Below are 57,233 nucleotides of genomic sequence, written 5' to 3' on the forward strand. Positions count from 1 at the left end.
GGGGGGCGCCACCGCCCCCCATCCCCCCCCCCGGTTCCACCCCGCGCCCCGCCCGGTGGGGTTTATGGGGGGGGGGGGGGGGAAAACCCCGGTGGGGGGGGTTTGGGGGGCGCGGCGCCCCTGCGGCCCCCCGCTCCACAATGTCGTGCGGGGGTCGCCGGGCGACCGGGCCGTCAGGCGAAGACGGCCAGGCTCTTGGCCTTGCCCCTCGACTCCTCCGCGAGGACCAGGAAGCGGCCCTCCTGGTCGAAGACGGCGACGGCGCCGACACCCGCGTACTCCTCGGGCATGTCGATCCGGACGCCGTTGAGCAGCAGCCGGCCGCGCTTCTCGTCCACGTCCCAGCGCGGGAAGGCCCGTCCCGCGGCCTCGGCCACGGGCATCACGGTCAGCTCCTCCTGGAGCTGGTCGAGGGTCTTGGCCGCGTCCAGCTTGTAGGGGCCGACGCGGGTGCGGCGCAGCGCGGTCAGGTGGCCGCCGACGCCGAGGTCGGCGCCGAGGTCACGGGCGATCGCCCTGATGTACGTCCCCGAGGAGCAGACGACGGAGACGACCAGGTCGAGGACGGGCGTGCCGTCCTCGGCGACGGCGTCGCGGACGTCGTACACCGTGAACGCGGAGATCGTCACGGGCCTGGCCGGGATCTCGAAGTCCTCGCCCTTGCGGGCACGGGCGTACGACCGCTTGCCGTCGATCTTGATGGCGCTGACCTTCGACGGCACCTGCATGATGTCGCCGGACAGCTTGGCGATGCCGGCGTCGATGGCCTCGCGGGTGATCTTCGAGGCGTCGGCGGACGAGGTGATCTCGCCCTCGGCGTCATCGGTGATCGTGTTCTGCCCGAGGCGGATGGTGCCCAGATACTCCTTCTCGGTCAGCGCCAGGTGACCGAGGAGCTTGGTGGCGCGCTCGACGCCGAGCACGAGGACACCCGTCGCCATCGGGTCGAGGGTGCCCGCGTGCCCGACGCGGCGGGTCTTGGCGATCCCGCGCATCTTGGCCACCACGTCGTGCGAAGTGAAGCCGGACGGCTTGTCGACGATGACAAGGCCGTCCGGCGTTGTGGTGCTGCTCTTGCTCATGCGCGGGCGTCGCCGTCCGTCTCGTCTGCGGTGCCGTCCGTGTCCTCGTCGGACTCGGGCTTGCGGTACGGGTCGGCCCCGCCGGCGAACTCGGCGCCGGCCGAGACCTCGCGCACCTTCTCGTCGGACATGCGTGCCTTGTCGAGGAGGTCCTCTATGGCCCGCGCGTTGTCCGGCAGGGCGTCCGCGACGAAGGCCAGGGTCGGCGTGAACTTCACGCCGGCGGCCTGTCCGACCGCCGACCGGAGCACGCCCTTGGCGCTCTCCAGGCCCGCCGCCGCGGCGGCACGGTCCTCGTCGTCGCCGTAGACCGTGTAGAAGACCGTGGCCTCCCGCAGGTCACCGGTCACCCGGGTGTCCGTGATCGTCACGTGCGTTCCGAGCCGCGGGTCCTTGATCCCGCGCTGCAGCTTCTGAGCAACCACCTCTCGGATGAGGTCCGCCAGCCTTTTCGCCCGCGCGTTGTCGGCCACTGCTCCGTCTCCCTTTTCCCCGGGTGTGATCCCTGGGGCTTGTCTTGCCTTGTTCAGTCATCATCCCCGTGCAGCCGCCGCCGGACCGACAGCAGCTCCACTTCGGGCCGGGCGGCGACGAGGCGCTCGCACCGGTCCAGTACGTCCGTGAGGTGGCCCCAGTCGCCGGACACCACCGCGAGGCCGACCTCGGCCCTCCGGTGCAGGTTCTGGCCACCCACTTCCGCCGCGCTCACTCCGTACTTCCGCTGGAGTTCGGCGACGATCGGACGGACGACGGAGCGTTTCTCCTTCAGCGAATGTACGTCGCCGAGGAGCAGATCGAAGGACAGAGTCCCCACATACATGTGTTGTCCGGATGTCCCGCCGGTACGGGTTCGGCGCCCCGCCAACCGCTTGGCAGGGACACAAGAACCGTACACGGAACGGCCGGGGCCGATCGACGGGATTTACCTCCCCTCGACCGGCCCCGGTTCGAGCTGTCGTGATCAGCCGCGCGGCTTCTCGCGCATCTCGTACGTCGCGATGACGTCGTCGATCTTGATGTCGTTGAAGTTTCCGAGGTTGATACCGCCCTCAAAGCCTTCGCGGATCTCGGTGACGTCGTCCTTGAAGCGGCGCAGACCCTCGATGTTGAGGCTCTCCGCGATGACCTTGCCATCGCGCAGCAGGCGGGCCTTGGTGTTGCGCTTGACCTCGCCGGACCGGATGAGGACACCCGCGATGTTGCCGAGCTTGGACGAGCGGAAGACCTCGCGGATCTCCGCGGTGCCGAGCTCGACCTCCTCGTACTCCGGCTTGAGCATGCCCTTGAGGGCCGCCTCGATCTCCTCGATGGCCTGGTAGATCACCGAGTAGTAGCGGACGTCGACGCCCTCGCGCTCCGCCATCTGCGCGGCACGGCCTGCCGCGCGGACGTTGAAGCCGATGACGATGGCGTCGGAGCCCATCGCCAGGTCGATGTCCGACTCCGTGACCGCACCCACACCGCGGTGCAGGACGCGGATGTCGACCTCTTCGCCGACGTCGAGCTGGAGCAGCGAGGACTCGAGAGCCTCCACCGAACCGGACGCGTCGCCCTTGATGATGATGTTGAGGTCCTGTACCAGGCCTGCCTTGAGCACCTGGTCGAGGTCCTCGAGGGACACCCGGCGGGTGCGCTTGGCGAACGCGGCGTTGCGCTCACGGGCGGCACGCTTCTCGGCGATCTGACGGGCCGTACGGTCCTCGTCGACGACCAGGAAGTTGTCGCCCGCGCCCGGGACGTTGGTGAGACCGAGCACGAGGACCGGAGTCGACGGGGTCGCCTCCTCCACGTTCTCGCCCTTGTCGTCGAGCATCGCGCGGACTCGGCCGTACGCGTCACCGGCGACCATCGTGTCGCCGACGCGGAGGGTACCGCGCTGGACGAGGACGGTCGCGACGGCGCCGCGGCCCTTGTCGAGGTGGGCCTCGATGGCGATGCCCTGCGCGTCCTGCTCCGGGTTGGCCCGCAGGTCGAGCGAGGCGTCCGCGGTGAGGACCACGGCTTCGAGCAGCTGCTCGATGTTGAGGCCCTGGCGCGCGGAGATGTCGACGAACATCGTGTCGCCGCCGTACTCCTCGGCCACCAGACCGAACTCGGTGAGCTGACCGCGCACCTTGGTCGGGTCGGCACCCTCGACGTCGATCTTGTTGACCGCGACCACGATCGGCACGTCGGCCGCCTTGGCGTGGTTCAGCGCCTCGATCGTCTGCGGCATCACACCGTCGTTGGCCGCGACCACGAGGATCGCGATGTCGGTGGACTTCGCACCACGGGCACGCATGGCGGTGAACGCCTCGTGACCGGGGGTGTCGATGAAGGTGATGGCGCGCTCTTCGCCGTTGACCTCGGTGGCGACCTGGTACGCACCGATGTGCTGCGTAATACCGCCGGCCTCGCCCGCGACGACGTTCGTCTTGCGGATCGCGTCCAGAAGTCGGGTCTTACCGTGGTCGACGTGACCCATGACGGTCACTACCGGCGGACGGGAGACGAGCATCTCCTCGCCGCCCTCGTCCTCGCCGAACTCGATGGAGAACGACTCGAGGAGCTCGCGGTCCTCCTCCTCCGGGCTGACGATCTCCAGGACGAAGTTCATCTCGTCCGCGAGGAGCTTCAGCGTCTCGTCGGAGACCGACTGCGTGGCGGTGACCATCTCGCCGAGGTTCATCATCACGCCGACGAGCGACGCCGGGTTGGCGTTGATCTTCTCGGCGAAGTCGGTGAGCGAGGCACCACGCGACAGGCGGACGGTCTGTCCGTTGCCGCGAGGCAGCATGACGCCGCCGACCGACGGGGCCTGCATGGCCTCGTACTCCTGGCGCCTCTGCCGCTTCGACTTGCGACCGCGACGGGCGGGCCCGCCGGGACGGCCGAACGCACCCTGCGTGCCACCACGTGCACCGGGACCACCGGGACGGCCACCGAAGCCGGGACGGCCGCCGAAGCCGCCGCCGCCACCGGGACGACCGGCACCGCCGCCGCCCGGACCGCCGGGACGACCGGCGAAACCGCCGCCGCCACCACCGGGACCGGCCGGACGACCGGCGAAGCCGCCGCCGGGACGACCGCCGCCGCCACCCGGACGACCGCCGCCGCCGGGACCACGGCCACCGCCGGGGCCACCACCGGGACGCGGGCCCGCGGCGGGACGCTGCGGCATCATGCCCGGGTTCGGACGGTTACCGGCGGGACCGCCGCCGGGACGCGGCGCCTGCGGGCGGGGCATGCCGCCCGGGGTCGGACGGGCGCCGCCCTGACCCTGCGGACGGGGAGCGCCACCGGGGCCGCCCTGGCCGCCCTGCGGACGCGGAGCGCCGCCGGGACCACCCTGGCCGCCGGGACGCGGAGCGCCACCCGGACGGGGCGCCTGCGGGCGCGCCATGCCGGTGGAGCCACCGGAGGTGAAGGGGTTGTTGCCCGGACGCGGACCCGCGGGACGGGCACCGCCGGGACGCGGGGCGCCACCCTGGCCGCCGGGACGCGGGGCGCCCTGACGGTCACCGCGGTCGCCACGGTCATTGCGGTCGCCACGGCCCTGACCCTGACCCTGGCCCTGGCCCTGACCGGGGGCCGGACGGCCACCGGGCTTCGGGGCACCCGGGCGGGCGGCCGGACGGGGGTTCTGCGAGGCCGCGGGGGCGGCCGGAGCAGCCGGTGCGGCCGGCGGAGCGGTGAACTCCGGGGCGGACGGCGCCGGGGAGGCCGGGGCCGGCTTGGGGGCCGGCGGCTTCGGGCCGGGCGTCGGGCGCGGGCCCGGGGTCGCCGGCGAAGCAGCGGGCTTCTCGGCCGCGGCGGGCTTGGGCGCCGGCGGCTTGGGCGCGGCCGGACCCGGACGGGCGGCCTGCGCGGGAGAGGGGGTCGCCTGGCCCGAGGGGGCCGGCGGCTTGGGGGCGGCCTGCTTGCGCGGCGCGCCGGGCTTGGCGGCGGACTTGCCGTTGCCGCCGCCCTGCTGGAATGCGTCAGTCAGTTTGCGTACTACGGGCGCCTCGATCGTCGAGGACGCCGAACGTACGAATTCACCGAGTTCTGTGAGCTTGGCCATGACGACCTTGCTCTCTACTCCGAACTCCTTGGCGAGTTCGTATACCCGGACCTTAGCCACTTCGCTCCTTTTAGGTCCGGGTTACGCCGGACCGTCGCTACTTCATGGGCGTACTCATCGCGTGCTCATCGAGTGCTCATCGCAATCTCGACCTACTTCCAACTCGCGGAATACCAAGGCCGCACGGGGTTCCGTGCGACCACGTCTTACGGTGTTGCCTGCTGGGCAACCGGCTCGACAGCCCGGCGCAAGGCCTCCGTGTCGAGCGGTCCCTGGGCGCGAAAGGCCCTCGGGAGCGCCCGGCGGCGGACCGCCAGGTCCAGACAGACCAGGGCGGGGTGTACATACGCACCCCGGCCGGGCAGCGTACCGCGAGGATCGGGGACGCAGGCGCCCTCTTTCGCCACGATGCGCAGCAGATCGCTCTTGGCCGCTCGCTCCCGGCACCCCACACAGGTGCGCTCAGGGCATGCGCGGGCATGCGTCCGGCCAGACACGCTTAAGTCTACCTCCCCGCACCGACCTCACCCCTTCGGGGCAAGAATCGAACGGCTACTCGCCACATACTGTCGTGATCGAAGCGGTGGCCGCCCGGAATTTATTCCCGCGACGGCCTCCGCCGCTGGTCCGCTACCGGTCGTCCCGGTCGTCGGACTGCTCCGTGTCCGGCCTGATGTCGATGCGCCAGCCCGTGAGCCGCGCGGCCAGGCGGGCGTTCTGCCCCTCCTTGCCGATCGCAAGGGACAGTTGGTAGTCCGGCACGGTCACCCGGGCCGAGCGGGCGCCGAGGTCGACGACCTCGACCTTGCTGACGCGGGCCGGGGAGAGCGCGTGGGCGACCATCTCGGCCGGGTCGTCGGACCAGTCGACGATGTCGATCTTCTCGCCGTTGAGCTCGCCCATCACGTTGCGCACACGGCTGCCCATCGGGCCGATGCAGGCGCCCTTGGCGTTGAGGCCCGAGCGCGTCGAGCGGACCGCGATCTTGGTGCGGTGGCCGGCCTCGCGGGCGATGGCGGTGATCTCGACGGAACCGTCGGCGATCTCCGGGACCTCGAGCGCGAAGAGCTTCTTCACCAGGTTCGGGTGGGTGCGCGACAGCGTCACGGACGGGCCGCGGACGCCCTTGGCGACCCGGACGACGTACGAACGAAGGCGCATCCCGTGCGGGTACTCCTCGCCCGGCACCTGCTCCTGCACCGGCAGGATGGCTTCCAGCTTGCCGATGTCGACGAGCACGTTCTTCGGGTCGCGGCCCTGCTGGACCACGCCGGTGACGATGTCGCCCTCACGCCCGGCGTACTCACCGAGCGTCACGTCGTCCTGGGCGTCGCGCAGGCGCTGCAGGATGACCTGCTTCGCGGTGGTCGCGGCGATGCGGCCGAAGTCCGACGGGGTGTCGTCGAACTCCTTGGCCTCCTGGCCCTCTTCGAGGTCCGCCGGGTCCTCCGTCGCCCACACCGTCACGTGGCCGCTCTCGCGGTCCAGCTTCACCCGCGCGCGGCGGAAGCTGCCCTCGGTGCGGTGGTAGGCGATGAGGAGGGCCGATTCGATCGCCTCGACGAGGAGGTCGAAGGAGATCTCCTTCTCCCGGACCAGACCCCGCAGGGCACTCATGTCGATGTCCACGGCTACGCCTCCTCTTCCTTCTTGTCCTTGCGGTTGAACTCGACCTGCACACGCGCCTTGTCGATCTCGTCGAAGGCGAGGCGGCGCGAGGTGGCCTTGCGGCCCTTCACGCCGGGCACTTCGAGGTCGAGGCCCTCGTCGTCCACGGTGAGGATGCGGGCGGTCAGCTCGCCGCCCTCGGTCAGCTGGAACTTCACCAGGCGGTCCACGGCGCGCACGTAGTGACGGTGCTCGGTCAGGGCCCGCTCGGCGCCGGGGGAACCGACCTCCAGGTCGTACTCCCCGTCGCCCATGGCGTCCGTCTCGTCGAGCTTCGCGGAGAGCAGGCGGCTCACTTCCGCGATCTGGTCCAGGTCCACGCCGTCTTCGGAGTCGATGACGACTCTCAGCACCCGCTTGCGTCCGACGGAGGCCACTTCGATCTCTTCGAGATCCAGGTCCTGCGAGGTGACGAGCGGTTCCAGTAGTTGCCGCAGCCTCTCGCTCTGGGTGGTGCTCATCCGGGTGACTCCTCGGCCGCGTGTGCTGTTGTGGGTGCGTTGCAAGTCTGCGTGTCAGGTCAAAGGGTATCCGGTCCCGAGGGGTGTTGCGGCCCACGGACGGGACGATGCGCCGCTCCGTCCCGAGCCGCTCGCGGGCGCCGGGCCGGTCCGAAGGTACGGTGATCACCGGGCCCACGCCCACCGATCTTCATTTCTTCACTTCTGCGCCGAGGACGTCTGCCGTGCCGTCGTATCGCACCGCCCAGCGGTCCCGCCCGGGCCCGCGCCGAAGGAGTCTGCTCACCGGAGCCGCCGGCGTCGCGTCGGCGGCGCTCCTCGCGGGCTGCTCGGACTCCGGGGACTCCGACGCCGACGAGCGCACGTCCGCCGCCCGGCGGCTGCGTGCCGCCGCCGCGAAGGACAGCAGGGAACTCCTCGGGCGGTACGACGCCGTGCTCGCGGCGCATCCCTCGCTCGCGGGGCGGCTCACGCCGCTGCGGGCCGAGGTGAAGCAGCACGCCGACGCCTTCGCGGCCGGCCGCGCCACGGCTTCCCCCTCCCCCGCATCCGGGGCGGCTTCCCGCTCCCCCTCCGCGCGGCCCTCGCCCTCCGTGGCGCCGAAGCCCGAGGACGCCGTACGCGCGCTCGCCAAGGCCGAGCGCGAGCTGGCCGACCGCCGGGGCGAGGCCCTGCTCGACGCCCCCGCCGAGGAGGGCAGGCTGCTCGCCTCGGTGGCGGCCGCGGGCGCGGCCCACGCATACCTGCTGACGGAGCCGGAGGGCGACAAGTGAAGGACGAGGAGCTGAAGGCCCTGCAGGCCGCTCTCGGCGCCGAGCACGCGGCGGTGTACGGCTACGGCGTCGTCGGCGGCCGCATCGGCGACGAGCGCAGGGACGAGGCGCGCACGGCGTACGACGCGCACCGCGCCCGGCGCGACGAGCTGCAGCGCGCGGTGCGCGACCTGGGCGGCGAGCCGCAGTCCGCGGACGCCGCGTACTCGCTGCCGTTCCCGGTGCCGGACTCCGCGGCGGCCGCCCGGCTCGCCACGGAGCTGGAGGACCGGGTCGCGGGCGTCTACTCCGATCTCGTACGCGCCTCGACGGGCACCCGGCGGGGCACCGCGGCCCGGGCGCTGCGGGAGGCGGCCGTCCGTGCGGCGCGGTGGCGGGCCGGGAGCGTAGCCTTCCCTGGGCTCGCCGAGCGGTCGACACCGTCGTCCGCACCGGCCACTCCCAAGGCGTAACGCGTTCAGGAAGGAACAACTCGCGCATGGCTTTCGAACCGCCGCGGCGCCTCGTCACAGCACTGGGCGAGACGGCGCAGGACGGCGACGACTGGCTGGAGAAGCTGCCCGGGGCAGTGGAACAGGCCGTCGCTCTACGCGAGTTGACCGTCGAGCGGACGCACCTTCCCGGTGGCCGCAGCAGCCTCGTGCTGCTGGTGCGGCGGGCCGACGGCACGCCCGCCGTGCTGAAGCTGGTGCCGCCCCGGTCGCGGCCGGAGAGCGAGCGGGCCGCGCTCGCCCACTGGGGCGGACTCGGCGCCGCCCGGCTGCTCGACCCCGAGTGCTCGGACGGGGCGCTGCTCCTGGAGCGGCTGCACCGCGACGTGTCCGTGCGCTCGCTGCCCGAGGCGAAGGCGCTCCTCGAAGCGGCGGGGACGCTGCGGCGGCTGTGGGTGGAGCCGCCCGCCGGGCACCGCTTCGAGACGGTCGCCGAGCGGACGGGGCGGCAGGCCGAGGCGATGCGCGCCTCCGCGACCGCCGACACGGACGTGGCGCCGCTGGTCGACGCGGCGCTCGCGGCCCGCGACGAGCTGCTGGCCGGGGAGTCCGGGGGCGTCGCGCCGCGGCTGCTGCACGGCACGTTCCGGCAGAGCAAGGTGCTCGCCGGGGACCGGCTGCCGTGGCTGGCCGTGGGGCCCGACCCGGTGGTCGGTGAGCCCGCCTTCGACCTGGCGCGGCTGGTCCGTGACCGGGTGGAGGACCTGATCGCGTCGCCGTCGGGCGCCTCGATCACGCGGCGGCGCGTGAAGAAGCTCGCCGAGTCCCTGGAGGTCGAGCAGGAGCGGCTGCGGGGCTGGACGCTGTTCCGGGCGGTGGAGTCCGGGGTCCGGGCGCTGCGGGTGGGGCGGCCGCAGGACGCCGAGCTGCTGCTGGAGTTCGCGGGCTGGCTGTAGCGGTACGCGAGAGGGCGCACCCCGTGCGGGGTACGCCCTCTCGCGTATGTGCGGGTGCCGTCAGGCGGTGAGGCGGGCGATCGCCTCGTCGACCGTGAGCTCCTCGCGCTCGCCCGTGCGGCGGTCCTTCAGCTCCAGGACGCCGTCGGCCGAGCGGCGGCCCGCGACCAGGATCTTCGGCACGCCCATCAGCTCGGAGTCGGTGAACTTCACGCCCGGCGAGACGCCGGGACGGTCGTCGACCAGGACGCGGACACCGGCCGCGGCCAGCCTGTCGGAGACCTCGAGGGCCAGCTCGGTCTGGAGCGCCTTGCCCGCGGCGACGACGTGGACGTCGGCCGGGGCGATCTCCTCCGGCCAGATCAGGCCCTTGTCGTCGGCGTGCTGCTCGGCGAGGGCGGCGACGGCGCGCGAGACGCCAATGCCGTACGAGCCCATGGTCACGCGGACCGGCTTGCCGTTCTGGCCGAGGACGTCGAGCTGGAAGGCGTCGGCGTACTTGCGGCCGAGCTGGAAGATGTGGCCGATCTCGATGGCGCGGTCCAGCTTGAGGCCGGTGCCGCAGTTCGGGCACGGGTCGCCCTCCTGGACGACCACGACGTCGACGTACGCGTCGGCCTCGAAGTCGCGGCCCGCGACGACGTTCTTGGCGTGCACGCCGTCCTTGTTGGCGCCGGTGATCCAGGCGGTGCCGGGGGCGACGCGCGGGTCGGCGAGGTACTGGACCTTCTCCAGGCCCTGCGGGCCGACGTATCCGCGTACGAGATCGTCACGTCCCTCGAAGTCCTCGGCCGTCACCAGCTCGACCGCGGCGGGGGCGAAGTGGGCCTCGACCTTGTCCATGTCGACCTCGCGGTCGCCGGGGACGCCGACGGCGACGATCTCGCCGTCGACCTTCACGAGGAGGTTCTTGAGGGTGGCCGACGCCGGGACGCCGAGGTGCGCGGCGAGCGTCTCGATGGTCGGGGTGTCGGGGGTGGGGACCTCCTCGGCGGCGGGCACGCCGGCGGCGTCGACCGGCTTCAGGGCGAAGGAGACGGCCTCCGTGTTGGCCGCGTAGTCGCAGTTCGGGCAGTCGGCGAAGGTGTCCTCGCCGGCCGCGGCCGGGGCGAGGAACTCCTCGGACTTCGAGCCGCCCATGGCGCCGGCGGTGGCGGCGCAGATGCGGTAGTCGAGGCCGAGGCGCCGGAAGATCTTCTGGTACGCGGCGCGGTGCAGCGCGTACGACTGGGCGAGGCCCTCGTCCTCCAGGTCGAAGGAGTACGAGTCCTTCATCAGGAACTCGCGGCCGCGCAGGATGCCGGCGCGGGGGCGGGCCTCGTCGCGGTACTTCGTCTGGATCTGGTAGAGGATCACGGGCAGGTCCTTGTAGGACGTGCACTGGTCCTTGACCAGGAGGGTGAAGATCTCCTCGTGGGTGGGGCCGAGGAGGTAGTCGCCGCCCCTGCGGTCGTTGAGCCGGAACAGCTCCGCGCCGTACTCGGTCCAGCGGCCCGTCGCCTCGTACGGCTCCTTGGGCAGCAGGGCGGGCAGCGAGACCTCCTGGGCGCCCATGGCGTCCATCTCCTCGCGGACGACGCGCTCCACGTTGGCGAGGACCTTCTTGCCCAGCGGCAGCCAGGACCAGACGCCGGCGGCGGTGCGGCGCACGTATCCGGCGCGGACGAGGAGTTTGTGGCTGAGCACCTCGGCGTCCGCGGGGTCGTCGCGCAGCGTCTTCGCCATCAGTCGGGACATGCGCTGGACCTGGGCCATGGTGAACTCCTGCTGCGTAAGGGTGGTGTGCAGGAGGTTAGCCGGGGGCCGGGGGCGGGCGGAAATCGGTTACGGCTCAGGCCCGTTTCGGCAGGGGCAGCGGGGCGCCCATCACGGCGTACGGCTTGGGGGCGCTGGGGAACAGGACGCGGCGGGCCAGATCGGTGTACCCGAGGGAGCGGTACAGGCCGCGGGCGGGGCTCTCGACGTCGATCGCGGAGAGGATCGAACGCGGCTCCGGGACGCCCTCGGTGATGGTGGTGATGAGCGCGCGCCCGATGCCGCGGTTCTGGTGGCCGGGGTGCACGTGCAGCTCGGTGATGACGAAGGAGTCGTCCAGCCAGTCGTCCCGGTGCTGGCCGCGCAGGTACGGCTCGACGACCGTCGACCACCAGTGGCCGCGGTTGTTCGGCATCCCGTACACGAAGCCGACGAGCCGGTCGTCGGGGGTGGTCGCGCCGAACGCGCGGGCGCGGGGGTACGTGAGGTGCCGCAGCACGATCTGGCGCCGCACGGCGACCTCGTCCTCGCTCAGTCCGAAGGCGTGGGCCTGGACGCGCAGTGCGTCGTCCACGCGCGCGGCGAGGTCGAGCGGCGCGATCACGACATCGTCTGTCATGGGGCGACCCTACTTCGCGAAGGTGCGGTTCAGAACAGGACGCTCATGAACGCCCCGACCTCCCGGAAGCCCACCTTTCGGTACGCCGACCTGGCCGCGGTGTTGAAGTCGTTGACGTAGAGGCTGGCGACGGGGGCGACGTCCGCGAGGGCGTAGCGCAGGACGGCCGCCATGCCGGGGGCGGCGAGGCCGCGGCCGCGGTACTCGGGGGCCACCCAGACGCCCTGGATCTGGCAGGCCTGGGCCGTGGCGGCGCCGATCTCCGCCTTGAAGACGACCTTGCCGTCCCGGTCGAGGCGGGCGAAGGAGCGTCCCGAGCCGACGAGCTCGGCGACGCGGGCCTGGTAGAGGAGTCCGCCGTCGCCCGCCATCGGCGAGACCCCGACCTCCTCGGTGAACATCGCGATGCACGCGGGCATGATCGTCTCCATCTCGTCCTTCCGGACGCGACGGACGTACGGGTCCGGGACGACGTCGTCCGGAAGCCGGTCGGTGACCATCAGGGGCTGCCGGGCGCGGACTTCGCGGGCGGGGCCCCAGGACGGTTCGAGGAGCCGCCACAGCTGGGACGTGGCGGCGGCGGGGCCGACGATCGACGAACAGCGCCGGCCGGCCCTGCGCGCCCGGTCGGCGAAGCCGCGTACGGCTCGCGGGGTCGCGCAGATGGGGACGAGATTGGCACCGGCATAGCAGAGCGACTCCAGCATGCCGTCCTCGTACCAGCCCCACATCTCGCCGCCGAGACGCCAGGGGTCGAGCCCCGCCACCTGCACACGAGCGGTCACGAAGGCGTTCGTGACCGGCTCGCGGTCGAGCACGGCGAGCGCGGCGTCGAGGTCACTCGGTTCGAGGACCCGGGTGGTGGTCTGAGTCAACACGTGCGGGGGCCTCACCATACGGTCTGCTGATCTCCGCACTGTACCTGGCGGGGGCGCCTTGTGCGGGGGGCGGCTTTTGTCCGGCGGACCGGGGGCGGCGAGTGCGCACGCGCGCGAGTGCCCCGGCGCTGCGGAAGCGACGGGGCACGGGAAGGAGGGAGAAGCGCGCGGGCGTCAGCCGGCGACCGAGATCGTCGGCTCGCCGGAGGCCACCCCGTCCTTCTCCATCTGCTCGGCGATCTTCATCGCCTCGTCGATGAGCGTCTCCACGATCTTCGACTCGGGGACGGTCTTGATGACCTCGCCCTTGACGAAGATCTGGCCCTTGCCGTTGCCGGAGGCGACGCCGAGGTCGGCCTCGCGGGCCTCGCCCGGGCCGTTCACGACGCAGCCCATGACGGCGACGCGCAGCGGGACCTCCATGCCCTCCAGGCCCGCGGTGACCTCTTCGGCGAGCTTGTAGACGTCGACCTGGGCGCGGCCGCAGGACGGGCAGGAGACGATCTCCAGGCGGCGCTGGCGGAGGTTGAGGGATTCGAGGATCTGGATGCCGACCTTGATCTCCTCGGCGGGCGGCGCCGAGAGGGAGACGCGGATCGTGTCGCCGATGCCCTCGGAGAGCAGCGCGCCGAAGGCGACCGCCGACTTGATGGTGCCCTGGAAGGCGGGGCCCGCCTCGGTGACGCCGAGGTGGAGGGGGTAGTCGCACTGGGCGGCGAGCTGGCGGTAGGCGTTGACCATGACCACCGGGTCGTTGTGCTTGACCGAGATCTTGATGTCGCGGAAGTCGTGCTCCTCGAAGAGGGACGCCTCCCAGAGGGCCGACTCGACGAGCGCCTCGGGGGTCGCCTTGCCGTACTTCTTCAGCAGCCGCGCGTCCAGCGAGCCCGCGTTGACGCCGATGCGGATCGGCGTGCCCGCGTCCTTGGCGGCCCGCGCGATCTCCTTGACCTTGTCGTCGAACTGCTTGATGTTGCCGGGGTTGACGCGGACCGCCGCGCAGCCGGCGTCGATCGCCGCGAAGACGTACTTCGGCTGGAAGTGGATGTCGGCGATGACCGGGATCTGCGACTTGCGCGCGATCGTGGCGAGCGCGTCCGCGTCGTCCTGCGTGGGGCAGGCGACGCGCACGATCTGGCAGCCGGAGGCCGTCAGTTCGGCGATCTGCTGCAGCGTGGCGCCGATGTCGGAGGTGCGCGTCGTCGTCATGGACTGCACCGAGACCGGGGCGTCGCCGCCCACGGCCACCGTGCCGACCTGGATCTTGCGGCTGACCCTTCGGTCGGCGAGCTTGGTCGGAACGGACGGGATTCCGAGCGATACGGCAGTCATCTGGCGAGCATCCCCAAGAGTGTGGATCACAGGAGTTGGACCTGGGCCTCGAACGCGGCGGGTGCCGGGGTTCGAGATGGGCGGGTTCCGGGTTTCGAGATTACGGCACCCTGCCGGGCCCGGGCACATCCCGTCCGGAAGTCCACTCAATGGTGGGCGGCCCGTCACATAAGGTGCCGGGCCGCCGCAAACTTCTCGTAATCCGGATATTCGTCAGGAGATCCTGACGGGGTTCACCACGTCGGCGATGAGGACCAGGATCGTGAAGCAGATGAAGATTCCCGCCACCACGTAGGCGACCGGCATCAGCTTGGCGACGTCGAACGGGCCCGGGTCGGGGCGGCGCAGCACCTTCGCGGCGTTGCGGCGCAGGGCCTCCCACAGGGCGCCGGCGATGTGCCCGCCGTCGAGCGGGAGCAGCGGCAGCATGTTGAACAGGAACAGGGAGAGGTTGAAGCCCGCGATGAGGAACAGCATCATCGCGATCTGGTTCTCCGGCGGGATGTCCAGGGTGAACACGTCGCCGCCGACGCGGGCCGCGCCGACCACGCCCATCGGGGAGTCCTGTTTGCGCTCGCCGTCACCGAACGCCGCGTTCCACAGGTCGGGGACCTTGGACGGCAGGGCGATGATCGACTCGACGCCGCTCTCCATCATGTCGCCCATGCGGTCGACGGAGTCGCCGAAGGACTGCTGGACGATGCCGGTGGCGGGGGTGAAGCCGAGGAAGCCGGCGTAGACGTACTTGCCTTCCACATAGGCACCGTCGCCGTCGGTCTTGGTGACCTGGTTCTTGATCAGGTTCGCGTGCAGGTCGAGCCGCTTGCCGTCGCGCTCGACCGTGATGGTGGCCGGGCCGATGGTCTCGCGGATCTTCGACTGGAGCGCGGACCATTCGTCGACGCTCTGGCCCTGGAACGCGACGATCTTGTCGCCCGGCTTCAGCCCTGCCGCCTTGGCGGGGGCGGCCTTGTCGCCCTTCTCGCACTTGGCTCGGTTCTCGCTCTGCTGGATGACGCAGTCCGAGACCTTGCCGACCTGGGTCGTCTGGCTGCTGATGCCGAACGTCATCATCACGCCGAGGAAGATCGCCACGGCGAGGATCAGGTTCATGAACGGCCCGGCGAACATGACGATCACGCGCTTCCAGGGCTTGCGCGTGTAGAAGAGGCGGGTCTCGTCGCCGGGCTTGAGCTCCTCGAAGGCCGCCGAGCGGGCGTCCTCGATCATGCCGCGCCAGGGGGACGTCGACCGTGCCTCTATGCGGCCGTCGGCGCCCGGCGGGAACATGCCGATCATGCGGATGTAGCCGCCGAGGGGGATGGCCTTGATGCCGTACTCGGTGTCGCCCTTCTTGCGCGAGAACAGGGTCGGGCCGAAGCCGACCATGTACTGCGGCACGCGGATGCCGAACATCTTGGCGGTCGACAGGTGCCCCAGCTCGTGCCAGGCGATCGAGAAGAGCAGCCCGATCACGAAGACGACTATCCCGAGGATCATCATCAAGGTCGTCATGCACGAGCCTCCGCGGTCGTCTTTGCTGCCAGTTCGCGTGCCCGAGCACGCGCCCAGGTCTCCGCTTCGAGGACGTCGGAGACGGTGAGGGAGGTTCCCCCCGAGGGCGTGCCGTGTTCGTCCACGACCCTCGTCACGGTCTCCATGATGCCGTTGAAGGGCAGCGCGCCCTTCAGGAACGCGTCCACGCATTCCTCGTTGGCGGCATTGAACACCGCCGGGGCCGTGCCCGCGAGCTCCCCGACGTGCCGGGCGAGGCCGACCGACGGGAACGCGTCGTTGTCGAGGGGGAAGAACTCCCAGCTGGACGCCTTGGTCCAGTCGAAGGCGGGCGCCGCGTCCGGCACTCGCTCGGGCCAGCCGATGCCGATGGCGATCGGGCCGCGCATGTCGGGCGGCGTGGCCTGGGCGAGGGTCGAGCCGTCGGTGAACTCCACCATGGAGTGCACGTACGACTGCGGGTGGACGACGACCTCGATGCGGTCGAAGGGGATGTCGTAGAGGAGGTGCGCCTCGATGACCTCCAGGCCCTTGTTGACCAGCGTCGCGGAGTTGACCGTGATGACCGGGCCCATGGCCCAGGTGGGGTGCGCCAGCGCGTCCTCGGGGGTGACGTGCGCGAGGTCGGCCTTGGTACGTCCCCGGAAGGGGCCTCCGGAGGCGGTGACGACGAGTTTGCGTACGTCCGCGCGCGTGCCGGCGGCCAGCGCCTGGAAGAGGGCCGCGTGCTCGGAGTCGACCGGGATGATCTGGCCGGGCTTGGCGATCGCCTTGACCAGGGGGCCGCCGACGATGAGGGATTCCTTGTTGGCGAGCGCGAGGGTGCGGCCCGCTTCGAGGGCGGCGAGGGTCGGGGCGAGACCGATGGAGCCGGTGATGCCGTTGAGGACCGTGTGGCAGTCGGAGGCGGCGAGCTGAGTGGCCGCGTCGGGTCCTGCCAGGATCTCGGGGAGCGGCTCCCCCCCTTCGTACTGCCCCCGGAGGGCTTCGCGCAGCGCCGGTACGGCGTCCTCGCGGGCGACCGCGACGGTCCGCACCCGCAGCTGCCGGGCCTGCTCGGCGAGGAGGCCGACGCGGCCGCCGGCGGCGGAGAGCGCCGTGACGCGGAAGCGGTCGGGGTTGCGCAGGACGAGGTCGATGGCCTGGGTGCCGATCGAGCCCGTGGAGCCGAGGATCACGATGTCCCGCGGTCCTGCCCCGTCCGCGCTGGAGACGGGGTCGAAGACGAGATGCGGGTCGGCGAGGGGGGATGGGCTGTCGCTCATCCCCCTATTGTGGCCGCAACCCGCGTCCCGTCCGACAGTGCGGGCCGGTCGGCGCGGGCGTGGCGTGCGGCGACCCCCCGGTTTCGTACGGCGGACGGGGTGGTTCCCGCCGGTCGGCGCGTGTCCGGGGCGGGATGCGCGACGGATGGCGGATGACCCGGCGCCCGGCGCCGGTGAGGATGGCCGCCATGGATCCCGAACTCGAAGCATTCCTGCCGCTGCTGCCCGACACCGACCTGAAGGACCCGGTCGCCGCCCGGGAGAGCATTGCCAAGTACGCCGCCGCGAGACCCGTGCCGGACACCCCGGGCGTGGCGGTCGAGGACCGCGCGGTGCCCTCGGAACCGGATGTGCCGGTACGGATATACCGGCCGGAGCGGGCCCAGGGGGCCGTCGTCTGGATGCACGGCGGCGGATTCGTCCTCGGCGGCCTCGACAGCGAGCACATGATGGCCGGTCTGCTCGCCGCCGGTTCGGGGGCGGTGGTGATCTCCGTGGGTTACCGGCTCTCCCCCGAGCACCGGTTCCCGGCCGCCCTCGACGACGCGTACGCCGTGCTGGAGTGGACGGCCGGGCACGCGGCGGAGCTCGGCGTCGACCCGGCGCGGATCGCGGTCGGCGGGCACAGCGCCGGCGGCAACCTCGCGGCGGCCGTGGCCCTGCGGGCCCGCGACGAGCAGGGCCCGCAGATCCGCTTCCAACTGCTCAACCAGGCCGGGCTCGACGACCGGCAGGAGACGTGGTCGGCGCGGACCTTCACCGACACGCCGTGGATGGACCGCGACAAGCTCAGCACGTCGTGGCGCCACTACCTGGGCGACCGGCCCGCCACGCCGTACGCCGCCCCGGCGCGGGCCACCGACCTGTCCGGCCTGCCGCCCGCCCACATCGCCACCGCCGAGTTCGACCCGAACCGCGACGAGGACATCGCCTACGCGCAGCGCCTGCTCCAGGCGGGCGTCTCCGTCGAGCTGCACCAGTGGCCCGGCACCTTCCACGGCTCGCAGGCGATCCTCTCCGCCGACGTGTCGCAGCGGCAGGTCGCCGAACTGGGCGCGGTCCTGCGCCGCGCCCTGGCCGGCTGACCCGCCGGGGCCGGGCCGGCCGGCTCACCCCTCCTCGATCACCCCTCCTTGATCACCCGCCGTACGTCCGGGCGCGGCGTCTCGGGGAGCTTCGTGTCCGCGATCCACGGCCCGTCGCCGGACGGGTCGACCACTCCGGACTCGAGCCAGGTGTACGTCCCGGACAGGACGCCCTTGACCACCTTGCGGTCCAGGTCGTCGGTGTTGGTCCAGAGCCGGTCGAAGAGCTCGTCGGCCCGGATGCGGGCCTGGCGGCAGAAGACGTCGGCCAGTTGGTACGCCTCGCGGCCGTGGTCCTCGGTGGTGCGCAGGAGTTCGGCGCGTACGCAGGCCGCGCTCATCGCGAAGAGCTCGGCCCCGATGTCGACGACGCGGCCGAGGAAGCCCTGCTTGGTCTCCATCTTCCCCTGCCAGCGGGACATGGCGTAGAAGGTGGAGCGGGCCAGCTTGCGGGCGGAGCGCTCCACGTAGCGCAGGTGTCCGGAGAGGTCGGCGTGGCCCGTCGGGTGGAACTCGGCGTACGAGCGCGGGAGTTGGCCGGGGCCCGCGACCAGCTTCGGCAGCCAGCGGGCGTAGAAGCCGCCCGCCCGCGCGCCCGCCCTCGCCTTGTCCGACAGCGTCTTGTCGGGGTCGATGAGGTCGCCCGCGACCTTCAGGTGGGCGTCGACGGCCTCGCGGGCGATCAGCAGGTGCATGATCTCGGTGGAGCCCTCGAAGATGCGGTTGATGCGCAGGTCGCGCAGGACCTGTTCGGCGGGGACGGCGCGTTCGCCGCGGGCCGCGAGGGACTCGGCGGTCTCGAAGCCGCGGCCGCCGCGGATCTGGACGAGCTCGTCGGCCATCAGCCAGGCCATCTCGGAGCCGTACAGCTTGGCGAGGGCGGCCTCGATGCGGATGTCGTTGCGGTCCTCGTCGGCCATCTGCGAGGAGAGGTCGAGGACGGCTTCCAGGGCGAAGGTCGTCGCGGCGATGAAGGAGATCTTCGAGCCGACCGCCTCGTGGAACGCGACGGGCTTGCCCCACTGCTCCCGCGCGGCCGACCACTCGCGGGCGATCTTCAGGCACCACTTGCCGGCGCCGACGCACATCGCGGGCAGCGAGAGCCGTCCTGTATTGAGCGTGGTGAGGGCGATCTTCAGCCCCGCGCCCTCCGGCCCGATGCGGTTGGCTGCGGGAACCCGTACCCGGTGGAAGCGGGTCACGCCGTTCTCCAGGCCGCGCAGGCCCATGAACGCGTTGCGGTTCTCGACCGTGATGCCCTCGGAGGCGGCCTCGACGACGAACGCCGTGATGCCGCCCTTGTGGCCCTCGGACTTCGGCACCCGTGCCATGACGACGAGCAGGTCGGCGACGACGCCATTGGTCGTCCACAGCTTCACGCCGTCCAGGACGTAGTCCTCACCGTCCGGGACGGCCGCCATCGCCATGCGCGCCGGGTCGGAGCCGACGTCCGGCTCGGTCAGCAGGAACGCGGTGATGTCGGTGCGGGCGCACCGCGGCAGGAAGGCGTCCTTCTGCTCCTGCGTGCCGAAGATCTTCAGGGGCTGCGGCACGCCGATCGACTGGTGCGCGGAGAGCAGCGCGCCGATCGCGGGGTTCGCGGAGCCGGCCAGGGCGAGCGCCTTGTTGTAGTAGACCTGGGTGAGGCCGAGCCCGCCGTACTTCGTGTCGATCTTCATGCCGAGCGCGCCGAGCTCCTTGAGGCCCTTGATCACCTCGTCGGGGATCTTCGCCTCGCGCTCGATGCGGGCCGAGTCGATCTTCGTCTCGCAGAAGTCGCGGAGCTTGGCCAGAAACTCCTCGCCGCGCTGCGCGTCCTCGTCGGGCGGCATGGGGTGCGGGTGGATCAGATCGAGCCGGAAGCGGCCGAGGAAGAGTTCCTTGGCGAAACTGGGCTTGCGCCAGTCCTGCTCACGGGCGGCCTCGGCGACCTGCCGGGCCTCGCGTTCACTCACTGACGGTTTAGGGGTTGGTGCGGACATGAGGAGCTCACCTCGCCGCGAAGCGGGGCCGCCGGACCGTGGGGCCCGGTCCTGCCCGGTCGGTTACTGACTGGTGCTACTGGATCGTTGGTACCCGATTCACCCCGACCTCACCAGTCCTCGCGCAGCGTTCGGCGCAGACGCTCCCCTACGGTGCCGAGGGGCCCTCGCCCGCGGGGGCCGCCCCGAGCGAACCCCTCACCGCCGGTCGCGCCGGAAGTTCGCATTCGTCACCAGCCAGATAACAGCGAGGATCACGGCTCCGGCCATCCAGAAGAAGAGGATCACGCCGGTGCCGATCAGCGTGCCGATGTCGTTGCCCGCTTCGCACGCCTTGCCAACGCACTTCTCGCCTTCACTGCTCGCGGCGTTGACGCCGGCGACGAGCCACAGGAGCATCAGGAGGTTGAACGCCAGGATGACCCAGGTCAGGGGGCGCCAGTGCGGGCGCCGGCCGCGGGGCGCGCCGGGCGGGTGGCCCGGCGGGGGCGGGACCGGCTTGGACCAGTGGGGGTACGCGCCTTGGTGCGCCATGACGAGCCTCCTAAGAACAAAGGGCTCATATCGGCAACATACGCCCGTACCGGTGAGTTTGACCGGGTGTACGGGAACGGCCGGAGCCCCCGCACAGTGGGCTCCGGCCGTTGTCCTCCGGGGACGTGGTCCTACAGGGCGAGGCCCGTCAGGACCATGACGCGCTCGTACGTGTAGTCGTCCATCGCGAAGCGGACGCCCTCGCGGCCCACGCCGGACTGCTTGACGCCGCCGTACGGCATCTGGTCGGCGCGGTAGGACGGGGCGTCGCCGATGACGACGCCGCCGACCTCCAGGGCGCGGTGGGCGCGGAAGGCGGTCTGCAGGTCGTGCGTGAAGACGCCCGCCTGGAGGCCGTACTTGGAGTCGTTGACGGCGGCGAACGCCTCCTCCTCGCCGTTCACCTTGCGGAGCGTGAGGACCGGGCCGAAGACCTCCTCGCAGGCGATCGTGACGTCGGCCGGCACGTCGGCGAGCACGGTGGGCGCGTACGTGGCGCCGTCGCGCTTGCCGCCGGTGAGCACCTTGGCGCCCGCCTTCGCCGCCTCGTCGACCCAGGACTCCACGCGCTTGGCGGCGTCCTCGTTGACGAGCGGGCCGACCTCGGTGGCCGGGTCGGACGGGTCGCCGGTGACCTGGGCCTCGACGGCCTTGACCACGCGCGGCACCAGGCGGTCGTACACGGACGCGTCCGCGATGACCCGCTGCACGGAAATGCAGGACTGGCCGCCCTGATAGTTGGAGAACGTCGCGATGCGCGAGGCGGCCCAGTCGAGGTCCTCGTCGGAGGCGTAGTCGGCGAGGACGACGGCCGCGCCGTTGCCGCCGAGCTCCAGGGTGCAGTGCTTGCGCGGCACCGAGTCCATGATCGCGTAGCCGACCTTGTCGGAACCGGTGAAGGAGATCACCGGCATCCGCTCGTCCTGGACGAGGGCGGGCATCTTGTCGTTGGCGACCGGCAGCACGGACCAGGAGCCCGCGGGCAGCTCGGTCTCGGCGAGCAGCTCGCCGAGGATCAGGCCGGAGAGCGGGGTGGCCGGGGCCGGCTTGAGGATGATCGGCGCGCCGACGGCGATGGCCGGGGCGATCTTGTGCGCGCAGAGGTTCAGCGGGAAGTTGAACGGCGCGATGCCGAGGACGACGCCCTTGGGGAAGCGGCGGGTCAGCGCGAGGCGGCCCTGGCCGCCGGCGTCGGTGTCCAGGCGCTGGGCCTCGCCGCCGTTGAAGCGGCGGGCCTCCTCGGCGGCGAACCGGAAGACGGAGACCGCGCGGCCGACCTCGCCGCGGGCCCACTTGATCGGCTTGCCGTTCTCGGCGGAGATCAGCTGGGCGATCTCCTCGGTGCGCTCGACGAGCCTGCGGCTCACGTGGTCGAGGGCGGCGGCGCGGACGTGGGCCGGGGTCGCGGCGAACTCGTCGCGCACGGCGTACGCGGCGGCGACGGCCTCCTCGACCTGGGCGTCCGTCGGGACGGCGGCCTTGCCGACGAGCCGTCCGTCCCAGGGCGAGGTGACGTCGAGGGTGGTCTCGCCGGTGGTCTGGCGACCGGCGAGCCAGAAGGCGTGGATGGAAGTCATGTCGATTCCCGGCCCTTCCGCGGTGGTGTGTCTGGGGGTACGTCCCTCACCGTAGGGGCAGGGGGGCGGGCTGACGTTTGTCCGGCGCGGAGTACTGGCCGGGGGGCCTGCACCGGTTTGTATGGGGCGGGGTCTTTGGCCGTGCGTTTCCCCGTGCGGGTGCGTTGTGGCTGGTCGCGCAGTTCCCCGCGCCCCTGGGGAGCCTCCGGTGAACGGCCGACGCACCGCCCTGCCGCGTGCTTCGCCGCTCGGCCCGTGCGGGTGCGTCGTGGCTGGTCGCGCAGTTCCCCGCGCCCCTGACGGGGCTCGGGCTCAGTCCGAGCCCATCGATGTTGCCTTCAGTGAGAGCCACAGCTCCATGCGGACGTCCGGGTCGTCCAGGGAGCGGCCGAGGATTTCTTCGACTCTGCGCATGCGGTAGCGGAGGGTGTGGCGGTGGACGCCGAGGTCGGCGGCGGCCGCGTCCCACTGGCCGTGGCGGGAGAGCCATGCCCGGAGGGAGGCGACGAGGTCGCCGCGGCCGGTTGCGTCGTGTTCGTGGAGGGCCCGCAGCAGGCCGTCCGCGAAGGCCCGCACCGCGTCGTCCGCGAGGAGGGGGAGGACCGATCCGGCGGCCAGTTCCTCGTGCTCGACGAGGGTGCGGCCGCGTCGGCGCGCGACGGAGAGTGCCTGCTCGGACTGCTTGTAGGCGGTGGCCGCGGCGATCGGGCCTGCCGGTGCGGAGAGGCCCATCACGAGTTCGGCCTCCTCGCCGGAAGTGCCGGAAGCCGTGGCCTCGCGCCCCGCGGTGCCCCGGCCCGCCTCCAGCGCCGCCGCGTACTCCGCGCAGGCCCGCACGCCCGCGCCGCCGTCCACGACGAGCAGTACGAGCCGCTCCCCGTACGGGACGACGAGCAACGCCTCGCCGGAGCGCGCGGCCGCCGCTTCGACGACGTCGACGAGGCCGGCGAGCGGGTCGCCGCCGCCCGAGGCGTCGGCCACCGCGGCGAGGACGGCGGCGGAGGCGGTGCCGGGAGCGGCGTCCGCGCCGTCTCCGGTGTCCGCGGCGCCCGCCCGCACCCGGGCCGCCGACGCCGACGCCACCTCGGCGACGACGAGGCGGAACGGCGCGTCCAGGAGGGAGCCGTACAGGTCGCCCGCGACGGTCCGCGCGTGGTCGGGCTCCCCCGCGAGCAGCATCCGCAGCACGGCCGCGCCGATCCGCTGCTCGGCGGCGTGCAGCGAGCGGGACCGTTCGGTGGTGAGGGTGAGCAGCGCGATGGCGGAGTGCAGCGCGTACCGCTCGGCGGTGCCGAGGGTCGACGCCGTGCCGACGGCGAGCGCGGCGCGCGGCCTGCGTCCCGTGCCGAGCGAGTGCAGTTCCACCCGGTCCTCGGCGCCCGCGACGACGGAGCTGGCGGGCGCCGGGCGCTCCCGGAGGCGCTCGACGTCGGCGGTGAGCCGGGCGGCGCGGCGCGCGGCCCACTCGGGTGCGGCAGCGACGACGGCGCCGGACGCGTCGTACAGCGCGGCCCATCCGTCGACCTGCCCGGCGAGCGAGAGGAGCAGCCCTTCGGGGCCGTCGCTCAGGGCCTGCCTGGTCAGTTCGCGCTGGGCGGCGAAGCCGGCCGTCACGGCCTGGTACTGCTCGGCGGCGATGGCCGCGGAGACGGCCTTGCTGATGGCGAGGAAGGGGGTGCGCCGCGGCACCTCGATGAGCGGCAGCCCCGCGTCGGTCGCGGCGTCGAGGAGGGCCTTGGGGATGTCGGGGTAGTGCACGCCGACGGCGAAGCCGAGCCCGACGACCCCGGCGCCGGCGAGCCGCTTCACGTAGCGCCGCATGGCCTCGGGATCCTCCGCGTCCAGCTTCAGCGCGGTGATCAGGAGGAGTTCGCCGCCCTCCATGTAGGGCACGGGGTCGGCGAGTTCGCTGGCGTGCGCCCAGCGCACGGGGGCGTCCAGGTGGTCCTCGCCCGCGCGCACCGTCAGCTTCAGCGCGGAGTGGTGGACGAGCGAGGCGAGCGTGGGCGGCATGGGACCTTCAGGTCTGCGGCAGGGATGTGGATCTTTTGGCCGGTCCGTATGAACGACCTGTGCCGATTCTGCCTCACTGTACGGTGCGGTCGGGACCGAACACTTCGTACGCGTCATCCGCGGGTCGCCGGTGCGTGCCGGACTCTCCGGGTGCCCCCTGCGGGCCGCTTCAGGCCCGCTCCGCACCGCTCGTGGCCCGTTTCCTGCCCGCCTCAGGACCGCAGGTCCACGAGCAGCGGGGGCGCGTACTCACCGCGTACGTCGGTCAGTGAGAGCACCGCGTGTCCCGGTGGCACCCCGTGTGCCAGCTCGGACGCCGACCAGCGCTCGCGTTCGACCTGACGGACGGTGACAGCGTCCCTCGTCACCGCCTTGCCGGTCACGAGCTTGCGCAGGGCGTGCAGCGCGCGGGTCATCGGCTGGTCTGCGAAGACCGCGTGCTCGGCGACCTCGCGGGTCTCGACCCACTGCTTGCCCCAGGCCTCCGCAAAGCGTCTACCGTCCCAGGTCGAGACGCCCGAGAACGCCATACGGCAGCCGACGGTCGCGTACAGCGGTCCTTGCAGCGCTTCCGGTACGTCACTCACGGTGCGCAGCGCGAGCACCACCCCGGCGTTCGCCGAGCGCAGGCGCTGGATGCCGCGGATCGTCTCGTTGGTCACGGTGCGGGTGGCGTCGTCGAGGACCAGGCAGATGAAGTGGTCGCGGTCGTCGCGGGTGTGCGCCACGGCGTTGAACTGGGCGAGGAGGAGGCGGGCGATCAACCGGGACGCTTCCGCGTGGCCGCGTTCGGGCAGGTCGACGCGGACCCGCATGGGGTGGTGCGTGACGGCGCGCAGGGAGAAGGGGCTGTCGGTGCCCGCGCCGAAGAACCCGGCGAACGCGGGCCGGTCGAGGAGGGCGAGCCGGTCGGCGAGGGCGGGGCCCGGGTCGGCGGGGCTGCCCTGCTGGCGCACGCGCGCGTCGAGTTCGCGGCGCATCACGGCGTGCTCCTCGGCGGCGAGGGCGGTGCGCAGTTGTGAGACGGCCGAGGGCACGCCTTCCAGCAGCTCGCGCAGGTCGGACACGGAGGGGAAGCGGCCGTACGCGGTCCAGTAGGGGCCGAGGAGCTGGGCCAGCGTCGTGGCGGCGCGGCGGCTGTCCACCGTTTCGAGGTCGCCGACGAGCCCTTCGGCCAGGAAGGACGCGGCCTCGTCGGGGTCCGTGGCGCCCGCGTAGAGGTCGAAGTCGTGGGTGGAGGCGGGGTCGCCGAGCTTGACGACGACGTCGTAGCCGTCGTCGTCGCCGAGCGGCGCGCCCGCGGGGCCCACCACGACGACGGCGCAGCGGCCGGTGAGGGCCTGGAGGGCCAGGGACTCCACGACGGGCCTGATCAGCCGTTCGGTCTTGCCGGCGCCGGACGGGCCGACCGCCAGGAGGGAGGTGCCGAGCACCGCGGTCTCCAGGGCGATGCCGGCGCCGCGGGCGGCCTGGGGGTTGCGGGCCTCGGGCACGCACCGGCCGATGCGCACCTGCCCGACGAGCAGGTCGTGGGGTGCGGTGCGGGAGGGCAGGTCCCGGGCGCCGGACGGGTGCGTCCAGGCGGCCGCGCCCCGGCGCAGCACGGTCTCGGTGAACGAGGCGAGCAGGGCGGGATCGCGCTGCGCCTTCCGCCAGGCCCGGCGCACCCGCACGCAGTCGACGTCGTTCATCCGCCCGGCGAGGACCTCGGCGGAGAGCGCGTCGGCCGCCTGGTTCTGGCCGGCTCCCCGCAGCTCCGGCCACTGGGAGCGGGGCGCCACCGGGGCGGGCCCCGCCGGGCGCGGCGGCAGCCGCGGGTCCCGCCCGGTCCTGGCGGACCAGCCGCGCACGACTCCCCACCAGTCGCCGAGCCGCGCGAAGGGCCAGAGGACCGCCGCGGTGATCACCGCGTACAGCCCGTAGGTGACGGTCTGCGCCTCGAAGACCTCGTATCCGCCGGTGAAGAGCGCGGTCAGGGACATCACGGGGGTGGCGACGGGCAGCGCGTCCCAGGACACCCCGGGAAAGGCTTCCGGCCAGACGAACATCAGGACGATCAGCGCGCCGAGCACCGAGCGGATCACCCGGACGGGCTGTTCCCTACGGGCGACGAGATGCCTGAACGCCTCGGTCCAGTTGCCGAGGCGGCCGACGCCGTACACCACGAGGCCGAAGAAGGCCCCGTCGACGACCGTCAGGTACTCGGCGCCCTCCCAGTGCTGCTCCTTCGGGCGCAGCGTCCCCGCATAGAACCACTCCTCCGGGATGAACAGCTTGATGAGCGTCGTCTGATAGGGCAGGGCTCCACGCCGCCACACGGACCAGATGAACAGGCCGAGGAGCAGCGAGATGAGCAGACCGGCCACCAGGGCCCGGTCCATCCGCCGGCCGTCCTGGCCGTCCGGCGGCGGCGGGACGTGGCGGAACCGCCAGATGCCGAGGTCGGCCTTCGGGCGCGGCGCGCTCAGCCAGTCGGCGGTGTCCGAGAGGTGCGAGGGCGGGCGGCGCGGCACCGGCGGCTGGGCGGCGGGCGGCCGGGCGGGGGCGGGCGGCAGGGTGGGCGGCGTGGCCGGCGGGCCCGCGGGCAGGCGCGGCGAGCTCTCCGCCGGGCGCGGCACAGGGGTGGCGTGCGTGCCCCGCGCGTCCTGCGTGCCGTCGGAATCCATGATTCTTGCCCCCTGGCCTGCCGCTCTCCTGGTTCGCGGGCCAATCTACTGTCCCCACAAGGGGAGTTCATCGGGTACGCGCCCGGGACCCGCGGGAACGCGGCAGCTCGGGGCGGGCCGCGGGCGGCCCGGGGCGGCACCTCCGCTATGTCCACCGCCCGCGGCCGCCTATGTCCATCACGGACAACGGCCGCGCCCAACGACTCCCGTGTGGAGCATGCCCACCCCCTGGCGCCACCCCTAACCTGCGAAGAAAGCAGTAGAGCGTCCGTAACGTCGCCCCACCCCCGTCAGCAACAGGAGCCCCTCATGACTGCCCTTCCGCAGGAGCGCCGCGTCGTCACCGCCATCCCCGGTCCGAAGTCGCAGGAGCTGCAGGCACGCCGTACCGCCGTGGTCGCCGGTGGCGTGGGCTCCGTGCTGCCCGTCTTCACCGCCCGCGCGGGCGGCGGCATCATCGAGGACGTCGACGGCAACCGTCTGATCGACTTCGGCTCCGGCATCGCCGTGACGTCCGTCGGCGCCTCCGCCGAGGCCGTCGTGCGCCGGGCCTCCGCCCAGCTCCAGGACTTCACCCATACCTGTTTCATGGTCACGCCGTACGAGGGCTACGTCGCCGTCGCCGAGGCGCTTGCGGAGCTCACGCCGGGTGACCACGAGAAGAAGTCGGCGCTGTTCAACTCCGGCGCCGAGGCCGTCGAGAACGCCGTCAAGATCGCCCGCGCCTACACCAAGCGCCAGGCCGTCGTCGTCTTCGACCACGGCTACCACGGCCGCACCAACCTCACGATGGCGCTGACCGCCAAGAACATGCCGTACAAGCACGGCTTCGGTCCGTTCGCGCCCGAGGTCTACCGCGTCCCTGTCGCCTACGGCTACCGCTGGCCGACCGGCGCCGAGAACGCCGGACCCGAGGCCGCCAAGCAGGCCATCGACATGATCAACAAGCAGGTCGGCGCCGAGAACGTCGCCGCGATCATCATCGAGCCGGTGCTCGGCGAGGGCGGCTTCATCGAGCCCTCGAAGGGCTTCCTGCCGGAGATCGTGAAGTTCGCCAACGACAACGGCATCGTCTTCGTCGCGGACGAGATCCAGTCCGGCTTCTGCCGCACCGGCCAGTGGTTCGCCTGCGAGGACGAGGGCATCGTCCCCGACCTGATCACCACCGCCAAGGGCATCGCGGGCGGTCTGCCGCTCGCCGCCGTCACGGGCCGCGCCGAGATCATGGACGCCCCGCACTCGGGCGGCCTCGGTGGCACCTACGGCGGCAACCCGGTGGCCTGCGCCGGTGCGCTCGGCGCCATCGAGACGATGAAGGAGCTCGACCTCAACGCCAAGGCGAAGAACATCGAGGCCACCATGAAGGCCCGGCTCTCCGCCATGGCCGAGAAGTTCGACATCATCGGCGACATCCGTGGCCGCGGCGCCATGATCGCCATCGAGCTGGTCAAGGACCGCACGACCAAGGAGCCCCACCCGGAGGCCACCGCCGCCCTGGCCAAGGCCTGCCACGCGGAGGGCCTGCTCGTGCTGACCTGCGGCACGTACGGCAACGTGCTGCGCTTCCTGCCGCCGCTGGTCATCGGCGACGACCTGCTGAACGAGGGCCTGGACATCATCGAGGGCGCATTCGCCCGCGTCTGAGCGTCCGCGCCGGGCGGGAACCGTCAGGGCGGGGACCGTCGGGGCGTGTGAAGAAGGTGTGCGGGCCCCATGTCGGGTTGCGGATCCACCTGTCGGGCCGCAACCGGCTGCCGTACGGTTTCTGCAGTTGAGAGAAACACCCCGCCCACAGGGGACTGTGGGCGACACCACGGCGGAGCCTCCCCAGCCCCGTCCTGGTAGTGCCTTCGCGCACACACCCGGAGCCACTGGCTCCGGAACTCCTCACCGATCGGACGGCCGCTCGCCCCACACCCCCCGGGGCGCGCGGACCACCGATCCGGTAGGCCGCCTCGGAGACTCCCCCCGACGGGCCCGCGCGAGCAGGCCCCCTCGGACAGTCCGGGCCGGCCGGCCGACCGAAGGGCTGGCACACTCCCCCCCTTGTGCCGGCCCTTCGGCATGTCCGCACGCCGCACCGCACCCTCGCGTACGCACGGGCGATCATCCCTGCCAGGCTGTGGCCCATGTCCGCACCACCCGTCCCCCGGCGCCCGGCCCTGTCGCTCGCCCTGTGCGCCCTGCTCCTCGCGCTCCTCACCTGGCCCGTGGCCGCCGGCGGGCCGCTGCGCCGGGCCGACGAACGCGCGGCGGGCGCGCTGGCCGACAGCCCCTTCCCCGACCGCGCGGCCGAGTTCCTGGCCGACCTGGGCAACGTCACGGTCGCGGTCCCGGTCCTCGTGGCCGTCCTCGCGTACACCGCCTGGCGCGCCCGCCGTGCCGGTACGTTCCGCTGGTGGCTGCCCGCCGCGGCCGCCGTCACCATGGCCGCGGTGCCCGCCCTCGTCGCCCCGCTCAAGGCGCTGATCGACCGCCCGGGCCCGCCCGGCACGGCCGGCCACGGCAGCTACTACCCCTCGGGGCACACGGCGACGGCCGCGGTCGCCTATGGAGCGGCGGTCCTGCTTCTGCTGCCCCTGCTGCGCGGCGCGTACGGCCGGCGCGCACTGGTCGTCGGATGCGTGCTGTTGAACGTCGGCGTCGGGTTCGGGCTGGTGCGGCGGGGCTACCACTGGCCGCTGGACGTGGTCGCGAGCTGGTGTCTGTCCGCGCTGCTGTTGCAGGTGATGGTGCTGGTGATCAGCGTGACGGGCCGGAGACAGCGCCGGTAGGAGCTCACTCCCCGTCCCGCGCGTCCCGTGCCAGGCCCGCGGCCGCCTCGTGCATCGCCAGTTCCAGGAGCGCCGGATCGGTCAGCGTGCCGGAGCCGTCCGGCGGGACCAGCCAGCGGACGCCGCCCGCCGCCCGGCCCGGGTAGGGCACGACGATCCAGGTGCCGCTACCCGCGCCGCGCACGCCCGTGCCGAGCCAGCGGGAGACCGTGCCCGCCGGCACGAAGAACCCCATGCGCTGGTCTCCGAAGTCGGCGAGCACGGGGCCCGGGTGGTCGACGCAGCGGGTCAGCACGTCGAGCGTGGCGTGGCCGAGTCCGCCGGGCAGGATCAGCACGTCCCACCGCCGCCCGGCGGGCAGCAGGGTCACCCCCAGGGGATTGCGCTCCCAGTCCCATCGGCAGGCCTGCGGATCCGGCGCCACCGACACCAGCCACTCGACCGCCGACTTAGCCCCCGAACCACCTGAGCCAGACATACCGGGCCTCCCTTTCCTGTGCGACAACGGTGTGCGTCACAGGGAGAGAGGGGCCCACGGGCCGGGCATTACGCGGGTTCCTGCTACCAGTTGGTAGTGAAGGGGGCACAAGTGGACAGCGGGGCGTGCGCCGGTTGATCACGCCCCGCTCAGCCACGCCTCGGTGGCGGGGGCTCAGCTGTCGAAGCCGAGTCCCAGTCCGTCCATCGTCTTGAGCCAGAGGTTCCGCTTGCCGCCGTTGGCGTCGGACCTGGCCAGCGACCACTTGGTCAGCGCGACGCCGGTCCACGCGAACGGCTCGGGCGGGAACGGCAGCGGTTTCGTGCGGACCATCTCCAGGTCCGTACGCTCGGTCCGCTCGCCGGAGAGCAGGTCCAGCATCACGTCGGCGCCGAACCGGGTGGCCCCGACACCGAGACCCGTGTAGCCCGCCGCGTACGCGACGCGGCCCTTGTGCGCCGTGCCGAAGAAGGCCGAGAAGCGCGAGCACGTGTCGATCGCGCCGCCCCACGCGTGCGTGAAGCGCACCCCCTCCAGCTGCGGGAAGCAGGTGAAGAAGTGCCCGGCGAGCTTCGCGTAGGTCTCGGGCCGGTCGTCGTACTCGGCCCGCACCTTCCCGCCGAACGGGTAGATCGCGTCGTAACCGCCCCACAGGACGCGGTTGTCGGCGGAGAGCCGGAAGTAGTGGAACTGGTTGGCGCTGTCGCCGAGGCCCTGGCGGTTCTGCCAGCCGATCGCGGCGAGCTGGTCGTCGGTCAGCGGCTCGGTCATCAGCGCGTAGTCGTAGACCGGCACGGTGTACGGGCGCAGCCGCTTGACCAGCGAGGGGAAGATGTTCGTGGCGAGCGCGACCCGGCGGGCGAAGACCCTGCCGTACGGCGTGCGGATCGCCATGCCGGCGCCGGCCGCGGCCAGCTCCAGCGCGGGTGTGTGCTCGTAGAAGCGAACCCCCTTCTCCAGGCAGACGCGCTTCAGGCCCCACGCCAGCTTCGCCGGGTGCAGCATGGCGACGCCGTCGCGGTCCCAGAGCCCGCCGAGGAACGTGGGCGAGTCGACGTGCTCGCGCAGGGCGTCCGCGTCGAGGAGTTCGGCGCCGCCGGCCAGGCCGTGCGCCGCCATCTCCTCGTACGTCTCGCGGAGTTCGGCCAGCTGGTGCGGCTCGGTGGCGACGTCGATCTCGCCGGTGCGCTCGAAGTCGCAGTCGATGGAGTAGCGCTTGACGGCCGCCTCGATCTCGTCGAGGTTGCGGGCGCCGAGCTCCTCCAGCTTCGCGATCTCGGCGGGCCAGCGGGAGAGGCCGTTGCTGATGCCGTGCGTGAGGGAGGCGGCGCAGAAGCCGCCGTTGCGGCCGGAGGCGGCCCAGCCCGCCTCGCGGCCCTCGACGAGGACGACATCGCGCTCCGGGTCGCGCTCCTTGGCGATGAGCGCGGTCCACAGTCCGCTGTATCCGCCGCCGACGACGAGCAGGTCGCAGCGGTCGTCGCCGGTGAGGGCGGGCTCGGGGGCGGGCCTGCCGGGGTCGTCCAGCCAGTACGAGACCGGCCGGGCGCCGGAGAGGGACTTGGTCCAACGGGTCATGGCGCTTGGGGCCATGATTTCCACTCCTTCAGAAATGGCGGGGATCACTCGGCAATGGGGGGATTACCGGGGCTGCTTGTTGCGGCGCTTGCCGGCCAGCATTCCGGCGAGCACGAGAAGCACGGCGACGAGGAACATCGCCGTACCGATCACATTGATCTGAACGGGCGTGCCGCGCTGCGCGGATCCCCAGACGAACATGGGGAACGTCACGGTCGAGCCCGCGTTGAAATTCGTGATGATGAAGTCGTCGAAGGAGAGCGCGAAGGCGAGCAGCGCGCCCGCCGCGATTCCCGGTGCGGCAATCGGCAGCGTGACCCGGAGGAAGGTCTGCACGGGGCCCGCGTAAAGGTCCTGCGCGGCCTGTTCCAGGCGCGGGTCCATCGACATGACGCGCGCCTTGACGGCGGTCACCACGAAGCTGAGGCAGAACATGATGTGCGCGATGAGGACGGTCCAGAAACCGAGCTGCGCGCCCATGTTGAGGAAGAGGGTGAGCAGCGAGGCGGCCATGACCACCTCGGGCATCGCCATGGGCAGGAAGATCAGCGAGTTGATGGCGCCGCGCGCGCGGAACCGGTAGCGCACGAGCGCGAAGGCGATCATCGTGCCGAGCACGGTCGCGCCGATCGTCGCCCAGGTGGCGATCTGCAGGCTCAGCGAGAGCGACCCGCACATGTCGGCGACCCCGCACGGGTCCTTCCACGCGTCGAGCGAGAATTCCTGCCAGGAGTAATTGAAGCGCCCCTTCGGCTTGTTGAAGGAGAACACCGTCACGACGATGTTCGGAAGGAGCAGGTACGCGAGCGTCAGCAGGCCCGCGATGACGACGACATTGCGCCGGAGCCAGCGGAAGAGGGCGGCCATCAGACGAGATCCTCCGTCCCCGACTTGCGGATGTAGAAGGTCACCATGAACAGGATGGCGGCCATGAGAATGAAGGAGAGCGCCGCGGCCGTCGGGTAATCCAGAATGCGCAGGAACTGCGTCTGGATGACGTTTCCGACCATGCGGGTGTCGGTGGAGCCGAGGAGGTCCGCGTTCACGTAGTCGCCCGCCGCGGGAATGAAGGTGAGCAGCGTCCCGGAGACGACGCCCGGCATGGAGAGCGGGAACGTCACCTTGCGGAAGGTGGTGGACGGCTTGGCGTAGAGGTCGCCCGCGGCCTCGTGCAGCCGGCCGTCGATGCGCTCCAGCGAGGTGTAGAGCGGCAGGATCATGAACGGCAGGAAGTTGTACGTGAGTCCGCAGATCACCGCCAGCGGCGTGGCGAGGACCCGGTCGCCGGCCGTGACGCCGAGCCAGCTGGTGACGTCGAGGACGTGCAGGGAGTTGAGGGCGCCGACGACGGGGCCGCCGTCCGCGAGGATCGTCTTCCAGGCCAGCGTGCGGATGAGGAAGCTGGTGAAGAACGGCGCGATGACCAGGACGAGGATGATGTTGCGCCAGCGGCCCGCGCGGAACGCGATGAGGTAGGCGAGCGGATAGCCGAGCAGCAGGCACAGGACCGTGGCGGCGCCCGCGTAGAGCACCGAGCGCAGGAACTGCGGCCAGTAGTCGGTGAGCGCGTCCCAGTAGGTGGCGAAGTGCCAGGTGACCTTGAAGCCCTCTTCGAGGGACCCGGTCTGCACGGAGGTCGACGCCTGGTAGACGAGGGGCAGCGCGAAGAAGACGACGAGCCAGAGGATGCCGGGGAGCAGCAGCCAGTAGGGGACGAGCCGCCCGCGCTTGCGCGGCGCGCGTGCGGGTGGCTCCTCCGGGGCGGGCGCCTTCGGCGGCGGTGCGTCGGTCACGGTCGTCATGCGGAGGTGTCCTCCTCGACCTTCTCGACGCCCGCCTCGACATCCTGGGCGGCGTCCAGGCCGAAGGTGTGCGCGGGGTTCCAGTGCAGGACGACCTCGGCGCCCGGGGTGAGGCGGGTGTCGCGCTCGATGTTCTGTGCGTACACCTCGAAGGACGGGCAGACGGGACTCTGGACGACGTACTGCGTCGATACGCCGATGAAGCTGCTGTCGGCGATGCGTCCGGTGATGCGGTTGCGGCCCTCGGGGATCCGCCCCGCGTCGTCGGCGTGCGTGAGGGAGATCTTCTCGGGCCGTACGCCGACCAGGATCTTGCCGCCGGTGGCGGTGGGGCCGGTACATCGGGCGGTGGGCAGCGTCAGCTTGCAGTCGCCCGCCTTGACGACGAGGTCGTCGCCGCTCCTGGCATCGACATCCGCCTCGATGAAGTTCGAGGTGCCGAGGAAGTTGGCGACGAACGTGGTCCGCGGGTTCTCGTAGAGGTCGGCGGGGGCGCCGAGCTGCTCGACGCGGCCGCCGTTCATCACGGCCACGGTGTCGGCCATGGTCATGGCCTCCTCCTGGTCGTGCGTGACGTGCACGAAGGTGATGCCGACCTCGGTCTGGATGCGCTTGAGCTCCAGCTGCATCTGCCGGCGCAGCTTCAGGTCGAGGGCGCCGAGCGGCTCGTCGAGGAGGAGCACCTTGGGGTGGTTGATGAGCGCGCGGGCGACGGCGACGCGCTGCTGCTGGCCGCCGGAGAGCTGGTGCGGCTTCTTGCGGGCCTGCTCGCCGAGCTGCACCAGGTCGAGCATCTCGCCGACCTGCTTCTTCACCGACTTGATGCCGCGCCGGCGCAGTCCGAAGGCGACGTTCTCGAAGATGTCGAGGTGCGGGAAGAGCGCGTACGACTGGAAGACGGTGTTCACCGGCCGCTTGTAGGGCGGCAGGGCCGTGACGTCCTGGTCGCCGAGGCGGACCGTGCCGGAGCTCGGCTCCTCCAGACCCGCGATCATACGGAGCGTGGTGGTCTTGCCGCAGCCGGACGCGCCGAGCAACGCGAAGAACGAACCCTGCGGCACGGTGAGGTCGAGCGGGTGCACGGCGGTGAACGAGCCGTACGTCTTGCTGATCCCGGCGAGACGGACGTCGCCGCCGGTTTCTTGAGCAGAGGTCATGGTGGGTCCAGGGGAAGTCGAGGGGGAACAGGGGGCGCCCCTTCAGGGGCGCGGGGCGGTGACACGTGCGGCTCCGCCGCGTGGGCGCGACCAGCCACAGACGGTCCGCAGACGTGATCCGGTCCAGCCCAGTGCTACGTACCCGTGAGGCGCGCGAACTTCTGTTCGTACGCGGCCTCTTCCTTCGGCGTCAGCGACCGGAACGCCCGGGACTTCTCCTTCATCTCCCGGTCGGGGATGATCAGCGGATTCGCCGCCGCGTCCGCGTCGATCTTCGCGAGAGCGTCCCGCACGCCGTCGACCGGACAGACGTAGTTGATGTACGCCGCGAGGCGGGCCGCCGGCTCCGGCTCGTAGTAGTAGTCGATGAGCCGCTCGGCGTTCTTCTTGTGCCGCGCCTTGTTCGGGACCAGGAGGTTGTCCGTGGACGTGATGTAACCCTGGTCGGGGATGTGGAAGTCGACGTCCGGGTTGTCGGCCTGGAGCTGCACGATGTCGCCGGCCCAGCCGAGGCAGGCGGCCATGTCGCCCTTGGCGAGGTCCGAGGTGTAGTCGTTGCCGGTGAAGCGGCGGATCTGCTTCTTGTCGACGGCCTTCTGGAGGCGGGCGATGGCCGCGTCGAAGTCGTCGTCGGTGAAGTCCGCGGGGTCCTTGTCCAGGTCGAGCAGTGTCATGCCGACGGTGTCGCGCATCTCGGAGAGGAACCCGACGCGCCCCTTCAGTTTGGGGTCGTCGAGCAGCTGCGACACCGACGTGATCTTCTTCCCGCCGGTCGCCTTCTTGTTGTACGCGATGACCGTGGAGATGCCGGTCCAGGGGTACGAGTAGGCGCGCCCCGGGTCCCAGTCGGGGTTGCGGAACTGGGCGGACAGGTTGGCGTACGCGTGGGGCAGGTTGGCCGGGTCCAGTTTCTGGACCCACCCGAAACGGATGAGCCTGGCCGCCAGCCAGTCGGTGACGCAGATGAGGTCGCGTCCGGTCTCCTGGCCCGCGGCGAGCTGAGGTTTGAGCTTTCCGAAGAACTCGACGTTGTCGTTGATGTCCTCGGTGTACTTGACCTCGATCCCGGTGCGTTTCGTGAACGCTCCGAGGGTGGGCCGCCGGTTCTTGTCCTTCTCGTCGACGTCCATGTACTCGGTCCAGTTGGAGAAGGCGATCCGCTTCTCCTCCGCCGAGTGGTCCTCGGACGAGACATCGCCCTGGCCCTTGCCCGCCGCGGGGATCCCGCAGGCGCTGAGCGCCCCGAGCCCGCCGACGGCGAGCGCGCCGCCCGTCGCGGCGCGCAGCATGCCGCGGCGGGTCAGGGAGGCCCTGCCGTTCCTGAGGCTGCGCCGCATGGCGGCCCGCTGGGCCGGGGTGAAGGGGTCGGGCTCGTACTGCTCCATGCGCGTGGTTGCCCTTTCGGGAGGAAGGCGGCCGCCGGTCGTGCGGCCTGTGACGACGTGGTTACGTGGTTACCGGTCCCCGAAGATCGTGCGGTGCCAGTCCTTGCGGACCACCGCCGTGTTGTCGAACATGACGTGCTTGATTTGCGTGTACTCCTCGAACGAGTACGCGGACATGTCCTTTCCGTAGCCGGACGCCTTGTATCCGCCGTGCGGCATCTCGCTGAGGATCGGGATGTGGTCGTTGACCCAGACGCAGCCGGCCTTGATCTCGCGGGTCGCGCGGTTGGCGCGGAACACGTCGCGGCTCCAGGCGGAGGCGGCGAGGCCGTACGGGGTGTCGTTGGCGAGCCGGATGCCCTCGTCGTCGCTGTCGAAGGGGACCACGACGAGCACGGGGCCGAAGATCTCCGACTGCACGATCTCGCTGTCCTGCGCGGCGTCGGCGATGAGCGTGGGCTTGTAGAACGCGCCGGGGTGCTGGAGCACCTCTCCGCCGGTCACCACGCGCGCGTAGGAACGGGCCCGGTCGACGAAACCGGCGACGCGGTCGCGGTGCACGTGCGAGATGAGGGGCCCCATGTCGGTGCTGGGGTCGAAGGGGTCGCCGAGCCGCACGCTCTCCATGAGGTCGGCGACGCCCTGGACGAAGGCTTCGTAGAGCGGCCGCTGCACGTACGCGCGCGTGGCGGCCGTGCAGTCCTGCCCGGAGTTGATGAGCGCGCCGGCGACCGCGCCGTGCACGGCGGCCTCGAGATCGGCGTCGTCGAACACCACGAAGGGCGCCTTGCCGCCGAGCTCCAGGTGCAGCCGCTTGACGGTGGCGGTGGCGATCTCGGCGACACGCTTGCCGACGCCGGTGGACCCGGTGAAGGAGGTCATGGCGACGTCGGGGTGCCCGACGAGATGCTCACCGGCGTCCTTCCCGGCGCCCGTGACGATGTTGACGACGCCGTCGGGGATGCCGGCCTCCGTCGCCGCCTGCGCGAAGAGGAGCGAGGTGAAGGGGGTGAGTTCGGCGGGCTTCAGGACGATGGTGTTGCCCGCCGCGATCGCCGGGAGCACCTTCCAGGCGGCCATCTGGAGCGGATAGTTCCAGGGCGCGATGGACCCGACGACACCGATCGGCTCACGGCGTACGTACGAGGTGTGGTCGCCGGAGTACTCACCGGCCGACTGGCCCTGGAGGTGCCGGGCCGCGCCCGCGAAGAAGGCGGTGTTGTCGACGGTGCCGGGGACGTCGAACTCCCGGCTCAGCTTGATCGGCTTGCCGCACTGCACCGACTCGGCCTGCGCGAATTCCTCGGCGCGGTCGGCAAGTACGCCCGCGAAGCGGTGCATGGCGTCCGAGCGCTCGCCCGGAGTGGCACCCGCCCAGCCCGGGAAGGCCTCGGCGGCCGCGGCGACGGCGGCGTCGACGTCGTCCGTCCCCGCGAGCTCGTACGTGTAGACCTCATCGGCGGTGGCGGGGTCCACGACGGCGTGGGTCCGGCCCGACGTGCCCTTGGTCAGCCGTCCGGCGATGTACTGCGCACCGTCCGCGAAATGGTCCCGCGCCTGGAAGTTGTGCATGACGCTCTCCTCCGCCACCCGCCCCGTCCCGCGGGGGTCGGCGTAGCTCCAGATCGATTTGAGTGCCGATCCTGACAGAGCAGTGATAGTCCAACAAGTGATTCCGTTGTTGCCTTTTGGTTACGCGACGGAATCTGTCGACCAGGTGTCGAGTCGGCCCGGAAAACCCAGGACGGAGTGTCAGTGGTGCGTGCCAGACTCGCGTGCATGACGAAGATCGACGCGGTCCGCACGGTGGAATCGCTGGCCGACGCGGTGCGCGCGGGGGAAAAGGTCAAGTACCTGCACTTCTGGGGCCACACCCCGCGCCGGGACGGCTCGCTCGGCCCCAGCTGCCTCAGCCAGTGGTGGCCTGCGCCCTTCACCGTGGACGGTGTGGAGTACGCGACGGCGGAGCACTGGATGATGGCCGCCAAGGCCCGCCTCTTCGGCGACGCGGACGCGGAGCGGGCGGCCCTCGCGGCGCGGACACCGGCGGAGGCGAAGAAGGCGGGGCGGCTCGTCCGGGGTTTCGACGAGGCGATATGGGCGCGTGAGCGGTTCGACATCGTGGTCGCGGGCAGCACGCACAAGTTCGCCTCGGACCCCGCGCTCCGGGAGTTCCTCGTCGGGACGGGTCAGCGCGTCCTGGTCGAGGCGAGCCCGCTGGACCGCGTCTGGGGCATCGGCCTCGCGGCCGACGACCCGCGAGCGGCGGACCCCGCGAAGTGGCGGGGGCCCAACCTGCTCGGGTTCGCGCTGATGGAGGCGCGGTCCCGCGTCTGACGGGTCTGACGGTCTGACGGGTGGAGCGCTTCAGGTGGCCCGGGGCGTCGGCGGGTCGCCCACCACCGGATCGTCCACCGCTGGGTCGCCCACCGCGACGCGGTCTGTCGCGGGGCCGCGCCCGCTCAGCCGCTTCCGTACGAGACGGCTCTGCGCCGCCACCGTCACGATCACGCCCGCGCCGAGGACCGGCCAGGCGAGCGGGCCCGCCGCGATCACCGCGGTGACCAGCAGCGGTCCGCCGCTGCGCTGGGCCGACGAGGACAGGCCGTGCACCCCGAGGTAGGCACCTTGCGCATCGTCGGGGGCGAGCGCGATCGAGAGCTCCCAGGACGCGATGGCGTGGAGTATCTCCGCGAAGGTGAGGGCGATCGCCGCGACCGTGAGAGCGGCGACGGCGAGCCACACGCCACCGAGCGCGGAGACGGTCAGGGCGGCACACCCGACGACGAAGCACGCGGCGAGCGGGACGAGGAGCGCGCGGGCCCGGTCCGGCGTGCTGCCGAACCGGGAGAGCGGAACCTGGCAGCAGACCACCAGCACGCAGTTGAGGACCATGAGGAGCGGCGCCAGGCCGTGCGGGGCGTCGGTGGCGTGGACGATCCACAGGGGGATGCCGACCTGCAGCACCGCGTCGTCGAGGAAGAGAGCAGCCTCCGTCACGGTGAAGAGCAGGTAGGGGCGGTCGCGCCACGGATTGGACGCCGGAGTGACGGGCGTCGGGGTGACGGGCGTCGGCGCGGTCCCGGGACCGGAACCGGTTGGCACGGACTCGGTGACCAGCCGGGACGGCGAAGGCGGTTCGGCGCAGCGCAGGGTGAGGGCCGCGGCGACGAGGAAGCTGACCACGTTGCCGATCAGCAGGGCCTGGTAGGCGTGGGCGGTGCCGACGGCGATGGCGAGCGCACCGGCGAGACCGCCGAGGGCCCAGCCCGCGTTGGAGACGCTGCGCTGCACGGCCTGGTACTTGGTGCGTTCCGGGCCCGCGATGCGGGCGGCGTACAGCTTGGTGAGCACGTTGGCGCCGCGGTCGGCGAGGCTGTTCACGGCGGAGTACAGCAGGAGCAGCGTGAAGTCGTCCGTGGTGAGCAGCGCCAACAGGGCGATGGCCTGCTGGAGTTGGGCCCCGATGATGATGCGGGTGACCGGGAAGCGGTCGGCGAGGTGGCCCGCGAGCGGCGCGCCCGCGATGCCGACGGCGCCCGAGACTCCTAAGAGCACGCCGACCTCGGCGACGGACAGCCCGGTGACCAGGGTGAAGTAGAGGGCGGCCGCGCCCATCCAGAGACCGGTCCCCGCCTTGTTGATCAGGGCGATCCACAGCATGCGGCGGCCGTCGGCACCCCCCGGTATGCGTGCGTACAGCGCGGACCGCTTACGACTTAAGCTCACCCGTCCCCCTTGACCGGCTCGCCCCTTGGCGGGGGGCCGACTTGACTCACACTTTGTATCGGTACATAATTCATTACGTGGTGGCACAATATGTGATCAGTGGCTCGACCGCCAAGGGCATTACCGCGTCGGTCGAACGGGCCGTGGCCGACGGCGGGCTCGCGCCGGGCGACGCGCTGCCTCCGGTGCGCAGGCTCGCCGACGAGCTGGGGGTCAGCGCCGGCACGGTGGCGACGGCCTACAAGGAACTGCGGCAGCGCGGGATCGTGGTCACCCGCGGCCGGGGCGGGACGGTCGTGGCGCAGGCCCCGGCGGTCGGCACCCGCAGGCCGCCCAGAGCGCCCCAGGGGGTGCGCGACCTGGCGGGCGGGCATCCGGATCCGGAGCTGCTGCCGGTGCTGATGCCGCCCGCCCGGGTGGCGCCGGTGCCCGGTTCGCATCGCGCGGCGCCGCGCCTCGCGGGGCTGGAGGAGCTGGCCCGGGAGTGGTTCGCGCGCGACGGGGTGCCCGAGGACCGGGTGACCTTCGCGCACGGGGCGCTGGACTGCATGGCCCGGCTGCTCTCGGTGGAGCTGAAGCCGGGCGACACGGTGGCCGTGGAGGACCCCGGATTCCACCATCTCCTCGACCTCGTACCGGCGTTGGGGCTGCGCATGGCGCCGGTCGCGGTGGACGACGAGGGCATCAGGCCGGACGCGCTGCGCGGCGCGCTGCGGGCGGGCGCCAGGGCCGTGGTGTGCAGCCCGCGGGGGCAGAACCCGATGGGCGGCCGCTTCACGGCGGCGCGGCGGGAGGCGCTGCTCGCCGTCCTCGACGGCTTTCCGGATGTGCTCGTCGTCGAGGACGACCACAACGCCGAGATCGCGGGGGCGGCCTCGCACTCACTGACGACCGGCGGACTCGCACGCTGGGCGCAGGTGCGCACCGTCTCCAAGCATCTGAGCGTCGACCTGCGGTGGGCGGCCCTCGCCTGCGACGCCACCACACTGGCCCGCCACGAGGGGCGGATGCTGCTCACCTCGGGGTGGGTCAGTCACGTACTCCAGGAGACAGTCGAGCGGACGCTGACCGACCCCGCGGCGCGCGAGGTGGTGGGCCGGGCCGGACGCGCCTACACGGAGCGGCGCGAAGCCCTGATCCGGGAGCTCGCGGGGCACGGGATCGCCGCGCGCGGGGCGAGCGGGATGAACGTGTGGGTCCCCGTGCGCGACGAGTCCGCGGTCGTCAACGGGCTGCGGTCGCGGGGGTGGTGGGTGGCCGCGGGCGCCCGCTTCCGCATCACCACGCCCACCGCCGTGCGCATCACCACGTCCGCGCTGGAGGCCCCGGACGCGGCCCGACTGGCCGCGGACTTCCGCGCGGTGCTCGACGAGTCGGAGGCTACGTACGGGGGGTGAGGGTGGCGCTATGTACGGGGCGCGGCGCTACGTGCGCGGGGCGAGGAGGGGGCTATGTGTCGGGGAGGGCGAGCACGGCACTATGCACGCAGAGCAAGCCGGGCGCTTGCGCGCGGGGCGAGGACGGCGCTATGCACGCAGAACAAGCCGGGCGCTTGCACGCGGGGCGAGCACGGCACTATGTGCGCAGAACAAGCCGGGCGCTTGCACGCGGGGCGAGCACGGCGCTATGCACGCAGGGCAGGCCGTGCGCTTGCGCGCGGGGCGAGCACGGCACTATGTGCGCAGAGCAAGCCGGGCGCTTGCGCGCAGGCTAAGCCGAGCACCATGCCCGCAGAGCAAGCCGGGCGCCATGCCCGCGCGGGACAAGCCAGGCGCAACACACGCGAGGCAAGCCGGGCCCTACGCACTCGGGGCGAACACAGCCGAATAGCCCGCGTCGTCCGGCGAGGAGCCCGCGTCCGAATCCTCGTCCGGCATCACGAGGAGCACCACCAGCAGCGCCACACTCAGGACGATGCCCACGGCTCCGCAGATGATCCCGGCGAGGGCCTGGCCCCCGTTCGTCGCCTCGCCCCGCCGCGCCTTCCCGCGCCCCAGCGAGCCGAAGATCACCGCGAGGATGCCGAGCACGATCGCCAGCGGCCACAGGCAGAAACCGACGGTGGCGATGATGCCGAGGACGAGCCCGGCCACGCCCATGCCGTTGGCGGGCGCCATCGGCATGGCGGGCCAGCCGTATCCGGGCGCGCCCTGGCCGCCGGGGTAGCCCGGGTAGCCCGCATACCCCGGGTAGCCCTGCTGGCCCGCGTACCCCGAGCCCCCGTAACCCGGATACCCGTACGGCGGCTGCGGCTGCGGCTGCCCCGGTCCGTCCGGTGAGAGCGGAGGCGGCGGCACCGGTTCCCCGGGCGCCGCGAAGGGCTGGGCGCCTCCCGCCGGCGGAGGCGGCGAGGGAGAGGAGAAGGGCGGCGGCGACGGCGGCACCGCTCTTGGCGCCGAAGCGGCGGCCGCCCACTGATCGTGGGCCGATGCCGGCCCCCACCGCTCGGCCGGCGGCACCGCGTCCTCCGGCGGCGGCGCCCACGGATCCCGCTCCTCCGGCGCCGCCCCGGCGCCACCCGCGCCGGACACGGCATCACTCTCGGACTCGGCCGACATGACGGGTCACCTCTTTCATACGTTCCGTCATGCTACGGCCCTCACTTTTTCCGCGCCGACCGCCGCCTACGATGATCCCGACTCACCGATCAGCCGATCAGACCCGTTCCTGGGGAGGAAACCGTGACCGAGCAGCAGACCGCGGCCGCAGCCGCAAGAGCCGAGGACCCGCACGCGTTCCCGCACGCGTTCATCGCCGGGCTCCCCAAGGCGGAACTGCACGTGCACCACGTCGGCTCGGCCTCCCCCCGCATCGTCTCCGAGCTGGCCGCCCGGCACCCCGACTCCGCGGTGCCGACCGACCCCGAGGCGCTGGCCGACTACTTCACGTTCACGGACTTCGCGCACTTCATCAAGGTCTATCTGTCCGTCGTCGACCTGATCCGCACCGCGGACGACGTACGGCTGCTCACCTACGAGGTGGCCCGCGACATGGCGCGGCAGAACGTCCGCTACGCCGAGCTGACCATCACCCCGTACTCCTCCGTCCGCCGCGGCATCGACGACCGCGCCTTCATGGACGCCATCGAGGACGCCCGCAAGGCCGCCGAGAGCGAGTTCGGCACCGTACTGCGCTGGTGCTTCGACATTCCCGGCGAGGCGGGGCTCGAGTCGGCCGAGGAGACGCTCCGGCTCGCCGTCACCGACGGGCTGCGCCCCGAGGGCCTGGTCTCCTTCGGGCTCGGCGGGCCCGAGATCGGCGTGCCGCGCCCGCAGTTCAAGCCGTACTTCGACCGGGCGATCGAGGCGGGCCTGCACTCGGTCCCGCACGCCGGCGAGACCACGGGCCCCGAGACGGTCTGGGACGCGCTCACCCATCTGCGGGCCGAGCGCATCGGCCACGGCACCACCTCCGCGCAGGACCCGAAGCTGCTCGCCCACCTCGCCGAGCACCGCATCCCGCTGGAGGTCTGCCCGACCTCGAACATCGCGACCCGCGCGGTCCGCACCCTCGACGAGCACCCCATCAAGCAGTTCGTGGACGCCGGGGTGATCGTCACGATCAACTCCGACGACCCGCCCATGTTCGGCACCGACCTGAACAGCGAGTACGCCGTCGCCGCCCGCCTCCTCGACCTCGACGAGCGCGGCATCGCGGCGCTGGCGAAGAACGCCGTCGAGGCGTCCTTCCTGGACCCGGCGGGCAAGGCGAGGATCGCCGCCGAGATCGACACGTACACGGAGACGTGGCTCGCCCCATAACGCCCGTCCCGTGATCACAATGGGCTCATGCGCATCGTGACTGCAGTGGCCCACCGAGGCGATCCCTACCGCGTCCGCGAGAACACGATCCCGTCCCTGCGCTCCGCGATCGAACGGGGCGCGGACGCGGTGGAGATCGACGTCCGACTGAGCAGCGACGGCGTACCCGTCCTGCTGCACGACCCGACGCTCAAGCGCCTGTGGGGGTACGAACGTCCGCTCGCCGCCCTCTCCTCGGCCGAGGTCGAGGGCCTCACCGAGGGCGGCGTCCCGACCCTCGAAGCGGCCATCGCGGCCACCGAGGGGCACCGGCTCATGCTCGACCTGCCGGGCGCGACGTACGACGCGGTGCGCACGGTCGTCGGGGTCGTCGCGGAGTGCGGCGCGGCGGACCGCGTGTACTACTGCGCGGGCGGCCGCACGATGCTCGCCGTACGCGAAGCGGATCCGGGCGCCGAGATCGCGCTGACCTGGACCACCCTGGCCCCGCCCCGCCCCGTCCTGCTGACAGCGGTGAAACCGCGCTGGCTCAACTACCGCTTCCCGCTGGTCGACCGCGACCTGGTGTCCCAGGTACACCGCCAGGGCCTGCTCGTCTCGGCCTGGACCCCGGACACCCGCCGCTCGATGCGCCGCCTGCTCGACACGGGCATCGACTCCATCACCACGAACCGCATCGACGTCCTTCAGGCGCTGCGCGCGCCTGCGTGAGGCAGGTCGGCCGGGTGCCCCCGGGGGCCCAGCACCCCCTAGGGGGCAACCCCGGCCAATACCCCACATCCACATAGCCGTTGACCCCGACGACTCCCCGGGACCGCGCCCTCCCCGCCGACGATCCGCCCCGCGCCCCGGCGTCACCAGGATGGGAACAGCACATCGTCCCGACCGCCCCAGGAGTCACCGTGATGCTGTTCCCGGCACGTGCCGCTCTCGCCGCCGCCCTGGTCCTCGGCCTGACCGGCGCCGCGGCCGCCCCCGCGCTCGCCCACTCTCCGCACGCCCCCACCGCTGCCGCCCCCACCGATGTCCCGAGACCCGACGCCAAGGCCCTGCGCGAAGCGATCAAGGGGCTGCCGAACGCCGACGCGACGGCCGCGCTCGTCCGGGTCGGCGGCACGGACGGTGTCTGGCGCGGCAGTTCGGGCGTGCACGACCTGGTCACGCACCGCAAGGCCGACCCGCACGGCAGGTTCCGCGCGGGATCCATCACCAAGATCCTGACGGCGGCCCTGGTGCTGCAGCTGGCCGCCGAAAACCGGATCGACCTCGACAGGCCCGTGCAGCACTACATGCCGGGCCTGTTCACGAAGAAGTTCGACCCCATCCCCGTCCGCAGCCTCCTCAACTACACCAGTGGCCTCGACGCGGGCGACGGCTTCGACGACGAGTTCACCCACCGCTACGACACACTGGACCCGCGGACCGTCCTCGCCTCCGCCATCGCCAAGGGCCCCCTGCACGCCCCGGGCGACGAGCAGCACTACCGCAACATCCATTACACCGTGCTCGGCCTGCTGATCGAGAAGGTCACGGGCGACTCGTACGCCCACCAGGCCGCCCGGCGGATCTTCCGGCCGCTCCACCTCAGGGACACGTACTTCCCGGGCACCGACCTCCGCATCCACGGCCCGCACAACCGCGGCTACCAGAAGAGGATCCAGCCGGACGGCACCACCCGCCTCGTCGACGTCACCGAGTGGAACCAGTACGACCGTTTCGCCGCCGGCGACATGATCTCCTCCATGGCCGACCTGGAGACGTTCACACAGGCGCTGTTCGCGGGAAAGGTCGTGCCGCGACCGCAGCTGAAGGAGATGCTCACACTGCCCCGCCTCGCACCGGGCGCACCCGCACCCACCTTCGGGGCCGGCCCACAGCGCATGGAGGTCGGCGGCAAGGTGATGTGGTTCAAGACCGGCTCGCGCTACGGCTACACGAACATCATCGCCTCCGCCGAGAACGGCTCCCGTACCCTCGTCTACTCGGTCAACGCGACCGACGCGAAGGGCAGGGACATGAACCCGGTGACCGAGCGCATCGTCACGGCGGCACTCCGCTGAGTCCGGCTGCCGGGCGACGAACGGATGGGGCGAAGGGGTCGGACATGGCATCCGAATGGGACTGGGAGAGCGGCAAGGGCCTGCTCGGCATCGACGACCCCGCCGACTGGGACGCGGCGTACGAGCGGGGAGAGCCGCGTCTCGGCACGGCGGCCATCGGCCTGGCCTTCAACTGCACGCTGGCGGAGGCCTCACCGCGCATCCTCAAGGCGATGCGGCTGGCGGACCGCGGTCAGCGGGGCTTCGCGTACACCGCGGCGGGCCACGCGGCCCGGCTCAACGGCGAACTGACGCCGGAGCTGTACGCCGCACTGCGGGCGGAGGGCCACGGCGGCTTCGCCGAGAACGCCGTCGACGACACGCTGACCTTCGTCCCGTTCCGGGAGCTGCCCCCCTGGTTCAAGTGGCGGAAGATCGCGTCGAGAGTGGAGGACAAGCTGGAGGTCTGGCGGCTGCACATCACGTACGCGGCCGAGGACGCCCGGAAGTTCGTACGCCGGCGCCGGTCGTGAGCGGCCCACCGGCACACGGGCGACCGGCCGGGCCGCCTGCCCCTACAACCCCGCCAACGCGTTCCACCGCTTCGCGAACTCCGTCCGCTCCTTCGACGTGATGTCGCGCGCGATGGCGAGGCGTTCGCGCATCGCGTCGTCGGGGAAGATCAGGGGGTCCTCGGCGAGGGCGGCGAGTTCCTTGTCCTTGGCGGAGGCGAGGATGTCGCGGGCGGCGGGGACGGGGCAGACGTAGTTGACCCAGGCGGCGAGTTCCGCAGCGACCTCGGGGTCGTAGTAGTGGTCGATGAGCCGCTCGGCGTTGTGCTTGTGGCGGGCCAGGTTGGGGATCATCAGGGACTCGGCCCACAGCTCCGCGCCCTCCTCGGGGACGACGAACTCGATGTCCGGGTCGTCCGCCTGGAGCTGGATGACGTCGCCGCTGTAGGCCTGGCAGGCCAGGACGTCTCCGCTGGAGAGGTCCTTGATGTAGTCGTTGCCGGTGAAGCGGCGGATGTGGTGGCTGTCCACCATCTTCTCGACCTTGTCGCACATCCGGTGGAAGTCGTCGGCCTGCCACTTGGTGACGTCGACACCGTCGCCCTGGAGCAGCAGCGCGAACGCCTCGTCGAGGCCGGAGAGCAGGGTGACGCGGCCCTTCAAGTCGTCCGCCCACAGGTCGGAGACCTGCTTGATCTCGCGGCCGAGCTTCCGCTTGTTGTACGCGATGCCGGTGATGCCCGACTGCCAGGGCACGGTGTACTTCCGCCCCGGGTCGAAGTGCGGGGAACGCAGGAGCGGGTCCAGGTACTTCGTGACGTTGGGCTGCGCGGCCCGGTCCATCTCCTGCACCCAGCCGAGCCGCACGAAGCGCGCGCACATCCAGTCGCTGATGACGATGAGGTCGCGGCCGGTCTCCTGGTGGTTCATCAGGGAGGGGCTGATCTTGCCGAAGAACTCGTCGTTGTCGTTGATCTCCTCCGTGTAGCGGACGTCTATCCCGGTCCGCTTCTCGAAGGCGTCCAGCGAGGGGCGCTTCGTCTTGTCCTTGTCGTCGGTGTCTATGTAGAGCGGCCAGTTGGCGAAGGCCAGCTTCTTGTCCTGGCGGGAGCGGTCCGCCGCCGACCGCTCCCCCGGTCCGATGTACGCCGCGGGCACGCCGCAGCCCGCGAGCGTACTGACGGCCGCACCGCCGCCCAGGGCGCGCAGCAGGGAACGGCGGGACACGGGGGAAGCTACGGGGTTCGCTCGCACCCCGGCAGCATGCGCCTCCGCGCGCGGGCGCGGCAATGGACGCAGCGTCGAGCCCCGCCGCGTGGAGCCGACACCTTGTCGATCACCCGGCGTACGTCAAGCCGGGTCCAGCCACCCCGCCAGGTCCCCCGCGGTGACCCGGTCAAGTGGCGCGGCGTCGACCGGCCCCGGGTACAGGCGGTACGCCGTGCCGGACGCGGCGCGCTCCGCGCCGGACAGTTCGCCGTGGAGCAGGGCGAGCAGGGCGGCACGGTCCGTCAACTCCGGTTCCGCGCACAGCGCGTCGGGCTCCCAGCCGTCCCGTATGCGCAGCGCGAAGTCGGCGCGCGGCTCGTCCTCGGCGCGGCGGTAGCCCCACAGGACGTGGCCGCGGCCGCGCACGTACACGTCGCCGTCGGTGCGGGCCGCCGCCGTCCAGCAGGCGAGGTCCCACAGGGTGGCCCGGCCGCACGGCTGGAAGGTGTCGAGCAGGTCGTTGCCCATGCGGCCGATCTGCTTGCGGTAGCCCCACACGTCGTGGTGGGTGCCGGTCGTGGCGAGGGTGACATCAGCCCACCAGGCACGCCGCTCCCGGATGTCGACGATCATCGGCACGCGCAGCTTGGCGTCGCCCCCGAGGTCGAAGCGCTGCCGGATCGTGCGCGGGTCGTAGCGGGCCCGCTCCTTGCCCTCGACCGCCATGAACCCGGCGAATGCGTCGGGGAGTTCGTCGAACGGCACGTCGTTGTACGAGAGGACCACGGGCACGACGAACCGCACCCCGGTGTGCGCGAGCCGGGGCAGGTCGAGGTCCAGGTACTCGGTCGCGCCGTGCGGGGCGGGCGCCGAGGTCAGGTCGCCGGAGTGCCGGGCCGCGCCGCCCGCGTGCTCCAGCTGCGTGTAGTCGCAGAGTCCGACGAAGCGCCACAGGCCGTCGTAGAGGGCGACGGACAGGTCGAGGTCGACGCGCACGCCCTTGGGCTGCGTCCAGTGCAGGAAGAGCCGCACGGTCTCGCTGTCGGCGGGCACGGGCAGGGAGCTGCCGCGCGGCACGGCGACCAGCGAGGCGGCCGACGCCCGCTCGGCGAACGGCACGGGCAGGTCGGCGAGGGAGGCGTCCAGGACGGCCACGTCGTACCGCTCGCCCTCGCGCGCGGCAAGGCGCCGGACGGCCTCCGCCGCGATCAGCTCGCCGGCGCGGCCGGTGACGCGGGAGGGCAGCGGCGGGCGGTGGTCCTCGACCGCGTACGCCTTGGTGACACGCCCGCGCGGGAAGAAGACACGGCGGTGCCCCGCCTCGGCGCGGACCTTCATGCGGCCGTACGCGCCGAGCAGCGGACCGGGGCCGGAGTGCGGCAGTGCGGCGGCGAGCGCCTCACCCACCGTGTCGGGGAGCGTCGTGGCGCCCGAGCGGGCGAGCAGCAGGTCGAGGCGGCGCAGGAGTTCGCCGGGGCGCTCGCTCAGGAGCCGCACCGCCGCCTCGACGTCCCAGCGGGCGAGCGCCTCCTCGACGCGGGCCTGCCAGGTGACGACGCGCAGCCGGTCGCCGGTGAGGCGGACGTCGCCGTGCCGGGCGGCCTCGGCGAGCAGCACCTCGCCGAGCGCGCCGTCGCCGACGCGCGTCCCGCGCAGGGTGGCGAAGGCGAGCGCCACGCGCGCGTGCCGGTGGGCCCGCTCGAAGGGGTGCAGTATTTCGCCGGCCCGCTTCCACGCGCGCGGGTGGCGGGCCATGTCCTCGGCGAGGCGCCGGAAGCCGAACCCGTCGAGAAGGGCGAGGAGTTCGCGGCGCACGGGCCGCGGGAGGCCGCGCAGGCGCGGGAGTTCGAGCAGGTCGGGGTCGCCACCGGACCGTACGACGAGCAGGCGCAGCACGTCGGTCGCCGTGTCCGCGTACCGCGCGACGAGCGGGCGCACGTCGGGCAGGTCGAGGAGCGGCGCGAGGGCGAGGGCCTTGCTCTCGCGCAGCGGGATGGCGGCCGGGAGCCAGTCCGCCGCCGCGGCCGGGTCCAGGTGGCCGAGGAGCAGGACGAGGTCGTCGTGGTCCTGCGGGTTCAGGGGCGTACGGCGGGCGAGCAGCGCGGTGAGCTCGGCGGCGGCGTCGCCGGGCGCGCCGAGGCGCAGGGCGCGCAGGACGGGGCCGCCGTCACCGCCGAGGCCGGCGCCGGTGTCGAGCCAGGGGTCGGTGGGCCCGTCGGTCTCGTAGCGCTGCTCGCAGATCGGGCAGGTGTACCACTCGCAGCACTGGTCGCAGCAGTACCAGACGTGCCTCTTCGCGCCGAGGCAGTCGTCGCACAGGATGTGGGCGCAGGGGGCGACCGCGCGGACGCTCGCCTTGGTGCCCGCGCAGTTCATGCAGGGCTGGTGCGGCTGGGCGGCGAGGTACTCGGCGACGACGGTGGTGTAGCGCTCGTACGCGGGCTGGTACGCCGTCTCGGCGGGGAACCGCGCGAACAGCGGGGCGTGGTGCCGGTCGGAGCCCATCAGCGCGTCGACGTCGGCGAGCAGCTTGCGCCCGGTCGTCGCGAGGTCGTCGGCGGACAGCGCGGTCAGCGCGCGGCGCAGCGGGGCGGTCAGCAGGTGCCCGCGGTCGGCGAGTTCGGCTTCGAGGACGACGACGCCGGCATCGGTCACGGCGGACCGTCCGGCACCTTCGGGAACGTACACGCTCTGCCGGCGGCGCAGCAGCAGCCCCGCGAGGTCGTCGGTCACGGTCGTCGTCATCAGGTCCCACCCCCGTGGTGCAGAGAAATGCGGGGGCGGGGAGTGGGTGCGCTACGGATCTTTTGCAGAGAAGAAAAAGAAGGAAGCACACCACGGAGCCGCCCCCGCGTACGCAACGGTACGCGGGGGCGGCGGGGCCCGGCATCTCAATTAGCCCAGGCCAAGGGGGTACTAACCCTCGATCGACGTCATCACGTGCTTGATGCGCGTGTAGTCGTCGAACCCGTACGACGAGAGGTCCTTGCCGTACCCAGACTTCTTGAACCCACCGTGCGGCATCTCCGCGACGAGCGGAATGTGCGTGTTGATCCACACGCACCCGAAGTCGAGCACCTTGGACATCCGCATCGCGCGCGCGTGGTCCTTGGTCCACACGGAAGACGCGAGCGCGTACTCGACGCCGTTCGCGTACTCGACGGCCTGCGCCTCGTCCGTGAAGGACTGGACGGTGATGACGGGGCCGAAGACCTCGTTCTGGATGATCTCGTCGTCCTGCTTGAGGCCGGAGACGACGGTCGGCGCGAAGAAGTAGCCCTTCTCGCCGACCCGCTGGCCACCGGCCTCCACGCGCGCGTGCGCGGGAAGCCGCTCGATGAAGCCGGAGACCTGCTTCAGCTGGTTGGCGTTGTTGAGCGGGCCGTACAGCACGTCCTCGTCGTCCGGCTGGCCGGTCTTCGTGTCGGCGGCGGCCTTGGCGAGCGCCGTCACGAAGTCGTCGTGGATGGACTCGTGGACGAGCACGCGCGTGGCGGCCGTACAGTCCTGGCCCGCGTTGAAGAAGCCCGCCATCGAGATGTCCTCGACGGCCTTGGCGATGTCGGTGTCCTCGAAGACCACGACGGGGGCCTTGCCGCCGAGCTCCAGGTGGACGCGCTTGAGGTCCTTGGACGCGGACTCGGCGACCTGCATGCCGGCGCGCACGGAGCCGGTGATGGAGGCCATCGCCGGGGTCTTGTGCTCGACCATCAGGCGGCCGGTGTCGCGGTCGCCCGTCACCACGTTGAAGACGCCGGGCGGCACGATGGAGCCGATGATCTCGGCCATCAGGACGGTCGACGCGGGGGTGGTGTCGGACGGCTTCAGCACGACCGTGTTACCGGCCGCGAGCGCCGGGGCGAACTTCCATACGCCCATCATCATGGGGTAGTTCCACGGCGCGACCTGCGCGCAGACACCGATCGGCTCGCGGCGGACGATGGAGGTCAGACCCTCCATGTACTCGCCGGCGGCGCGCCCCTCCAGCATCCGGGCCGCGCCCGCGAAGAAGCGGATCTGGTCGACCATGGGCGGGATCTCCTCGGACCGGGTGAGTCCGATGGGCTTGCCCGTGTTCTCGACCTCGGCCGCGATGAGTTCCTCGGCCCGCTCCTCGAACGCGTCGGCGATCTTGAGCAGGGCCCGCTGCCGCTCGGCGGGCGTCTGGTCCCGCCAGGCGGGGAACGCGTCGGCGGCGGCCTTCATGGCGGCGTCCACGTCGGCCTGGCCCGACAGCGGCGCGGTCGCGTACGCCTCGCCGGTCGCCGGGTTGATGACCTCGGTGGTCCGTCCGTCGGCCGCGTCCCGGAATTCTCCGTTGATGTAGTTGCGCAGACGGCGCAGCTCGGTGGTCACTTCCGCGGCCCTCCAAGTCAGATGTCCAATGGATGAGACACCCACCCTAGTCGCTGTACCGACGCTTTCAACATACCCAGCGGCCCAGAACTGCGGAATCCGTGAGTATCGGAGTCGCAGACAACGAATTACATCGATCTGGCCTTGCGGAAGTGACGAGACGTCGTGCACAGTGAGGTCGTGGCAAGTCGCAGCGCAGACCCCAGCAGCCCTCGCGGCTCACGCACCGGGAATCCGGGCGGGAGCGGCAATGGGAACGGCACCCCGCCCGTGGACGCCGTCTCTCTGGCGATCATCGAGCAGCTCCAGGAGGACGGACGCCGTCCGTACGCCGCCATCGGCAAGGCCGTGGGCCTCTCCGAGGCGGCCGTGCGCCAGCGCGTGCAGAAGCTGCTCGACCAGGGCGTGATGCAGATCGTCGCGGTCACGGACCCGCTCACCGTGGGATTCCGCAGGCAGGCGATGGTCGGTATCGACGTCGAGGGCGATGTGGATCCGGTCGCGGACGCCGTGGCCGCCATGCCGGAGGCGGAGTACGTGGTGATGACCGCGGGCTCGCACGACCTCCTCGTGGAGATCGTCTGCGAAGACGACGACCACCTGCTCGAAGTCATCAACAAGCGCATCCGCGCCCTCCCCGGCGTGCGCTCCACCGAGAGCTTCGTCTACCTCAAGCTCAAGAAGCAGACCTATATGTGGGGAACCCGATAGCCGTGAGCAAGGACCTCAGCCAGACCGCCTACGACCACCTGTGGATGCACTTCACCCGCATGTCGTCGTACGAGAACGCGCCCGTTCCCACCATCGTGCGTGGCGAGGGCACCTACATCTACGACGACAAGGGCAAGAAGTACCTGGACGGCCTCTCCGGCCTCTTCGTCGTCAACGCGGGCCACGGCCGTCACGAGCTCGCCGAGACCGCCTACAAGCAGGCGCAGGAGCTGGCCTTCTTCCCGGTGTGGTCCTACGCCCACCCGAAGGCCGTCGAGCTCGCCGAGCGCCTCGCGAACTACGCGCCGGGCGACCTCAACAAGGTCTTCTTCACCACCGGTGGCGGCGAGGCCGTCGAGACCGCCTGGAAGCTGGCGAAGCAGTACCACAAGCTCACCGGCAACCACACGAAGTACAAGGTCATATCCCGCGCGGTCGCCTACCACGGCACCCCGCAGGGCGCCCTGTCCATCACCGGCCTGCCGGCCCTGAAGGCCCCCTTCGAGCCGCTCGTCCCGGGCGCGCACAAGGTGCCGAACACGAACATCTACCGCGCCCCGATCCACGGCGACGACCCCGAGGCCTTCGGGCGCTGGGCCGCCGACCAGATCGAGCAGGAGATCCTCTTCGAGGGCCCGGAGACGGTCGCCGCCGTCTTCCTGGAACCGGTGCAGAACGCGGGCGGCTGCTTCCCGCCCCCGCCCGGCTACTTCCAGCGCGTGCGCGAGATCTGCGACAAGTACGACGTGCTGCTCGTCTCCGACGAGGTCATCTGCGCCTTCGGCCGCCTCGGCACGATGTTCGCCTGTGACAAGTTCGGCTACGTCCCGGACATGATCACCTGCGCCAAGGGCATGACCTCGGGCTACTCCCCGATCGGCGCGTGCATCATCTCGGACAAGCTCGCCGAGCCGTTCTACAAGGGCGACAACACCTTCCTGCACGGCTACACCTTCGGCGGTCACCCCGTGTCCGCCGCGGTCGGCATCGCCAACCTCGACATCTTCGAGAAGGAGGGTCTCAACCAGCACGTCCTCGACAACGAGGACGCGTTCTACCAGACCCTCCGCAAGCTTCTCGACCTGCCGATCGTCGGCGACGTCCGCGGCAACGGCTTCTTCTACGGCATCGAGCTGGTGAAGGACAAGGACACCAAGGAGTCGTTCAACGACGAGGAGACCGAGCGCGTCCTGTACGGGTTCCTCTCCAAGGCGCTCTACGACAACGGCCTGTACTGCCGTGCCGACGACCGCGGCGACCCGGTCGTCCAGCTCGCCCCGCCGCTGATCTCCACGCAGGAGACCTTCGACGAGATCGAGGGCATCCTGCGGCAGGTCCTCACGGAGGCGTGGACGAAGCTCTGATCCCTCGGTCGGGCTTTCGTATGATCGAGTGATGAACACCGGCCCCGGGAGCGCCCGTTCGAGTGAGAACGGGCGCCCCCGGGCCGCGTCTTTTCCGGGCAGGTACGCCCGAATCCCTAGCGTGCCCAGTGACCGATCGGCCCCGCCTTCGTTCCCCCGTACGGGGGAGGCAAACTGATCTGAACCGAGGTGTACGCCATGGTGGCCCCGCCGGACAACGACGTGCTGTGGGCACGCGCACTGCACGTCACACACAACGGCTCCCCCGCCCTCACCGGCGTCTCGCTCGGTGTCGGCGAGGGCGAGATCCTCGCCGTCAACGGCCCGCGCGGCTGTGGCAAAACGACACTGCTGCAGTGCCTGTCCGGGCAGCTGCTCCCCCAGCGGGGTGAAGTGTGGTTCAACAGCACCCCCGTCCACACGATGCGCCCGCTCGTACGGGAACGGCTGCGCCGCGACCGCTTCGGCTGGATCGACCCCGAACCGCGCCTCGTCCCCGAGCTCACCGCCTGGGAGAACGTCGCCCTGCCGCTGATGCTGCGCGGCGCCCCCCACCGGGTCGCCAAGCCCGCCGCCAAGGAGTGGCTGGACCGCCTCGACATCGGCCCGTGCGCCCGCAAGCGCCCGCACGCGCTCCTCCAGTCCGAGCGGCAGCGCGTCGCCATCGCCCGCGCCCTGGTCACCACGCCGTCCGTGCTCTTCGCCGACGAGCCGACCGCCCCCCTCCACCGCGCCGACCGCGCACACGCGCTCCGCACCCTGACGACGGCGGCCCGCTCCCACGGCATCACCGTCGTCCTCGCCACGCACGACCCGGAGGTCGCCGCCCTGGCCGACCGAACCGTCACGCTCATGGACGGCCGCCGCGTGCACACGGTGCACCTGCCGGGGACGGACGCGGCGGACGCGGCGGACGACGGTCCGGTATCAGCCGCACCAGTCACGCCAGCCGCACCAACAGCATCAACAGCACCAGAGGCATCGGAAAAACCGGAACCGTCAGAAGAACCGGTCGGCGCCCCCAGCACCGTGAGCACCGTCAGCACCACGGGCACCCTCGGGGCCACCGGCGCGATCACCACCACAGTCGCCACCCCCGGCCCCACCGGCGCCATCACCGCCCCCTCCGTCGTCAACACGGAAGGCCGGGCCGCGTGCTCGCTCTCCGTCTAGCCCGCGGGGCGCACCCGCTCGTCCAGCTGCGGCGCCTCCTCGTCGCCGCCGCGTCCGCCGGGACCGGGTTCCTGTTGCTGTGCACCCTCGCGTACGCGCTGGAGCACCCGGGTGCCGGGGCCGTGCTGCGCCTCACGTGGTGTCTCGCGCCGATCGCCGCCACCGTGTACTTCGCCGTCGCCGTGGCCCGTACCGACCCCGGCACCCGGCCGCGCAGCGGGCTCTCCGCGGTGGGCCTCGGCCCCACCCGCCTGATGGTGCTCGCGACGGTCTCCACGGCCGTGGCCTGCGCCCTCGGCTCCATGGTGGCGCTGCTGTTCTTCCTGCACCTGCGCGGCGACGTCTCGGGGCTCCCGTTCGACGGGGCCGCCGCCGACATGCTGGCCGCCGAGCGGCCGTTGCCGCTCGCCGGGGCGCTCACCCTGCTCGCCGTGGTCCCTCTCACCGCGTCGGCGGCGAGCGCCTTCGCGCTGCGGCCCCGGCCCGCCAAGGCCAACACCAAGACCACTGCCAAGACCAAGACCACTGCCGAGACCACCACCGAGGCCACCGGAGCCGAGCCCGGCTCCGAGTCCGGCTCCGAGTCCGGCTCCGAGTCCGGCTCCGCGCCCGCCGACGGCGCGGAACCGGACGCCCCGGCCCCGCCGCCGAGCGGCCTCCCCTGGGGTGTCGCGCTGCTCGCGGCCGGCCTCGCCGTGGAGACGTACGCGAGCGGCTCCGACGGCGGGCCGCGCTCCGGCGTCCCCATGCCGGGCGGCGCCGACGGCAGCTCCGGGGGCGTCCTCGCGGGCTGGGCGCTGACCGCGCTCGGCCTGATGCTCGCGGGCCCGGGCCTCACCTACCTCTGCGGGCGGCTCCTCCAGGCGGTACGGCCGGGCGCGCTGCGCCTGCTGGCCGGGCGCGTCCTCCAGGAGGAGGCGCGGCGCGTGGGGCGGCCGCTCGGCGTGCTGTGCGCGGTGGCGTCGGCCGCGTACGCCTCGATCGCGCTGTACGCGGGGCCGCGCCCGCAGGCAGGCCCGCTCACCGCGCTCGGCGGGCTGCTCGTCGCGGGGTGCGTCGTGCTGACCCTGGCCATGGCCGCCGTCGAGGCACGGCAGTCCCGTGAGGAGACGACGGCCGCGCTGCTGCGGCTCGGGGCGCCCGCGACGGTGCTGCGTGGTTCGGCGGCGCTCCGCGCGGGCGCGCTGGCCGCCGTGTTCGGGCCGCTCACGTGGCTCGTCGCGGAGTTGGCGGCGCTGCCGCTGGCCCGCTGAGGACCCCGTCGGCTCGGAGAACGGGCTCGGCAAACGGGGCTCGGAAAACCCGTGGGAAAAAGTTCGCGGTGGCCGATGAGTTCCGTGTCGAACGGATGTCTACCCCTCCGTAAGGCACACGCACTCACAAGGCACACGCACCCACCGGGAGAGACACTCATGTACCAGCAGATGATCTTCGTGAACCTGGCCGTGTCCGACGTCGCCGCGTCGAAGAAGTTCTTCACGGAGCTCGGCTACACGCTGAACCCGCAGTTCTCCAGCGACGAGTGCGCGTGCGTGGTCATCAGCGACACCATCGTCGCGATGATGCTGAGCAAGGAGCACTACGCGAACTTCACGCAGAAGGAGATCGCGGACTCCACGAAGACCAGCGAGACGCTGATCTGTCTGAGCGCCGAGAGCCGCGAGAAGGTCGACGAGCTCGTCGACAGGGCGGTCGCCGCCGGCGCCACGTCCGGCAAGGTCCAGGACTACGGCACGATGTACGGCCGCGCCTTCGACGACCTGGACGGCCACACCTGGGAGATCATGTGGATGGACGCCTCGGAGGTCCAGGGCTGAGCGAGCCCCCCGGTGGGCGCCCTGCTTAGCATGGGCGGATGCAGCCGATCCCCGAACGCGCGTCCGCCCCGCAACTCCCCGGCGGGGGCCGAGAGATCGAGTCCCTCGCCGAGTTCGACGACGTCCTCGGACGCGGCGCCCTCGCGGGCTGCCGCGTCCAGGCCATAGACCTGACGGAGCGCACCTCCGCACTCCTCGCGGCCGACGTGGCGGGCGCCGTCTTCCTCGGCTGCCCGATGCGCGAGGACGCGGCGGCGAAGGTGCGGGCCGGTGGCGCGCTGGTCTTCCCGCCGGTCCCGGGGCTGCCGTTCAATCCGTACCGCGGCCTGCTGTACTCCCCCGACGACCTGTTCGCCGGCCTCGCCGACGGCGGGTACGAGGCGACACCCGACGCCCACGCGTACCACTGGTTCCAGCAGACCAAGTCGGACGGCGACGTCCTCTCGTCGATGCTGCGCGCCATCCACGACGACTCCATCTCCGACGCCCTCGACGAACACTGCGCAGGGGCGCGGGTGGTGGGCGTCATGGGCGGCCACGCGATGGCCCGCGGCACGGAGTCCTACGCGGGGGCGGCGCGGCTCGGCCGGGCGCTGGCCCGCACGGGCTTCACGGTCGCGACGGGTGGCGGCCCGGGCGCGATGGAGGCGGCGAACCTCGGCGCGTACGCGGCGCCCTTCGACGACGCGATGCTGGACGAGGCCCTCGAACTCCTCGGCAAGGCCCCGTCGTTCACGCCATCGGTCACGGAGTG

46 protein-coding genes and 3 pseudogenes (1 of these 49 running past the window's edge) are annotated in these 57,233 nt (G+C 71.8%); 19 read left to right on the forward strand and 30 right to left on the reverse strand.

Annotated elements, in window-relative coordinates; genetic code table 11:
• Window positions 1–173 precede the first annotated feature (173 nt).
• The 7 genes from truB to rimP all read right to left on the reverse strand — a co-directional run bounded on the left by truB (window position 174) and on the right by rimP (window position 7,253).
• Window positions 174–1,082 carry a tRNA pseudouridine(55) synthase TruB gene (truB, locus tag ACI2L3_RS25220; protein WP_404754672.1) on the reverse strand — a complete coding sequence of 303 codons (909 nt, stop codon included), beginning with the start codon at window positions 1,080–1,082 and terminating at the stop codon, window positions 174–176.
• Window positions 1,079–1,555 carry a 30S ribosome-binding factor RbfA gene (rbfA, locus tag ACI2L3_RS25225; protein ID WP_362994087.1) on the reverse strand — a complete coding sequence of 159 codons (477 nt, stop codon included), beginning with the start codon at window positions 1,553–1,555 and terminating at the stop codon, window positions 1,079–1,081. Before rbfA ends, truB begins: the two co-directional genes overlap by 4 nt.
• Before the next feature lie 53 nt (window positions 1,556–1,608).
• Window positions 1,609–1,902: a DUF503 domain-containing protein gene (locus ACI2L3_RS25230; RefSeq protein WP_404754673.1), complete on the reverse strand. Its 294-nt coding sequence runs from the start codon at window positions 1,900–1,902 to the stop codon at window positions 1,609–1,611.
• Window positions 1,903–2,043: 141 nt separating this feature from the next.
• Window positions 2,044–5,184, reverse strand: a complete 3,141-nt coding sequence (infB, locus tag ACI2L3_RS25235) for a translation initiation factor IF-2 (RefSeq protein WP_404754674.1) — start codon at window positions 5,182–5,184, stop codon at window positions 2,044–2,046.
• A 146-nt stretch (window positions 5,185–5,330) separates the two neighbouring features.
• Window positions 5,331–5,621: a YlxR family protein gene (locus ACI2L3_RS25240; protein ID WP_404754675.1), complete on the reverse strand. Its 291-nt coding sequence runs from the start codon at window positions 5,619–5,621 to the stop codon at window positions 5,331–5,333.
• A 133-nt stretch (window positions 5,622–5,754) separates the two neighbouring features.
• Window positions 5,755–6,753 carry a transcription termination factor NusA gene (gene nusA / locus ACI2L3_RS25245; protein WP_404754676.1) on the reverse strand — a complete coding sequence of 333 codons (999 nt, stop codon included), beginning with the start codon at window positions 6,751–6,753 and terminating at the stop codon, window positions 5,755–5,757.
• 2 nt (window positions 6,754–6,755) lie between these two features.
• Complete coding sequence (gene rimP / locus ACI2L3_RS25250) at window positions 6,756–7,253, reverse strand: ribosome maturation factor RimP (protein ID WP_404754677.1); 498 nt, start codon at window positions 7,251–7,253, stop codon at window positions 6,756–6,758.
• A gap of 224 nt (window positions 7,254–7,477) precedes the next feature.
• Here rimP and ACI2L3_RS25255 point away from each other — a divergent pair, with 224 nt between their 5' ends.
• Genes ACI2L3_RS25255 through ACI2L3_RS25265 form a run of 3 tightly spaced genes read left to right on the forward strand, consistent with a single transcriptional unit; the run spans window position 7,478 to window position 9,413 of the window.
• A complete protein-coding gene (locus ACI2L3_RS25255) occupies window positions 7,478–8,026 on the forward strand; it encodes a hypothetical protein (protein ID WP_404754678.1) in 549 nt (182 codons plus the stop codon).
• Window positions 7,993–8,478 (forward strand): ferritin-like domain-containing protein, encoded by a 486-nt coding sequence (locus tag ACI2L3_RS25260; protein ID WP_404754891.1) that lies wholly within the window; start codon window positions 7,993–7,995, stop codon window positions 8,476–8,478. Before ACI2L3_RS25255 ends, ACI2L3_RS25260 begins: the two co-directional genes overlap by 34 nt.
• Window positions 8,479–8,504: 26 nt before the next feature.
• The gene (locus ACI2L3_RS25265) at window positions 8,505–9,413 is read left to right on the forward strand and encodes an aminoglycoside phosphotransferase family protein (RefSeq protein WP_404754679.1); all 909 of its coding nucleotides are present in this window, start codon (window positions 8,505–8,507) and stop codon (window positions 9,411–9,413) included.
• A gap of 60 nt (window positions 9,414–9,473) precedes the next feature.
• Here ACI2L3_RS25265 and ACI2L3_RS25270 read toward each other — a convergent pair whose 3' ends face one another.
• The 6 genes from ACI2L3_RS25270 to dxr all read right to left on the reverse strand — a co-directional run bounded on the left by ACI2L3_RS25270 (window position 9,474) and on the right by dxr (window position 16,777).
• Window positions 9,474–11,168 (reverse strand): proline--tRNA ligase, encoded by a 1,695-nt coding sequence (locus ACI2L3_RS25270; RefSeq protein WP_404754680.1) that lies wholly within the window; start codon window positions 11,166–11,168, stop codon window positions 9,474–9,476.
• 76 nt (window positions 11,169–11,244) lie between these two features.
• A complete protein-coding gene (locus ACI2L3_RS25275; RefSeq protein WP_404754681.1) occupies window positions 11,245–11,787 on the reverse strand; it encodes a GNAT family N-acetyltransferase in 543 nt (180 codons plus the stop codon).
• 29 nt (window positions 11,788–11,816) lie between these two features.
• Window positions 11,817–12,665 (reverse strand): GNAT family N-acetyltransferase, encoded by an 849-nt coding sequence (locus ACI2L3_RS25280; RefSeq protein WP_404754682.1) that lies wholly within the window; start codon window positions 12,663–12,665, stop codon window positions 11,817–11,819.
• A gap of 174 nt (window positions 12,666–12,839) precedes the next feature.
• Window positions 12,840–13,997, reverse strand: coding sequence for a flavodoxin-dependent (E)-4-hydroxy-3-methylbut-2-enyl-diphosphate synthase (ispG, locus tag ACI2L3_RS25285; protein WP_404754683.1), 1,158 nt, complete (start codon window positions 13,995–13,997; stop codon window positions 12,840–12,842).
• Window positions 13,998–14,210: 213 nt separating this feature from the next.
• Entirely contained in the window at window positions 14,211–15,512 is a 1,302-nt protein-coding gene (locus tag ACI2L3_RS25290) for a M50 family metallopeptidase (RefSeq protein ID WP_404754684.1), read from the reverse strand.
• On the reverse strand, window positions 15,509–16,777 hold the full coding sequence (gene dxr / locus ACI2L3_RS25295) for a 1-deoxy-D-xylulose-5-phosphate reductoisomerase (RefSeq protein ID WP_404754685.1): 1,269 nt from the start codon (window positions 16,775–16,777) through the stop codon (window positions 15,509–15,511). Before dxr ends, ACI2L3_RS25290 begins: the two co-directional genes overlap by 4 nt.
• A gap of 188 nt (window positions 16,778–16,965) precedes the next feature.
• On the opposite strand from dxr, the gene ACI2L3_RS25300 reads away from it, so the two are divergent.
• Window positions 16,966–17,862 carry an alpha/beta hydrolase gene (locus ACI2L3_RS25300; protein WP_404754686.1) on the forward strand — a complete coding sequence of 299 codons (897 nt, stop codon included), beginning with the start codon at window positions 16,966–16,968 and terminating at the stop codon, window positions 17,860–17,862.
• A 38-nt stretch (window positions 17,863–17,900) separates the two neighbouring features.
• On the opposite strand, the gene ACI2L3_RS25305 is transcribed toward ACI2L3_RS25300, so the two are convergent.
• The 5 genes from ACI2L3_RS25305 to ACI2L3_RS25325 form a co-directional block, all read right to left on the reverse strand.
• On the reverse strand, window positions 17,901–19,844 hold the full coding sequence (locus ACI2L3_RS25305) for an acyl-CoA dehydrogenase family protein (RefSeq protein WP_404754687.1): 1,944 nt from the start codon (window positions 19,842–19,844) through the stop codon (window positions 17,901–17,903).
• A gap of 198 nt (window positions 19,845–20,042) precedes the next feature.
• Window positions 20,043–20,378 (reverse strand): hypothetical protein, encoded by a 336-nt coding sequence (locus ACI2L3_RS25310; RefSeq protein ID WP_404754688.1) that lies wholly within the window; start codon window positions 20,376–20,378, stop codon window positions 20,043–20,045.
• 131 nt (window positions 20,379–20,509) lie between these two features.
• A complete protein-coding gene (locus ACI2L3_RS25315; RefSeq protein ID WP_404754689.1) occupies window positions 20,510–21,955 on the reverse strand; it encodes an aldehyde dehydrogenase family protein in 1,446 nt (481 codons plus the stop codon).
• A 312-nt stretch (window positions 21,956–22,267) separates the two neighbouring features.
• Window positions 22,268–23,968, reverse strand: coding sequence for a PucR family transcriptional regulator (locus tag ACI2L3_RS25320; RefSeq protein WP_404754690.1), 1,701 nt, complete (start codon window positions 23,966–23,968; stop codon window positions 22,268–22,270).
• 212 nt (window positions 23,969–24,180) lie between these two features.
• The gene (locus tag ACI2L3_RS25325; protein ID WP_404754691.1) at window positions 24,181–26,634 is read right to left on the reverse strand and encodes an ATP/GTP-binding protein; all 2,454 of its coding nucleotides are present in this window, start codon (window positions 26,632–26,634) and stop codon (window positions 24,181–24,183) included.
• Window positions 26,635–26,943: 309 nt separating this feature from the next.
• Here ACI2L3_RS25325 and gabT point away from each other — a divergent pair, with 309 nt between their 5' ends.
• The 3 genes and pseudogenes from gabT to ACI2L3_RS25340 all read left to right on the forward strand — a co-directional run bounded on the left by gabT (window position 26,944) and on the right by ACI2L3_RS25340 (window position 29,408).
• The gene (gabT, locus tag ACI2L3_RS25330) at window positions 26,944–28,278 is read left to right on the forward strand and encodes a 4-aminobutyrate--2-oxoglutarate transaminase (protein WP_404754692.1); all 1,335 of its coding nucleotides are present in this window, start codon (window positions 26,944–26,946) and stop codon (window positions 28,276–28,278) included.
• 127 nt (window positions 28,279–28,405) lie between these two features.
• A pseudogene (locus ACI2L3_RS25335) lies at window positions 28,406–28,598 on the forward strand (phosphoesterase); the annotation flags it as partial.
• A gap of 165 nt (window positions 28,599–28,763) precedes the next feature.
• Window positions 28,764–29,408, forward strand: coding sequence for a phosphatase PAP2 family protein (locus ACI2L3_RS25340; protein WP_404754892.1), 645 nt, complete (start codon window positions 28,764–28,766; stop codon window positions 29,406–29,408).
• 4 nt (window positions 29,409–29,412) lie between these two features.
• Here ACI2L3_RS25340 and ACI2L3_RS25345 read toward each other — a convergent pair whose 3' ends face one another.
• The 7 genes from ACI2L3_RS25345 to ACI2L3_RS25375 all read right to left on the reverse strand — a co-directional run bounded on the left by ACI2L3_RS25345 (window position 29,413) and on the right by ACI2L3_RS25375 (window position 37,380).
• Entirely contained in the window at window positions 29,413–29,886 is a 474-nt protein-coding gene (locus ACI2L3_RS25345; protein ID WP_404754693.1) for a hypothetical protein, read from the reverse strand.
• Window positions 29,887–30,060: 174 nt separating this feature from the next.
• Window positions 30,061–31,479: an NAD(P)/FAD-dependent oxidoreductase gene (locus ACI2L3_RS25350; protein WP_404754694.1), complete on the reverse strand. Its 1,419-nt coding sequence runs from the start codon at window positions 31,477–31,479 to the stop codon at window positions 30,061–30,063.
• Window positions 31,480–31,527: 48 nt separating this feature from the next.
• Window positions 31,528–32,331, reverse strand: coding sequence for an ABC transporter permease (locus ACI2L3_RS25355; RefSeq protein ID WP_404754695.1), 804 nt, complete (start codon window positions 32,329–32,331; stop codon window positions 31,528–31,530).
• On the reverse strand, window positions 32,331–33,266 hold the full coding sequence (locus ACI2L3_RS25360) for an ABC transporter permease (RefSeq protein ID WP_404754696.1): 936 nt from the start codon (window positions 33,264–33,266) through the stop codon (window positions 32,331–32,333). Before ACI2L3_RS25360 ends, ACI2L3_RS25355 begins: the two co-directional genes overlap by 1 nt.
• Window positions 33,263–34,423, reverse strand: coding sequence for an ABC transporter ATP-binding protein (locus ACI2L3_RS25365; RefSeq protein WP_404754697.1), 1,161 nt, complete (start codon window positions 34,421–34,423; stop codon window positions 33,263–33,265). Before ACI2L3_RS25365 ends, ACI2L3_RS25360 begins: the two co-directional genes overlap by 4 nt.
• Window positions 34,424–34,557: 134 nt before the next feature.
• Window positions 34,558–35,808 carry a spermidine/putrescine ABC transporter substrate-binding protein gene (locus ACI2L3_RS25370; protein ID WP_404754698.1) on the reverse strand — a complete coding sequence of 417 codons (1,251 nt, stop codon included), beginning with the start codon at window positions 35,806–35,808 and terminating at the stop codon, window positions 34,558–34,560.
• 69 nt (window positions 35,809–35,877) lie between these two features.
• Window positions 35,878–37,380: a gamma-aminobutyraldehyde dehydrogenase gene (locus tag ACI2L3_RS25375; RefSeq protein WP_404754699.1), complete on the reverse strand. Its 1,503-nt coding sequence runs from the start codon at window positions 37,378–37,380 to the stop codon at window positions 35,878–35,880.
• A gap of 207 nt (window positions 37,381–37,587) precedes the next feature.
• Here ACI2L3_RS25375 and ACI2L3_RS25380 point away from each other — a divergent pair, with 207 nt between their 5' ends.
• The gene (locus ACI2L3_RS25380) at window positions 37,588–38,145 is read left to right on the forward strand and encodes an NADAR family protein (RefSeq protein WP_404754700.1); all 558 of its coding nucleotides are present in this window, start codon (window positions 37,588–37,590) and stop codon (window positions 38,143–38,145) included.
• A 30-nt stretch (window positions 38,146–38,175) separates the two neighbouring features.
• Here ACI2L3_RS25380 and ACI2L3_RS25385 read toward each other — a convergent pair whose 3' ends face one another.
• On the reverse strand, window positions 38,176–39,537 hold the full coding sequence (locus ACI2L3_RS25385; protein ID WP_404754701.1) for an MFS transporter: 1,362 nt from the start codon (window positions 39,535–39,537) through the stop codon (window positions 38,176–38,178).
• A gap of 77 nt (window positions 39,538–39,614) precedes the next feature.
• Between ACI2L3_RS25385 and ACI2L3_RS25390 the strand changes: the two genes are divergently transcribed.
• Window positions 39,615–40,934 (forward strand): aminotransferase class I/II-fold pyridoxal phosphate-dependent enzyme, encoded by a 1,320-nt coding sequence (locus tag ACI2L3_RS25390; protein ID WP_404754702.1) that lies wholly within the window; start codon window positions 39,615–39,617, stop codon window positions 40,932–40,934.
• Between the two features lie 402 nt (window positions 40,935–41,336).
• Here the strand turns inward: ACI2L3_RS25390 and ACI2L3_RS25395 are convergent, their stop codons facing one another.
• Entirely contained in the window at window positions 41,337–42,095 is a 759-nt protein-coding gene (locus ACI2L3_RS25395; RefSeq protein ID WP_404754703.1) for a DUF4190 domain-containing protein, read from the reverse strand.
• A gap of 64 nt (window positions 42,096–42,159) precedes the next feature.
• Here ACI2L3_RS25395 and ACI2L3_RS25400 point away from each other — a divergent pair.
• The 4 genes and pseudogenes from ACI2L3_RS25400 to ACI2L3_RS25415 form a co-directional block, all read left to right on the forward strand.
• Window positions 42,160–43,298 (forward strand): annotated as a pseudogene (locus ACI2L3_RS25400) (adenosine deaminase); the annotation flags it as partial.
• Window positions 43,299–43,325: 27 nt separating this feature from the next.
• On the forward strand, window positions 43,326–44,009 hold the full coding sequence (locus ACI2L3_RS25405) for a glycerophosphodiester phosphodiesterase (protein ID WP_404754704.1): 684 nt from the start codon (window positions 43,326–43,328) through the stop codon (window positions 44,007–44,009).
• Window positions 44,010–44,203: 194 nt separating this feature from the next.
• On the forward strand, window positions 44,204–45,358 hold the full coding sequence (locus ACI2L3_RS25410; RefSeq protein ID WP_404754705.1) for a serine hydrolase domain-containing protein: 1,155 nt from the start codon (window positions 44,204–44,206) through the stop codon (window positions 45,356–45,358).
• A gap of 44 nt (window positions 45,359–45,402) precedes the next feature.
• Window positions 45,403–45,870, forward strand: coding sequence for a hypothetical protein (locus ACI2L3_RS25415; protein ID WP_404754706.1), 468 nt, complete (start codon window positions 45,403–45,405; stop codon window positions 45,868–45,870).
• A gap of 42 nt (window positions 45,871–45,912) precedes the next feature.
• Here ACI2L3_RS25415 and ACI2L3_RS25420 read toward each other — a convergent pair whose 3' ends face one another.
• The 3 genes from ACI2L3_RS25420 to ACI2L3_RS25430 form a co-directional block, all read right to left on the reverse strand.
• The gene (locus ACI2L3_RS25420; RefSeq protein ID WP_404754707.1) at window positions 45,913–47,076 is read right to left on the reverse strand and encodes a PotD/PotF family extracellular solute-binding protein; all 1,164 of its coding nucleotides are present in this window, start codon (window positions 47,074–47,076) and stop codon (window positions 45,913–45,915) included.
• Between the two features lie 123 nt (window positions 47,077–47,199).
• Entirely contained in the window at window positions 47,200–49,803 is a 2,604-nt protein-coding gene (locus ACI2L3_RS25425) for an MXAN_6230/SCO0854 family RING domain-containing protein (protein WP_404754708.1), read from the reverse strand.
• Window positions 49,804–49,974: 171 nt separating this feature from the next.
• The gene (locus tag ACI2L3_RS25430; protein ID WP_404754709.1) at window positions 49,975–51,414 is read right to left on the reverse strand and encodes a gamma-aminobutyraldehyde dehydrogenase; all 1,440 of its coding nucleotides are present in this window, start codon (window positions 51,412–51,414) and stop codon (window positions 49,975–49,977) included.
• A gap of 165 nt (window positions 51,415–51,579) precedes the next feature.
• Here ACI2L3_RS25430 and ACI2L3_RS25435 point away from each other — a divergent pair, with 165 nt between their 5' ends.
• The 6 genes and pseudogenes from ACI2L3_RS25435 to ACI2L3_RS25460 form a co-directional block, all read left to right on the forward strand.
• Window positions 51,580–52,125, forward strand: a complete 546-nt coding sequence (locus ACI2L3_RS25435; protein WP_355811804.1) for an Lrp/AsnC family transcriptional regulator — start codon at window positions 51,580–51,582, stop codon at window positions 52,123–52,125.
• A complete protein-coding gene (locus ACI2L3_RS25440; RefSeq protein ID WP_404754710.1) occupies window positions 52,110–53,489 on the forward strand; it encodes an aspartate aminotransferase family protein in 1,380 nt (459 codons plus the stop codon). Before ACI2L3_RS25435 ends, ACI2L3_RS25440 begins: the two co-directional genes overlap by 16 nt.
• A gap of 198 nt (window positions 53,490–53,687) precedes the next feature.
• Window positions 53,688–54,377, forward strand: a pseudogene (locus ACI2L3_RS25445) (ABC transporter ATP-binding protein); the annotation flags it as partial.
• Between the two features lie 266 nt (window positions 54,378–54,643).
• Complete coding sequence (locus ACI2L3_RS25450; protein WP_404754711.1) at window positions 54,644–55,915, forward strand: hypothetical protein; 1,272 nt, start codon at window positions 54,644–54,646, stop codon at window positions 55,913–55,915.
• Between the two features lie 159 nt (window positions 55,916–56,074).
• Window positions 56,075–56,479 carry a VOC family protein gene (locus tag ACI2L3_RS25455; RefSeq protein WP_404754712.1) on the forward strand — a complete coding sequence of 135 codons (405 nt, stop codon included), beginning with the start codon at window positions 56,075–56,077 and terminating at the stop codon, window positions 56,477–56,479.
• Window positions 56,480–56,517: 38 nt separating this feature from the next.
• On the forward strand, window positions 56,518–57,233 hold the 5' portion of the coding sequence (locus tag ACI2L3_RS25460) for an LOG family protein (protein ID WP_404754713.1). 442 nt of this gene lie beyond the right edge of the window; only the first 716 of its 1,158 coding nucleotides appear in the window; the start codon lies at window positions 56,518–56,520; its stop codon lies off the right edge, out of view.

The organism is Streptomyces sp. NPDC029674, from assembly GCF_044903205.1.
Classification (GTDB): domain Bacteria; phylum Actinomycetota; class Actinomycetes; order Streptomycetales; family Streptomycetaceae; genus Streptomyces.

What these genes read in the sequence shown, in the direction of transcription:
- truB (WP_404754672.1), bottom strand. Translation starts at nt 1,082, where the DNA reads ATGAGCAAGAGCAGCACCACAACGCCGGACGGCCTTGTCATCGTCGAC.
- ACI2L3_RS25410 (WP_404754705.1), top strand. Translation starts at nt 44,204, where the DNA reads ATGCTGTTCCCGGCACGTGCCGCTCTCGCCGCCGCCCTGGTCCTCGGC.
- ACI2L3_RS25325 (WP_404754691.1), bottom strand. Translation starts at nt 26,634, where the DNA reads ATGGATTCCGACGGCACGCAGGACGCGCGGGGCACGCACGCCACCCCT.
- ACI2L3_RS25340 (WP_404754892.1), top strand. Translation starts at nt 28,764, where the DNA reads ATGTCCGCACCACCCGTCCCCCGGCGCCCGGCCCTGTCGCTCGCCCTG.
- ACI2L3_RS25380 (WP_404754700.1), top strand. Translation starts at nt 37,588, where the DNA reads ATGACGAAGATCGACGCGGTCCGCACGGTGGAATCGCTGGCCGACGCG.
- ACI2L3_RS25265 (WP_404754679.1), top strand. Translation starts at nt 8,505, where the DNA reads ATGGCTTTCGAACCGCCGCGGCGCCTCGTCACAGCACTGGGCGAGACG.
- ACI2L3_RS25310 (WP_404754688.1), bottom strand. Translation starts at nt 20,378, where the DNA reads ATGGCGCACCAAGGCGCGTACCCCCACTGGTCCAAGCCGGTCCCGCCC.
- ACI2L3_RS25370 (WP_404754698.1), bottom strand. Translation starts at nt 35,808, where the DNA reads ATGGAGCAGTACGAGCCCGACCCCTTCACCCCGGCCCAGCGGGCCGCC.
- ACI2L3_RS25365 (WP_404754697.1), bottom strand. Translation starts at nt 34,423, where the DNA reads ATGACCTCTGCTCAAGAAACCGGCGGCGACGTCCGTCTCGCCGGGATC.
- ACI2L3_RS25355 (WP_404754695.1), bottom strand. Translation starts at nt 32,331, where the DNA reads ATGGCCGCCCTCTTCCGCTGGCTCCGGCGCAATGTCGTCGTCATCGCG.
- ACI2L3_RS25305 (WP_404754687.1), bottom strand. Translation starts at nt 19,844, where the DNA reads ATGTCCGCACCAACCCCTAAACCGTCAGTGAGTGAACGCGAGGCCCGG.
- ACI2L3_RS25360 (WP_404754696.1), bottom strand. Translation starts at nt 33,266, where the DNA reads ATGACGACCGTGACCGACGCACCGCCGCCGAAGGCGCCCGCCCCGGAG.
- ACI2L3_RS25270 (WP_404754680.1), bottom strand. Translation starts at nt 11,168, where the DNA reads ATGGCCCAGGTCCAGCGCATGTCCCGACTGATGGCGAAGACGCTGCGC.
- ACI2L3_RS25290 (WP_404754684.1), bottom strand. Translation starts at nt 15,512, where the DNA reads ATGACGACCTTGATGATGATCCTCGGGATAGTCGTCTTCGTGATCGGG.
- ACI2L3_RS25395 (WP_404754703.1), bottom strand. Translation starts at nt 42,095, where the DNA reads ATGTCGGCCGAGTCCGAGAGTGATGCCGTGTCCGGCGCGGGTGGCGCC.
- ACI2L3_RS25425 (WP_404754708.1), bottom strand. Translation starts at nt 49,803, where the DNA reads ATGACGACGACCGTGACCGACGACCTCGCGGGGCTGCTGCTGCGCCGC.
- ACI2L3_RS25345 (WP_404754693.1), bottom strand. Translation starts at nt 29,886, where the DNA reads ATGTCTGGCTCAGGTGGTTCGGGGGCTAAGTCGGCGGTCGAGTGGCTG.
- ACI2L3_RS25275 (WP_404754681.1), bottom strand. Translation starts at nt 11,787, where the DNA reads ATGACAGACGATGTCGTGATCGCGCCGCTCGACCTCGCCGCGCGCGTG.
- ACI2L3_RS25230 (WP_404754673.1), bottom strand. Translation starts at nt 1,902, where the DNA reads ATGTATGTGGGGACTCTGTCCTTCGATCTGCTCCTCGGCGACGTACAT.
- gabT (WP_404754692.1), top strand. Translation starts at nt 26,944, where the DNA reads ATGACTGCCCTTCCGCAGGAGCGCCGCGTCGTCACCGCCATCCCCGGT.
- ispG (WP_404754683.1), bottom strand. Translation starts at nt 13,997, where the DNA reads ATGACTGCCGTATCGCTCGGAATCCCGTCCGTTCCGACCAAGCTCGCC.
- ACI2L3_RS25300 (WP_404754686.1), top strand. Translation starts at nt 16,966, where the DNA reads ATGGATCCCGAACTCGAAGCATTCCTGCCGCTGCTGCCCGACACCGAC.
- ACI2L3_RS25315 (WP_404754689.1), bottom strand. Translation starts at nt 21,955, where the DNA reads ATGACTTCCATCCACGCCTTCTGGCTCGCCGGTCGCCAGACCACCGGC.
- ACI2L3_RS25320 (WP_404754690.1), bottom strand. Translation starts at nt 23,968, where the DNA reads ATGCCGCCCACGCTCGCCTCGCTCGTCCACCACTCCGCGCTGAAGCTG.
- dxr (WP_404754685.1), bottom strand. Translation starts at nt 16,777, where the DNA reads ATGAGCGACAGCCCATCCCCCCTCGCCGACCCGCATCTCGTCTTCGAC.
- ACI2L3_RS25415 (WP_404754706.1), top strand. Translation starts at nt 45,403, where the DNA reads ATGGCATCCGAATGGGACTGGGAGAGCGGCAAGGGCCTGCTCGGCATC.
- ACI2L3_RS25405 (WP_404754704.1), top strand. Translation starts at nt 43,326, where the DNA reads ATGCGCATCGTGACTGCAGTGGCCCACCGAGGCGATCCCTACCGCGTC.
- rimP (WP_404754677.1), bottom strand. Translation starts at nt 7,253, where the DNA reads ATGAGCACCACCCAGAGCGAGAGGCTGCGGCAACTACTGGAACCGCTC.
- ACI2L3_RS25375 (WP_404754699.1), bottom strand. Translation starts at nt 37,380, where the DNA reads ATGCACAACTTCCAGGCGCGGGACCATTTCGCGGACGGTGCGCAGTAC.
- ACI2L3_RS25350 (WP_404754694.1), bottom strand. Translation starts at nt 31,479, where the DNA reads ATGGCCCCAAGCGCCATGACCCGTTGGACCAAGTCCCTCTCCGGCGCC.
- ACI2L3_RS25455 (WP_404754712.1), top strand. Translation starts at nt 56,075, where the DNA reads ATGTACCAGCAGATGATCTTCGTGAACCTGGCCGTGTCCGACGTCGCC.